We start from the raw sequence: 56900 nt of genomic DNA, 5'->3' as shown, positions 1-56900 counted from the left end.
CAGGTCGACCGGGTGACGCCGGCGGGCATGCTCTTCGTGCCGAGCAAGGCGGGCATCAGTCACGACCCGGCGGAGTGGACCGACATCGACGACATCGCTCTCGGGGCGACGGCGCTGACGGCGGGACTGCTGCGCCTGGATGAGAGCCTGCCGTGATCGCATCCGCAGAGCTGGGCCTCCTCGGCGGTGACCTGCCGACGCCGGTGTCCGAGCGCGCGCCGGTGCTCGCCAACCGGGCGCTGTCGGACCGGTACCGGTCGCTGCGACTGCGGTCCGCGATGATCGCACAACGCGCGCGGGCGGGGCAGTTCGTGATGGTCGCGCCTGACGCGCGGCCGGGCACGGTGCTGCCGCGGCCGATGGCGATCTACACCCGGGATGCCGAGCGCGGAGTCGTGGAGATCGTGTACGGCGTCGTCGGCGACGGCACGAGGTCGCTGGCCGCTGTCGCCGAGGGCGAGCACGTCGTCGTGACCGGACCGTTGGGGCACGGGTTCACGATCGCCGACGAGACGCGACACGTCCTGCTCATCGGGCGAGGTGTGGGAACGTGCGCGATGACGAGCGTCGCGCAGGACCTCGCCGGGACACCGGTGCGCGTGTCGGCCGTGCTCAGCGGCCGCGACCCCACTGCGGTGCTCGGCGAGGACGTGCTTCGCGGTTGCGGGGCGGAGCTGCTCCTCGTGACCGATGCGGAGGGCACCAGTCCGGTCTCCGCTCTGCGCGAGCGTCTGCACCGCGTGTTCGACGATGACCCGCCGCAGCAGATTCTGACCAGCGGGTCCGAGCGGCTGACCCGGTTGGCCGTGCAGCTCGCCGCGCGGTGGCGCGCTAGCGCGCAGGTGTCGATCGAGGCACACATGGCCTGCGGGCTCGGCTACTGCCACGGCTGCGCCGCCGGAGGCGGCGACGGCACGCTCGAGGCGCCGCTCGTTTGCCGCGACGGTCCGGTGTTCGGCATCGGCGGTGAGCCCGCGCGAAGGTCGTAGAAGCGGTTGATGCATGCGGCGCACTGCTGGGTACGGCAGCGTGGTTGTGGGAAACATGCTGCCCGGCCCTTCGCGAATCGAGGCGCCGGGCGACATCCGAGGGCGAGGACAGGACGTCGACCGGCGCGGCGTCGGTTTGCTCGTCGTCGGGCGCGAGGAGTCTTGCTCATCGTGTCCCCTGTCAGGCGCGCGGTCTGGCCACCGAGGCGCGCTGGACCAGCCGGGCACCCACTCGCATGGCTCGGCCGGATTGCGTGCCTCCGGGGCCGCGTTCGATGGCGGCGAGGACGCGGTTGGCGGCGAGTTCGGCGAGTTCGGTGGCCCCGTTGTCGATCACGGTGATGGCCGGTTGCCAGTAGCGGAACCAGCTGACGTCCTCGTGGCAGATCAAAGACACGTCGTCTGGGACGCTGACGCCGCGTTCCCGGAGTTCGGGCAGCACGCCGAAGGCCGCTTCGTGATTGGCGACGTAAAGCGCCGTGGGGGCGTCGTCGCGGTCGAGCAGTGCGGCGAGCGCCTTCTCGCCGAAGGACTCCAGGAAGGGGCCGCGCACCACCAGGTCGTCAACGACCTGCAGACCGGCCGAGGTGAGCGCGGCGGCGTATCCGTGGAAGCGTTCTCGTCCGGAGTTGGCTTCCAGCGGTCCGCCGATGTAGCCGATGCGCCGATGGCCTGCGTCGAGGAGGTGCTCGGTGGCGAGATAGGCGCCATCGGAGTCGTCGGCGAGCACTGCCTCTCCAGGAGCTTCCGGCGCGCAGCGGATGAGGCTGAGCACAGGTATGCCTTCGTCGACGATCCGTTCCAGCAGCGCTACGTTCCGGCCGGTGCCGATCACGACGACACCGTCGACCTGGTGCTCGGCCAGCATCTCCAGGTATCGCGCCTCACGGTCCTCGTCGGCCCCGGTGACGCAGAGGATGACCTGGTAGCCGCGATCGTCGAGGCGCTGCTGCAGCACTTCCGCGATCGCGTGGAACGAGGCGTTGACGAGGTTGTTGAGCACGAGCCCGACCAGCCTCGTCCGGCGGGTGCGCAAGCTCTGCGCGGCCCGGTTGGGGCGGTAGCCCAGCCTGGCGGCTGCGGCCTCGACTCGATCGCGGGCGTCCGCGCTGATCGAGGTGGCTCCGGACAGCACGCGGGAGGCGGTGCTGCGGGAGACGCCGGCTTCTTGCGCGACGTCCAGCAACGTCACTGTACGAGGAATCGTTCCCACACTTTCCATGATCGACGTCCTGAGCGGCAGGGCAAAGTGATGATACTGGTTGGAAACATGATTGTCGCACGAGCCGGCATTTCGAGTATTGCTTTAGTCGGTACCGGGTGCGAAAGTCTCATGGGATCGATTCCAAGAGAGGCGGAGCCACCGTGGATCGAACTTCAGTCAGCTGGCGGGGGTATTGGCCCGCTGCTCCCACTCCGTTCACCGCCGACGGCGCCCTCGACGAGCAGGCGATGCGGAACGTCCTCCAGCTTTACGCCGAGCAGGGCGTCCACGGCGTGCTGGTGAACGGCACGACCGGCGAGTGGTTCGCGCAGCACCCCGCGGAACGGCGGCGAGTTGCCGAACTGGCCGTGGAAGTGCTGGGTGGGTCGACGCCGGTCGTGGTCGGGTGCACGGCCTACACCCCGGCGGAGGTCATCGAATTCGCCGAGCACGCCCGGTCGATCGGGGCGGACGGCGCGCTCGCCACTCCGCCGCCGTACGCGCACCTGACCCCGGAGGAGATCTTCGGCTTCTACGAAGCGGTCACCGGGGCGGTCGCGCTGCCCTGGATGATCTACAACTGGCCGCGCGGCGTGTCGGTCGACATCGACACCGCGACCGCGGACCGCCTCGTCGATCTGCCGAACGTGGTGGCCTACAAGGACAGCACCGGCGACGAGCTCATGGCGATGGCGACGGCTGAAGTCGTGGCCGGACGGGTGCGGACCTTCGGCCGGTTCATCCACCGCCGCGGCATGGCGTTCATGCTCGGTGTCGGAGGCGACGGCAACATCGACGGCGGCGGTATCGGGGCGCCCTTCGCCGTTCCCTACTACGAGGCCGTCTGGCGCGGTGACCGCGAGGCGGCTCTGCGGTGGTCGGGCCGCTACGGCGCGATGGTCGCGGCGCTGGTGAATCCCGACTACAGCGCCAAGTTCGCGCACCCGACCGCTCAGCTGAAGGCCGCCATGAACCTGCTGGGACAGCCAGGGGGCGCGGTGCGCCCGCCGCTGCTGGACCTCACCGACCCCGCTCGCCTGGACGCGCTGGCCGCGGCTCTCGACTCCTTCGAGCTCCGCAGCGGTTCGACCACCTGACCACACCCCGATTTCGATCAAGGAGGGGACATGCGTCTCATCGCCGCTGCCCTGTCAGCCGCACTGCTCACCCTCGGCGCCACGGCCTGTGGATCTGGCTCCGACGCCGCTCCCGCCAACTGCACCGCCAAGGTCCCGGACGACCAGCTGGTCAAGCCCGGGACCCTGACCTACGCCACCAACGCCACGCTCCCGCCCATGCAGTACGTGGAGGGCGACGAGGTCGTCGGGATGCGCATCGACCTCGCCAACGAGCTGGCCAAACGGCTGTGCCTGCGAACGGAGGTCGTCAACGTGCCGTTCGACGCCCAGGTCCCCGGGGTCCAAGGGCACCGGTGGGACATGATCAACACCGGTATGTTCTACACCCCTCCTCGCGCTGAGACGATGAACCTGGTGCCCTACGAGGTCCAGGCCGTCGGCGTGGCGGTGGCAGCAGGCAACCCGAAGCAGATCAAGGGCCGCGAGGACCTCTCCGGCCGCACGCTGGCGGTCGAGGCACCCGGTTACGAGTTCGACACCCTCAACATGTTGAACGAGCAGTTCACCGCCCAGGGCAAAGCGCCCATCCAGCTGCGGACGTTCCAGACGAACGCCGACGCCTTCCAGGCGTTGTCGGCGGGCCAGGTCGACGGGGCGTCCATCGTGGAATCGGTGATGTCGTTCTACCAGCAGGGTGGGCGGTTCGAGACCGTGGTGCGCGGGCTGAACAGGGCGCCGCTGGCCCTCGGCTTCGCCAAGGACCGCAAGCCGGTGGCTGACGCCGTCGCCGCGGAACTGACCGCCATGCGGTCCGACGGGTGGATGAAGTCGCTGTTCGACGAGTACGGCGTGACCGGCTTCGACGGCGAGCTGGCCGTCACCACCGGGCCACTGCCGGTGCAGCCATGATATCGGGGAGCTGACATGTGGTCCTGGGAAGCGTTCTTCACCTTCCTCAGCAGCGAATCCCTGCTGCGAGGCGCGTGGACGACGATCTGGTTGACGGTCGTCACGATGGTGCTCGGTTTGGTCATCGGCTTGGTGCTGGCGTTGATGCGCTCGGCCCGCTCGCGATCGGTTCGGGCCGTGGCCAACTCCTACATCTGGTTGTTCCGCGGTACGCCGCTGCTCGTGCAGCTGATCATCATCTACACCGGTTTGCCGCAGCTCGGCATCAAGTTCGGCCCCATCCAGGCGGCACTGCTCGGATTGGCGCTCAACGAAGCGGCGTACCTCTCGGAGATCGTGCGCTCGGGGATCATGTCCGTCCCCCGTGGCCAGTTCGAGGCGGCGCGCGCCCTGGGGATGAAGCCGGTCACCGTGATGCGGGTGGTCGTTCTCCCGCAGGCTTTTCGAGTGATGATCCCGCCGCTGGGCAACAGCCTCAACGGCCTGCTCAAGACGACCACCCTCGTATCGATCATCGCCGTCGAGGAGTTGTTGCGATTGACCCAGTACGCCGTCCAGCTCAACTTCCGCGTCCTGGAAGGACTCGTCGCCGCAGCCTGCTACTACCTGGTGATGACTTCGGTCTGGACGTTGCTGCAGGGGCGGTTGGAAGCCCTCGTCAACCGATCGCACAGCACCGGGACCGCGAAGCGGCCGAGCCATCAGGTGCCGCAACCCGCCGAACTGGTGAGGGAGACCCGATGAGCACGAGTGGAACCGCATCCACCGCGCCCGCGCAGCCGGACTGCATCGTCGACGCCCGTGACGTCTGCAAGAGCTTCGGCCCGCTGACCGTCCTGCGCGAGGTGAGCCTGCAGGTGCGCCGCGGGGAGGTCGTCCTGGTCCTGGGGCCTTCGGGCAGCGGGAAGAGCACGTTCCTGCGCACCCTGAACATGCTGGAGCCGATCGATTCCGGCACCGTGTCGGTGTGCGGAGAACCCCTCGGGACCCGCGCTGACGGGCGCCGCGCAGCGGAGAAGCAGCTGGCGGTCCAGCGCCGCCGAACGGGCATGGTCTTCCAGCAGTTCCACCTCTTCCCGAACATGACGGCGCTCGACAACGTCGCCGCCGGGCCCGTGCACGTTCGCGGGCAGGCCAAGGCGGAGTCACGCGACGAGGCCCGAGAACTGCTCGCGCTGGTCGGGTTGGCCGACAAGACCGATCACTACCCCGGCCAGCTGTCGGGTGGCCAGCAGCAGCGGGTCGCGATCGCACGGGCCCTGGCGATGCGTCCGGAAATCATGCTGTTCGACGAGCCGACCTCGGCGCTCGACCCGGAGATGGTCAACGAGGTGCTCGAAGTTCTCGTGAAGCTGCGTGAAGAAGGCATGACGATGGTGATCGTCAGTCATGAGATGGGTTTCGCCCGTGCCGCCGCCGACCGCGTCGTCTTCATGGACGAGGGTGTGATCGTCGAGGAGGCGGCGCCGAGCGAGTTCTTCGCCAATCCGCGCAGCGAGCGTGCCCGAGCTTTCCTGGCGAAGATCCTATGAGCGGCGAGCGCGACGACACAGCGGTGTGCGTGGACGGGGTGGAAGTTCCCGCAGCCGTCGGGCAGAGCCTCGCCGGGGCGCTGCACGATGCGGGAATTCGGGTCCTGCGGCGCAATCTCGTCACGGATGAACCTCGGGCACCTTTCTGCGGGATGGGTGTCTGCTTCGAGTGCGAGGTGTCGGTCGACGGGCGGCTCCGCCGGGCATGCCAATTGCACGTGCGGCCGGGAATGGTCGTGAGCACGGGGCGGGAGCACGACGATGAGCGTTGACGGCGATCCGCGTCCAGCGGGCGCGATCGAGCGCTGCGATGTCGCGGTGGTCGGTGGTGGCCCGGCCGGTCTGTCCGCCGCGCTGCACCTCGCCCGCCTCGGAGCGTACGTGATTCTGCTCGATGAGGCCGAGGAGCTCGGCGGACAGTACTTCAAGCGCCGGCAAGGCTCGGTTCTCGCGAAGCATGGCGATTTCCGGCCGGAGGGCACCTCGCTGATCTCGGCAGTGCGGGCCAGCGGAGTGCGGTGCTGGACCGAGTGCTCGGTCTGGGGTGTCGGCGAGGACGAGCGAACGCTGCTGGTCGCCGGCCCCGAGGACGAGCCCAGATCGGTGTCCGCTCGGGCCGTGCTGGTCGCCACTGGCGGCTACGAGCGCAGCATCCCGTTCAGTGGCTGGCAACTGCCGGGCGTGGTGACACCCGGGTACGCGCTGCACCTGGCGACCTGCGATCGGATTCCGGTCGGGCAACGGGCCGTGGTGGCCGGGACGGGTCCGTTCCTGCTCCCGGTCAGCTGCGCGTTGCTCGACGTCGGTGTCGAGGTCGCGGCCGTGGTGGAGGTCAACCGTCCGTACAGACCGAGCCTGCGCGTCGCTGCGGCGTTGGCGCATCCCGCGCGACTCGCGGAGTTCGCGTCGTACCGCGCGGTGCTCGCTCGCCGGAAGGTTCCGCTGCTTCAGGGGTGGCAGGTCGTGGAAGCCAACGGCTCGGGAGCGTTGGAGCGGGTGCGCATCGAGTCTGTTGGCGGCCGAGAGGCGGGTCGCGAGTACGACGTCGACGCGCTCGCGGTCGCCTACGGGTTCCGGCCCGCCACCGAACTGGTCCGCTTGCTCGGAGCGCGGTGCGAAGTGCGGCAGGGCGATCTGTTCCCGCGCACTGATGGCCGGGGGCGCACCACGGCCGAGGGTGTCTACGTCGCGGGCGAGAGCGCCGGCATCGCCGGAGTGCACGTGGCGCGGCTGCGCGGGGAGGTCACCGCGGCGTCGATCGCGGCTGACCTGGGCTTGCCCGGCGCAGCGGAGCCCGCACGGGCGACGCTGCGGCGTTTGCGACGCGGGGAGGCGTTCAGCGCCGTCACCGCTGATCTCTACCCGGTGCCGGATTCGCTGATCAGCGGTCTGTGCGACGGCACGGTGATCTGCCGGTGCGAGGGCGTGACCGCAGGGCAGATCCGCGCCGCGGACGCCGTCGGCTGGAACGACCGCAACAGCGTCAAGGGCGCGACGCGCGCCGGGATGGGGCCCTGCCAGGGCAGGGAATGCGCCCCGGCGGTGGCCGCTCTCTGCGGGGCGTCGGGCTCCACCGAGCCGTTCCCCGCCCGGATGCCGATCAAACCCGTGCCGATTCGGGTCGCGATGGGCGAGTCCGCCGAGGAGGTCTCTTGAGTGCTCCCTTCCGCTTCCGTGATCATGAAAGCCGACCGGCGCGGGTGTCCCGCGGGCAAGCCGAGGAGACGTTGTGACGACTTCGACCGCTGATGTCGTCGTGATCGGCGCTGGCATCCTCGGTGCGGCTGCGGCGCACGAGCTGGCTGCCGCCGGCCATCGCGTCGTCGTGCTGGAGCGCCGGGCGCCCAACCGGGAGGGGTCCGGGACGACCGCGGGGAACCTGCACATCCAGGCGATCCACACCCGGCGGCCCGGACAGCCCATCCCGGCCGACAACCGGAGGTTCCTGCCGTTGCAGCTGGCGGCCTCGCAGCTGTGGGGCGACTTGGAAGACCGGCTCGACGCGGATCTGGAGGTACGCCGCAACGGCGGATTCATGGTCGCCGAAACCGCTGAGCAGACGAGGGAACTCGTCGAGAAGAATCGGATGGAGGCCGAACTGGGACTGCGCACCGAGGTCCTCGACGGCACAGCGGCGCGGTCCGAACTGCCGCTACTGTCCGAGCGGGTGGTCGCGGCGACGTGGTGCGAGCTCGACGGGTACGCCAACCCGTTGCTCGTGGCTCCGGCCTACCTCACCGCTGCCCGCCAACATGGCGCCGTGGTCCGCGGCTTCTCACCGGTCACCCGCATCGCCCGCACCGGCCGCACGTGGCAGGTCAGCACGAGCGACGGCACCTGGTCGACCCCGACGGTGATCAACGCCGCCGGACCGTGGATCGGTCAGGTCGCCGAACTGGGGGGCACCCGGCTGAACATGACCCCCGTGGCGATCCAGATGCACGTCACCACCAGGGTCCGGCCGATCATGCGCCACCTCGTGCAGCACATCGGCGAAGGCATGTCGGTCAAGCAGGTCAGCGCCGGGCATCTGCTCATCGGAGGCGGGTGGCCGGCCGAGCGGCTGGACCTGTCCGGGCGCAGCGCACCCAGCTTGGCGAGCATGCGCGGAAACCTGCTGCAGGCGGCCCGGATCCTGCCGTTCCTCGCCGATCTGCAACTGCTGCGGATGTGGGCGGGGCCGCTGGCGGCAACACCGGACGAGATGCCGGTCATCGGCGAGGTTCCCGGGGCTCCCGGGTTCTTCGTCGCAGGAGGGACCTACGCGTTCACCCTCGCCCCGCTGTGGGCTTCCGCGTTGGCGCGGCTCGTGGCGGGCGGGAGTCCGCCGCTGCCGATCGATGATCTGGGCCCGGCGCGCTTGTGCGCGGACGCGGCGGTCACGAGCTGAATCCGACAACACCGAGCGATGGAGGTAGGAGATGACAAGCCTGCGGATGTTCGTCAACGGGCAGGCCATGTCGGGGGGTGAGCTCAACGGGGCCCTCGCTGGGGGTCGTTTCATCGGACCGGCCTGGACGGCCGCCAAGTACCGCTTCTACTCGGTCCGGGACGATTTCCCCGGCCTGCACCCGGACGTCGCGGGAGGCTGTTCGGTCCCGGGCGAACTGTACGAGGTGGACTATGACCTGCTGCGGGAACGCTTGCTGCCGAACGAGCCCCCGGAGTTGGAGCTCAGCGTGATCGAGATGGCGGACGGTTCGGGCTCGCTGTGCATGCGCCTGCGGGACGACCAGCTCGACGCGGAGGGCGTCGTGGACATCAGCGGGGCGGGTGGCTGGCGGGCGCACCTCGCCACAACGGGGAGGACGTCGTGACGGGCGGTGGGGAGCTCCTCGTTCGAGGCGGCACGGTGGTCACCGACTCGTGGGCCGCTCCGGCGGACGTGTTGGTTCGGGACGGGCGGATCGCCGCGCTGATCGAGCCGGGCACCGGCCCGCGTGGGCTGGACGAAGTCGACGCCGCCGGCAAGCTGGTGCTGCCCGGCGGTGTGGATCCGCACTGCCACGTCGGATTCACCTCCGGTTCTTACACCACGCGGGATGGCTACTTCCAAGCCACCACGGCAGCGGTCTTCGGCGGTACCACCACGATCGTCGATTTCGCCATCCCGCGGCCCGGCGAGTCTCCGGCAGAGGCGTTGGAGCGACAGCGGGCGAAGGCCGGGCAGGGCGTGTGCGACAGCGCCCTGCACGCGTGCGTCACGGATTGGGACGAGACCATCCCCGAGCAGTTGCGCTCGTTCGTCGCCGACGGCGTCGTCACCGTGAAGATGTTCACCACCTACCGCGGCGAGACGATGGCGGACGAGGACACCATCCTTCGGGTGATGACCCACCTGCGGGACGTGGGTGGCATGGCGGTCATCCACTGCGAGTCCAACCACATCATCGAGGACGTGCAACACCAGTGCGCTGGTGGCGGCCACATCGGCGCCGGGGATCACCACCGGACCCGCCCGGAACTGGCCGAGGATGCCGCGGTGGCGGGAGTGCTCGCCATCGCCGAGTCGGTGCGCGCCGCGGTCTACTTCGTGCACCAGTCGACGGCGGCTGCGGTGGATCAGGTCGTTCGCGCTCGGGGACGTGGGATCCGGGCGTTCACCGAGGCGGTGACCCATCACCTCGTGCTGGACGAGAGCAAGTACGCCGACGCGCATCCCGAGCGCTTCGTGTGCTGCCCGCCGCTGCGCTCTGCGGCGACCGTGCGGGAGCTGGGGGTCCGCTTGATGGCGGGGGAGGTGACCACGGTCGGCAGCGACCACTGCTGCTACGACACCGCGCAGAAGCTGGAGCGCAAGGACGACGTCCGGCACATGCCCAACGGGCTGCCCGGGGTGGAGACCCGGATGCCCGTGATGTTCTCCGAGTTCGTCGTGCAGCGCGGCCTTCCCGCGCAGCGCTTCGTAGCGATGACCTCCGCGAATCCCGCGCGGCTCAACGGCCTCTACCCCCGCAAGGGATCGCTGATGCCGGGGGCGGACGCCGACATCGTGGTGTGGGATCCGGGGGCGGTGCGCACCGTTGACAACACCGACCTGCACATGGCGACCGACTACTCGCCGTTCGAGGGATTGGCCGTCACGGGTGCGGTTTCCACGGTGGTGGTGGGCGGCCGGGTGGTCGTGCACCGGGGCGAGCTCCTCGACGCCACACCCCGGGGCCGCCACCTGCGCGCCTCGCAGCTGTGGCGGCCGGAGGTGCCGGCCCCGGCCGCGCTCTGAGTCCTCGCAGTGCACGGGGCCGGGTTCTGGCGGTTCAAGTGGGAGGCGCACAGGACTCCGTTGCCTGGCGCCGCAGCACCATTGAATCCAGTGCCCTCTCGAGCGTGGTGATCGCTGTACGTGAAGGCCGTCGAGAGACCGAAGACCTACCGGGGTTGAACCGAACAGAGCTCGCAGGCAACCAGGGATCGCGAAACGATATCGGTTGCATCACTCGCGGGTATGACCCATCAGATTCGAAGCCTGATGTGCCATTCCCGCTGACGAAACCGGAATCGGCGTTTCCGCTGGTCGCCGGGCAAGCACTTGCTTGGGCTTCTCCATCTTGCGTCACAGAAGTGCGCATTCGGGCGAGAAAGGCCCTGCTGCCGCAACATTCGGGTGGCTATTCACTCCGCCACTGCTCCGCTAGGGTGCTCCGCCATAGCCAGCAGGGTGAGTCTGCGCACACATGCCTACACGCACAGTCCGTCACGCTGCTGGCGATGCCCACCATGCCGCTGATGCGGCTGGAAATCGCTGGGAACAACAAGGTCCGCTTCGAGTGCCCCGCCTCGAGGTCGGGCAGGGCATCAACACCTCGGTGGTCATGATGATCGCCGAGGAGATGGACACCAGGCCCTCCGACATCGTCGTCGAGATCTCCGACGCCCGTCCGGAGTTGTTCATCAACCACTTCACCGGTTTCTCCAGCGGCGTTCGCGCCTTGTGGAAGCCGCTGGCCTCCATGGCCGCTGCTGCTCGATCCCGGCTGGTCACCGCGGCGGGCAAGCGCCTCGGAGTTCCGGCGACCAGCCTGTCGGTCCGCGACACCGCGGTGCACGCGCCCGACGGCCGCTCGCTGACCTTCGGTAAACTGGCCAAGGAAGCAGCGAAGGTGACCGTGCCAGCCGTTCCCGCGAGCCCGAAGAAGACCGAGCAGCACAAGGTACTCGGCAAGCCGATGAGCCGCGTCGACGCCCGCGGCATGGTCACCGGGGCGACCCAGTACGTCGGCGACATCAAGATTCCCGGCTCGGTCGTCGCCGTGGTCGTGCGACCGCCCACTGTGGACGGCAAGGTCGCCGCGTTCGACGACTCCACCGTTCGCTCCCCGCCCGGGGTGTCCGACGTGGTCGAGCTGTCCAGCGGTGTCGCGGTGCGCGCCGAGAACACCTGGCAGGAGTTGGAAGCTGCGAAGTAGCTCCAGGTCAGCTGGGTTCCGCGGAGTACCTGCAGCGCGGCGGCCGGATCGGCCGGGCGCAGGCGTGGGTCGGCCAGGCGCTGTCGATCAAACCGGTGCTGATCATGAAGGACGGCGTGATCGACCAGCTGGCCAAGCAGGCCGCGCAGAACATGTGAGCCGCTGACGAATGATGAGGAGCGCCCCGGACTCAACAAGTCCGGGGCGCGGTCCCTCTCTGATTGATCAGCCAAGGTCAGCAGGCTCTGCCGCAGTTCGTCGTAGCAGGTGTTGATCACCGGGTGGGACTGCTCATGGTGATCTGTGCGAGAGTTTCAGTGGCGAATGAATCCAACGATGGCCACGACTCCCCGGTGCGGTCGTTCGCCGGGCGCCATTGCGCTTGGCGTTGGTTTTGCGCGCCTCGGGCCTCATCGCGCGGTGGCGAGCTCGGTCTCCACGTGGCGGGGTTGGGCTGCGATGAGACCGACGATCAATTCGAGGACCAAGGTGGTGATCAGGACGATGAGGGGCACCGTCCAGGTCGTCGTCAGGTCGTTCAACGCTCCGATGGCGAGGGGGCCCAAGGCTGCGAGGACGTAGCCGCCACTCTGGACGAAGCCGGATAGCTGTGTCGCGGTGGCGGGTTCTCGGGCTCTGAGCGCGATCAGCGTCACTGCCAGTGGGAACGCGCCGTGCAGTGAGGCGAGCAGCATCACCCAGAGCAGGGGTGCGGCGGTGGGCGCGAGGAGGAGACCGAGGTATCCGGCGAGCCCGCCCGCGACGATGGCGACGACGTAGCGGCGCTGGCTGTCTCGCCGGGTCGCGATCCGGGGCAGCGCGAGGCTGATGGGAATCGCGATCAGCGCCGACACGGACAGCATCAGAGCCGCGTTGTGCGAGGTGAGCCCGGCGCTGGTCAGGATCGCTGGGAGCCAGCCCATCATCACGTACGCGTTGAGGGACTGAAGTCCGAAGAACGCCGTGAGGCTGAGGGCGGTCCGACTGCGCAACAGTGCGGCGGTCGAGCAGCCGCGGGGCTGATCATGCCGCACCGTGGACGCCTCGTGGCGTCCGGTGCGGAGCAGGACCATCCAGGGGATCATGGCCACGGCGGCGAAGACCGCCCAGCTCCCGAGTCCGCCCCTCCAGCCGTATCCCGTCGCGTCGCTGAGGGGAACCGTGACTCCGGCAGGCAGCGCGACACTGGCTGCGGCGCTCATGGAGTAGATGCCCATCATCAGGCCGACTCGGTGCGGGAAGTGCCGCTTGATCAGGGACGGAAGCACGATGTTGGCGACAGCGATGCCGGCCAGTGCGAGCACGCTGCCCGTCACGAATCCCAGTGCTTCGCCCGCGGCGGCCCGGCCGCCCAAGCCGACCGCGATCGCGATGACCCCGACGAGCACCACCTGCTGTTCCCCGATGCGCCGGGACAGAGCCGGGGCGACCGCGCCGAAACCGGCGAAGCAGATCACCGGCAACGCGGTGATCACGCCCGCCAGCGTCGCGCTGATGTCCAGCGATTCGCGCACCTGGTCCAGCACGACCCCGAGACTGGTGACCGCGGACCGCAGGCTCAGCGCGGTCAGCACGATTCCGATGACCACGAGACCGCGTCTCAGGTCGGTGCCGGCCGGCCGGGTGCCGCTGCTCTCCGATGTGACCACTCATCCTGTATAGCTGGTCACATGTAACCAGTCAAGGCTGGTCGGTGGTAACATCGCGGCATGGAGCTCCCCTACGAGCGGCCGGAGGACCGCCCCGCCGCCCCGGCCCCACTCGACCGGGTGCAGGACTTCGTCAACACGCGGATCAACGTCCGCGATACCGGTGAGTTCCGAGATGAGTTGTCCTCGCCCGCGGCGCTGCGGAGTTGGATGAGCACCCGCGGACTGATGTCGGAGCGCGCCCGCGTCAACCGAGCCGATGTCGAGCGCGCCATCGTCGTCCGCGAGGGTCTGCGCGCTCTGCTCGCCCGCGACGGCGGCGCCGACGACGAGTTGCGCGGACTCGACGAGGTGGCCGCGACGCTCCCGCTGCGGGTGAGAATCGGGACCGAAGCCGAGCCGACCCTCCTGCCCACTGCCCGGCAGGGCGTCGACCACGCGCTCGGCGCCCTCCTGGCGGACACCGTCCTAGCGCACGTCAACGGCACGCTGTCCCGGCTCAAGGCGTGCCGTGATGAGTCCTGCCGCTGGGTCTTCTACGACTCGTCGAAGAACCGGTCGGGTACCTGGTGCTCCATGGCCACCTGCGGATCCGTCGCCAAGAAACGCCAATTCAGCGAACGGCGTCGACAACAACGCCGAGGGTGATCCGTCATGATCTGGCAGTGGATGGTGGTCGGAGCGCGTCTTGGGGTGCGTTCCGACGACGTCCTGGTGTCGGAGAAGTCTCAGAGCTGATCGGGAAGCAACGGCCGCATGAAGGTGCGCTCGTAGCGGAGCACGCACCCGCTTTCATCCCTGATGCGATCCGCTTCGACGAAGTCGGGATCGGTGCCGAAGAGTCCGCGGTACTCCTCGTAGGCGGCCAGGCTGGGAAAGCTGAACAAGGCGAGGGCTTTGTCGCTGGCGCCTTCTGCAGGCAGGAAGTACCCGTGGTGAGTGCCGCCGTGGCGATTGACCAGTTCAATCCAACGACGGCCGAAGCGTTCGAACGCTTCGATCTTCGCAGGATCGATCACGTACTCAACAACACAGGTGATCACAGATCGATGCTAGCAACGCTGAGGCAGCGGCAGAAGCGTGCGTGCCGACGGAAGATCAGCGTCGGTGACAGCCCGTCCATCCGCGCCCATCACCGGGGCGAGGCCAATTCCTTCCCAGGATGCCGGTCCAGGTCATGTGGAACAGGCCTCGCCCCTGGGTGATCCATGTTCACGGGTGGAGGATGACCTTGGTGTAGCCCTCGATGCGTTTGTCGAACTTGTTGTACGCATCGGGAGCATCGTCGAGCGGTAGCTCGTGGGACACGACGAAACTCGGTTTCGCGCGGCCAGCTGTGATCAAGTCCCGCAGTTTCCGGTTGTACTGCTTGACATTGCATTGGCCGGTTCCGACGACTTGGCCCTTCTCGAACATCTTCCCGATCGCCACGAGCAGCATGCCGTGCTGGGCGTTGGGATCCGGTCCACCGGGGTCAGAGGGCACGTACAGGCCCGGCACACCGAGTCGGCCCGTGGGACGCACGGTTTGGATCAGCGAGTTGAGCACGGTTGCCGGCTCTTCCTTCGACGCATCGCTCGTGTGCGCTTGGTAACCGACGGCGTCCACGCCCTTGTCGGTACCTTCGCCGTCGGTCTGGTCCTTGATCTGCTCGACGGGGTCGCCCTTGCTGAAGTCGATCGGTACAGCGCCGATCTCCTCGGCCTTCGAAAGGCGTTCAGGTATTCGATCGACCACGAAGACCCGTGCTGCGCCGCGCAGCAAAGCGGAGTAGGCGGCCATCAGTCCCACAGGCCCGGCACCGTAGACCGCACATGTGTCACCGGGCGAAACCTGCGCCAGCTCGCAGCCGTGATATCCGGTGGGGAAGATGTCGGCCAGCAGCACGTAGTCTTTGTCCCGTTCGGATTCCGCGGGCAAGGGCAGGCAGTTGAAGTCCGCGAACGGCACGCGCAAGTACTCGGCTTGTCCGCCCGTGTAGGGGCCCATGTTGACGTAGCCGTACGCTCCGCCGGCGAAACCGGGGTTGACGGTGAGGCAGAAGCCCGTGTTGCCCGCCAGGCAGTTCTTGCAGAATCCGCAGGCGACGTTGAACGGCATCACCACGCGGTCTCCGGCTTTCAGGCCAGTGACGCCCGGACCGACTTCCTCGATGGTGCCCATGTTCTCGTGCCCGAACACGATGCCGGGTTGGGCGGCCGTCCTGCCTTCGTACATGTGCAGGTCAGAGCCGCAGATGGCAGTGGAAGTGACCTTGACGATCACGTCGTTGGGGTGCTCGATCTTCGGGCGGGGTACCTCTTCCACCGCGACCGAGAACGGCTCCTTGTAAAGAACTGCCTTCATGGGTGAGTGCCTCCGTTCCTGAACACAAGCAGCACGGGAGTGCGGCACACCCCAGGGTCGGGGGAGCGCACCGGGATCGCCAGCCAGACGAAGGCCGCATAACTGGACGGGTCTACCGCGCCAAGATGCGGCAGCGCCTTTTCAGTAGATGAAAAGGTTTAGAACTAAACGCGTGCGCAGGGATTCGCGGCGAGATCCAGGCGTGCGGCCCGGAGCTCAGCCGGGTTCCCCTCGACTCTTCCGATGCAGCACCCAGCTGAAGTCGATCAGGGCGATGGCTGCGAGAACGACCATGACCCAGCCGAACCACGCCAGCCCGGGCACGAGCAGGAAGAGGCCCACTGCTGCTCCAGTGCAGAAGATGAGGCCGAAACCAGCCAGCCACAGTCGCAGCGTCAAGGCGCTTCGCGCTGCGGGCGCTCCCAGGTAGCGCACAGCGGGGTCGTGGTAGCCGGGCAGACCGCGCGCGTAATCACGTCGGTTACGTCTTTCCTCCATACGCGGGGGCTACCCATCACGCTGACTCCTGAACGTCAGCACCGAGTTCACGCGGTGCGCGCGGCGTTGGTGCTGGACTCGGGGCCAGCGTGAATCATGTGGCCGGCGAGTGGGGATCAAACGTCCTGCGGGCCTTGTCACCCACACCCGCGACGGTGTGGAGCACGATACGCGGGGAAGCCAGGCGTGATGAGGCGGCCGAGGACGTGGATCTGGCTGAACCGCGGAAGGCGTGACTCGGGCCGTGGTTGCGACCAGTCGACCACCGGATTGACACTGCTCGGCAGGTCGAAAGGCCCGATCGCGCAGGTACCGCGGACGGCGAGGCGACGGAGGAGACCATGGCGCGTGCGCCAGGCGAAGAGCAGGCCCCGGTCGCCGGGACGGCGAGGTTGACGGCAGGGGCGCTGGTGGCCGGCGCCTCGATCGTCGCCGCGTTGGGTGGGCTGCTGTTCGGTTACGACACGGGTGTCGTCGCAGCAGCGCTGCCGTACATCAGCGACGCGTTCGCGCTCGGCGAGACGATGAAGCAGGTGGTGACCGCCTCGCTGCTGGCAGGTGCCGTCGTCGGTGTGATCGTCGGTGGCAAGGTGGCAGATCGGTTCGGCCGCAAGCGGACCCTGATGGGTGTCACCGTCCTGTACGTACTGGCAACGCTGGGCTCAGCGGTTGCTCCTGGTGCCGGATGGCTCATCGTTTCGCGGGTGTTCCTGGGCGTGGCGATCGGCATTTCTTCGCTGGTCGTACCGACTTACATCGCCGAGCTCGCGCCGCCTCGCAATCGGGGCAGGCTCGTGTCGCTGCACCAGTTCATGGTGACCGTCGGGATCTTGATGGCCTACCTCGTCGGCTACGGTCTGTCCGAATCCGCTTCGTGGCGGTGGATGATCGGGGTGGGCGTGCTGCCCGCGGTGTTGATGTCGGTGGGGCTGCTGGCCCTCCCGGAATCCCCTCGATGGTTGGTCTCCCACAACAGGGAAGCGGAAGCGCGGGGTGTGCTCACGCGCACCCGGCGAGCAGATGAGGTCGAGGCGGAGCTCTCGGAAATCCGGGAAGCGGTCCGCGCGGAGGGGCGCATCACCTACCGCGAGCTGCTCGGTCCGCGCTACCGCCGATGGATTTCGGTGGGCGTGGTCGCAGCGGGGGCGAGCCAAGTCGTCGGTGTGAACGCGATCATCTACTACGTGCCGACGATCTTGGAGGACGAAGGGTTCGGCAAGACCGCGGCGATCGGTGTTTCGGTGGCGATCGGGGTGGTCAACGTGTTGTTCACGCTGCCCGCGCTGCTGTGGATCGACCGAGTGGGCCGTCGCCCCTGGATCCTGGGCGGTACTGCGGTCATCATCCTCGCGCTCGTGGCGATCGGGATCGTGTTCCTGTTCCCGCTGCAGGGCGCGACCGTGAGCTGGCTGATCGTCGTGCTCATGATCTACGAGTCAGCGTTCGCGTGCAGTCTCGGCATCGCCATCTGGTTGGTCAACAGCGAGATCTTCCCGAACAACGTTCGAGGTCAGGCGGCATCGTTCGGGATCGTCACTCACTGGGCGATGAACCTCGTCGTGTCGCTGACCGTCCTCACCCTGATATCCGCGCTCGGTGCTTCGGTGGTGTTCTGGATCTACGCGTTGCTCGGCGCGCTGTGCCTGGGATACCTCTACCGGTGGCTGCCGGAGACCAAGAACCGCAGCTTGGAGGAGATCGAAGCCAGTCTCACGGCAGACCGCGGCGACTCCGCCCGCACGCACTGATTCGTCCAACGCTGCGCTCCAAAGCACCGGCGAAGCGCGCTCGGCATGGTCATGGAGCGCTGCGCAGTCAGCGAATGCAGGCGTTCGGCATGCTCGACGCACTCGCAACGCCACGATGTGCTCCGCGACCTCGCCGAGGCGCTCCGTTCCGCTACTTCACCGCCAACGTGAGGATCTGCGTGGTCTGGTTGGGGGAGAAGTTGTCGTCGCTGATCAGGACCAAGCTGCGGCGGCCATCGGGCAGGCGTGGTCCCCAGGTCATGCCTTCGATGTTGTCGATCGTTTTCGGGGCCAGGTCGGCGAGGTCGACCAGCAGCTGCTTGCGGGCCGGTTTCACGTCGGTGCTGGTCAGTGACTCGACGTGGTGCACGTCCGTGGCGGCACGGGTGTCAACTCGGTAGATCCGGATCGAGTTGCCGACCCCGCTGACGAATGCGCGTTCCAGCACCAGGTACTGATCGCCCTGGTCAGCCAGGATCGCGGTGGCGCCGTTGTTGGCAGAGCCGCCGGTCGGGGAGGTGGCGAACACCGGGTCGAGCGGGTAGGCGTGCTGGGCGAGCACGGAGCCGGTCCGGGACTGCGTGGTGATTCGGGACAGCGCGCCGTGCTCGGGGGTCGGTGACTCGCCGTCCTGCAGCAGAGGTCCTTCCATCGCGGTGACCACCTTGGTGCCGCCAGCGGCGAAGGTCAGGCCTTCCAGGACCTCGTTGCGCTTGGGTCCGGTCGTTGGCTCCATGCGCAGGTTGGCCGGCAGCGGAAGGTCGTGGGTGAAGCTGCCGTCGGTGTCGGCTGCGCGGATCGACGGGTCGATCAGCTGCTCGCCGCGATCGCCTTCGCTGGTCCACCAGAAGTTCTCGGCCAGCGGATCCCAGCGGACGTCTTCGGGATCGACCGATCCTGCCGGGTAGGGCGTGCCGTCCGGGCGCAGCAGCGGGTGGGTGCCGGTCAGCTCGAACCGGGTGCCGTCGAAGTCAGCGGTGTAGTACCGCGCGGGGTGTCGTTCCGAACGATCGTCGCTGATGACCACCCATTGGCCGGTTCTCGGGTCGTAGTCCAGGCCGGACAGGCCGCCTACCGTCGTGCCGTTGAACTGCATGGCGTGGGGCAGCGTTGTTCCGCCGACCAACTCGACCTGGCCGTCGTCCGCAGCGGCTGGCTGCGCAGCCACCAGCAAACTCGTGGCGAGCACCACGCCCGGAACACTCGTCCTCATCATGTGGGTAGCGCATCCGACTTCGGTGGCCGGCAAGTGGCGTGCAGGTAGAGGAAGGGTGTCCCGGTTCTGGCCGTTGAGGTGATCGCCGGTGCCGGTGCGGTGCGTGTTGGTGACGCCGATGAATTCCGGTGGTCTGCGCGGTCTGAACTCGTGCGAGAGCTGACAACACTGCGGAGGGGTGAACACCGTGGCCGAGCAGACGACCATGACGACGGGGGTCCAGAGCGTCTCGATCCCAGTGGCTGACCAGGACCGGGCGCTGAAGTTCTACACCGAGGTGCTCGGCTGCGAACTTCGCGCCGATTTCGAGGTGTGGGAGGGGGCCAGGCTGGTAGTGGTGGTACCGCCGGGGGCGAGCGTGGCCCTGTTGCTGCTGCCTCCCGACGGCGAGATACCGGTGGCCGTGCGGCTGGGCACGTCCGACGCGGAGGCCGCCTACGCCCGGCTTCGTGCGGCCGGCGCGACGCTCCACAACGACGAGGTGCTGCACTTGGACGGGCAGCCGCCGATGTTCTCGTTCGCTGACCCGGACGGCAACGGGCTCGTGTACCTGGAGGAGACTCGTGGCCCGGGCGTCGGCTGACCGCACGCGGTCGACGGAGGCCTCACCATGCTCGCTTCCGCGGAGGTGATCGGGTCGCTTCACCTTCGCGTGGTGTCCGTTGTGGGAAGCGCTGCGATCTGCTCGGAAACCTCGACGAGATCGCGGCCGACGATGTCCGCAGGGGTGAACACCTCGCCGTAGTGGCCTTCGAGTCGGCTGGCCCACCCGGTGGTGAGTCCGGCCCGTTTTGCGCCGTGGCAGTCGAATGCGTGCACGGCGACCAGGGCTACTTCTGGGGGTGCGTGACCGAGCTCGTTGAGGGCGTAGTCGTAGACGCGGACGGGCGGCTTCCAGCTGTGGACGTCGGCCACGCTGAGGACCCGGTCGACGTGGTGAGTGAGCTCGTTGTGCTCGAGGAATCTGGTGGTCGTCTCGGTCGTTCCGTTGCTCAGGCACACCATGGAGATGCCCGCCTCGGCGAGCGTGCGCATGGCGGGTTCGACGTCGGGATGCGCTGGGAGATCGTGGAATCCGGCCAGGACGTGGGCGATGGCGTCGTCGTCGAGGTCGCCGCGGGCGAGCGTTCGCAGCGCTGCTGCGGCAACCGCCGGAAAGGGCTCGTAGTCTCCAGCGAGGGTCAAGGCCATGCCGTCGCGCAGGAGCCGGTCGAACCAGCGCTCAACCAAGTCGGGAGCGAGTCCTACGTCGCTGAACCGGTCCCGCAATGGCTCCAGGGACATGAGCGTTTCGACGACGTCGAACGCCACCGTCTGAGGTCGGGTGGGCATGACTGGTCTCCTGTTCTGCGTGATCGTGTGTCGGCACACGGTCGGTGGGCTCTCCTAGGGTCCCCGACATGACGACACAGCCAGTCCACGACCCGCGTCCACTGTTCGCTCAGGCTGTGGATCAAGCCGAACAGCAGATCACGGCAGTCCGTCCCGACGAACTCAGCAACAGCACGCCTTGTGCCGACTACGACGTTCGTGCCCTGCTGGGGCACATGGTCGCGGTGCTGCGCAAGATCGCCCGGGCCGGCGCCGGAGGCGACGCCCGAAACGTCGCTGACGTGGCTGACGGCATCGCCGACACCGACTGGGCAAACGCGTTCACTCAGGCTCGCGGCGAGGTCGAGGAGATCTGGGCCGACGACGCGCTGCTCGACCGCATGATCACTCTGCCGTGGGCCACCTTGCCCGGCCGTACCGTTGTGGATGCCTACACCCACGAGTTCACGGTGCACTCCTGGGACGTTGCCGCTGCCACAGGACGGCTTGGCGAACTGGACCCGGTCCTGGCCGAACGGGCACTCGACGCGTTCGCCGAGTTCGCTCCACCTGAGTCCCGCAGTGGGCAGGGTCCGTTCGGGCCGGTCGTCCAGGTGTCCGACGACGCTGACGTGTACACACGGCTGGCCGCTTACGTGGGTCGCCGGCCTTGATCTGGACGCCGGGTGGCCAACTAGCGAGTGGATGGCTGGTTCGCCGCCGGCAACCTCTCGCGGCGCGTGCTGGTGGGCGGGTCCTAGCTGTTGCCCCTTCGCTGAGATCTCGGAATGTATGGGAGTGCCACGTAGGTGGCAGAAGCGCTGGGCTGGTAGGTGCCAGGCGATTGCGGGGCGTGGCCGGTGAGCCACAGTGTTTCCAAATTGCGGTGGTTGGTCCAGCTCGCGGCGCAGAGCACGAAACAACCTGGGTTCGACTGGTGTTCGCGACACCAGTCCAGTGCCTCCAGCACATCGCAGTCGTCCAGCGTGTAGGTGCTGCACGTGAGCCCGCGAAGGGGGTTGTGCTCGGCGACTTCCCAGGACCACAGCTCGACCATGAACGAGGCGTCCGCGCTACTGCACACTTTCCGGTCATCGAACTCTCGTACGTGCATGGCCGTCCATGATGCGCGCAGCATTCGCTCGTTGTCTGCGATACGCACGGACTCGTGTGTGTTGCTTCACGTCAACCCCGCACTGGACGTGGTTCCGGCGTGGGTTCGTCCGAGTTTTTCGCAGCATCAGCAGCTGTTGCCGTGCCACTTCTGCATGTGGGTGGCGTGGCTGGGCAGGTAGGCGCCGGGTTTGAAGAAGTGGTCGTAGAAGTCCAGGTCGAGGTGGTGGGCTTGGACGTAGTTGAGGATGAACACCGTCGGCACCGTTGCGGGAAACTTGCCGAAGGTGTCGGAGAGGTACTGGGCCTGGAGCCCGACGCACTCCTTGAACGCGTCGTCGTGGAGCTGAGCGCTCCCGCGGAAACCGGGGCTGTCGGTCCAGGCGCCTGGGGTGTCGCGGTGGAACGGACCACCGGGTCCGAACTTGCGCTCGGCGAAGGCGTCCACCGCTGCCCTCATGTCTCGATGGTGGGGTGGGCAGTAGGCCTCGAAGACGTCTTCCCGGCCGGTGGGGTTGGGGGTCGACCAGCGTTCGTCGACGTCGTAGCGGAAGCCGAGGCCGGGCACGTCGGGGTCGCCCGAGGCGCCGAGCATCGAGAACCGGTCGATCCCGTCGAACATCCACCCGCCTAGTCCCATCGCCTGCAGCATCAGCACGCCCGCGTAGCAGGAGGTCGCCAGCTCGGCCGTGGCTTCGGTGAGCACGTACTGCTCGGTGAAGGTCAGCGGGAACGGCTCCTCGACGTCGACCAGCGTCCTGAACTCCTCGAGGCCGGGGATCGTGCGGTGGTTGATGTCGTCGTAGATCGCGTAGCCGTTCTGGGCGAAGAAGCACAGCACGGCGATCAGGTGCTGTGCCAGGTCGGCCACCGGAATGACCAGCAGCGAACCGGGAACGTTGACGCACCAGGTGTTGTGCCCCTCGAGGTGGGGCTCTTCGGCGGGCAGGTACAGCCTCCCGGCCGAGAGCTGGCGTGTTCGCTCGCGGTGGCGCTCGACCATCAGCTCCGGTGTGACGTCCTCGGACGCCGGGTCGACGAGTGCGCCGGCATCACGGGTGGGGAAGAAGTAGAGCCCCGAGTCGTCTGTGAAGAACAACTCGGCGGTGTGGAATCCGGCCGCGGACGGGAAGGTGCGTCCAGCGGCCGCGCCGGCGTAGTTCGCGACGTGCGGTGCGTAGTGGGCGTTCCGGGTGATCGAGTAGTGCCAGCCCGTCGTGCCGCCCATCGCGCTGAGCACGAGCATGCGTTCGAGCTCGGTGAGGGAGAAGGGCTCGTGCCGGGAGCGGTAGGCCAGGGGACCGTCGGGGATCTCGTCGCCCAGGGCGAAGCGCCGCGAGCGCCGGCCGAAGAGAGCTTCCACCAGCGGGAAGGCCGCAACTTCTGCCATCGCCGCAGCTCCGGCGGTGATCCTCTCGTTGAACCTCACCACGATTGATCATCTCCGTCCCGCGTGCGTTGCTGTTCCAGTCCAGCGCAAACGGAAGTGAGGCGACCAGAGTCGGAGGTCATCGTTCGCGTTCGCCAGCGGTTCGGACAGGGGGTCCGGAGCGGAATGCGGCAACGACAGGAGCCAAGGTGTGCACCTGCATCGCGGAGGTCCCCAAGGCGCGGACGGTCGAGATCGCGCTCACTGCCTCCCGCGAAAATGGGCGCACCGTGGGAGTTGGCCGCCATGATCCAGGCCGGCTTGCCGATCACCGGCTTCGCCTCGATGGCCTGCCTCATCAACTTCGGCCGAACATGCGGTCGCGTTCGCCCGCCGACCGGCGTGAGGCGTCGAGCGCCTCGTGTCTGCGGGAGTGCGGCAACGCCAAGGTGCTGACCAGCTGCGTTGGTGATCCGAGCTGCGACACGACCATCGGCGGTCGATGCTGGTCCGAGCAACACCGCGGCGGAGGGGGGAACGATGTCCAGTCCGGGTACGGAGGAGCAGGGCGCGTCCAGCGGCACGGGGCGGGCGGAGTGGAAGGCGCCTGATCAAGCGGCGTCGCCGGCTGGGTCGTCGGGTTGGTTGGCCTTCGGCGGCTGGGTGCTCGTCCTGGCGGGTGCGTTCAACATCATCGCCGGTCTCGCGTCACTGTTCCGTCCGGACTACTACGTGGTCGCGCCGGGTGCGCTGCTGGTGTTCGACTTCACCTTGTGGGGCTGGATCTGGCTCGCTGTCGGAGTGGTTCAGGTCCTGGCTGGTGCGGGCTGCCTGGGCGGGCAGCGGTGGGCGCGGATCGCCGGCATCGGCTTGGCGGGGCTGGCGGCGATCGGGCACGTGGCGTTCCTCGCGGCATTTCCGCTTTGGGGACTCATCTCGATAGCGCTGTCGGTGCTGGTGATGTACGCCCTCGTGGTCCCGGACAAGAACGCCGTCGCCTGAGCCTGCGCGAGGCCCGAAGTCGTCAGCGGTCGATGAGCAGGTCAGCACGCCTGCGTCGCGCAGTGGGTCGTGCGAGAGCCGACGAACGGATGTGTGATGAGACCGGGGCTTGGGGTGATGCCAACACCGTCGGTTACGCCGTGGGGGCGGCGGGTTTCGCGGTGGTGGCCACGGCGTTGATCCAGGTCCTGCTGCGCACGACGCCCCGCGCGATCTCGTTCTTCCAGTGGATCATGATGTTGCTCGTGGTGATCGCTGTGGTGCTGCCGTTGAGCCTGGATGCGAGCCTGGACACGCGTATCGCCACGGCCGTGCTCAACCTGGTGCTCGGGTGGACGATCACCGCGATGGTCTCCGGCAACGCGAGCCCGCGACGCCGGGCCTGGCGAAGGGTGACGGTCACCAACGACGGCAGCAACGTCCCACCAACCCCGCCGACACCGATGGAACCTCCGACACCACCGGACACACCGGACTGCCCGGATGGGCAAACACCAGATCCGGACGACCCAGCGCACTGCCTGCCCGGCGGCGGTGCGGAGCCGATTGAGGGCAACGGCGCCGCTGCCGATCCACCGAACAGCAGCCCGCATCTGGCAAAAACGGCGTGGACACCACCACGCAGCATCGAAGCCTGCCGCGCCGGTGCCTTGGGACACCAGCGCCGCACACTCGCGTCGCACGGTGTCCTTGACTTGGAGGGCGCCACCGCTAGCGATCTTCCGCGCAGCCCGAAGTACGTCGGTGTGTGTGATCACGTGCTGGGCGATTTCGAGGTTTGAGTCACCGAAGTCGCACTCGGTGAAAGCCAGCGCCCAGATGTCCGCGTCGATGTTGTCAGATGGATGCCGATCGACTCGATACCAGGGGGAACCCCAAGGCGCCGGAGCCGATGAAGACGTCGAGGGTGTCTTGAGCGGTGATGGGCATTGGCATGAGCCTTTCACCAAGCAAGTTCCATCGACATGACAGAGGGCGGGTCGCTTTGTCTCCTAGTTCGACGATCATTGTGCCAGCGCAGACGAATAAGACGGCGCGTACTGGCTCGCTGAGCGCAGGAATCTATGCATGTCTGCGAATCCGGCGACGGCGTCCGTCCGCGCTGCGACTACGCCCGACGGCACCAGCTCGCGGAGCAACCCTGTTGTCGTAGACCCGGGTCGCGTGCGGTCGCTGCTGACAAGTTGTGAACCAGGCTTACGGCTGCCACGGGGTCCTTTGGCGGAGTCGGTGAACTCATCCCACTCGGCCTACTCCGTCCGGGCCGATGCCGACGAACCGGCACGCCGGGACCAGCGTGCAAATCGCCCAGTCGAGCCAGAGATCGTGCCGCAGGGGGAGGCCTGGCAGGAGACGGCGGTGTGGCAGTGGGACGTGGTTTCGCACCCGGTCGGCCGCGCGTCGCGGCAGGCCTGGAGGCTCGCTCAGAGGCAACCGGGCCCTTGGTCGGGACGTCACTCTGATACCAGCAGAAACACGAGTAACGCCGGTAAGAAATTGTTGAGCTGGTGCGTGACTATGGCGGCAGTGAGGTTGCCGGTCAGCATCCGGGCCACGCCCACCGGAATCGAAATGATGAGGAGCAGTGGGGTGCGGAGCGGCTCCGCATGCGCGAGCGCGAAGAGCACGGTCGTGATGGCCAGGATGCCCCAGGCGTTCCACCGCCAGTGCTCGAATGCGCGCCACAGCACACCGCGGAAGAGCAGTTCCTCGCAGATGGGGGCGAGGAGCCAGATGATGAGGAAGACGGCGCCCGCAACGGGTAGGCCGAACTGCTTGCCGCGGAAGGTCTCGCCGAGTGCGGATTCGGCCTGGTCCGGCCCGACCCACCGGGTCCACAGCATCGCGGCGGGCAGACTCACCGCAAGTCCGACGGCTCCGATCAGGAGACCATGACCGGCCGCACGCCAGCTCCAACGCAGAGCCAATTCACGCCGGATCCGCGCGGTACCGGGACCGGCTCCCAGTAGCGCAGTGCCCGTGATGGCCACCAGGGCAGCCAGTACGCCGGGACCCGTGAGGTTCGCGAGCATGGCCGCAGGAGATACGTTGCCGGGCGTCTCTGCGAGCACCAACGCCAGCATCGACGTACCGAGGAAAGTGATCACCGCCGCGGCGAACACGACCATCATGAGAAGACCGGCTCGCCCGCCCTGGGCAGAGCGTTCTTCGGTGGCGGGCATGTGTTCCTCGCTCCGGGCGTCTCGTCAGCCGGACGCCTGACCGTTGCGCGGCTGATGACACCCGATTACCCGGGTCTGGCCGGAGGTACCCGAGCGGCAAAGGCTATTTGCGCCGCCTAGTGAGCCGTACTCGTGCAGCGGACGTGACGTGACTCTTTGCGGCTCAGCTGTGTTTCGAGGAATCGGGTCGACCGCCGGCCGGGGATGTGGGCTGTTCGTCTCGTTCGGCGTCGGGGGCGGTTCGCGGCGAGGCGATCTGGTGGGTGGTGTCGGTCTCGGCCGCTGTGGCCATGGCCTCGGCGGCGGCTTCCGATGCCCTGGCGGCGTCTTCGGCTGCTCGTGCCGCCGACTCGTCGGCGGAGCCTCCTGGTGCGGCCGTGGTTTTCGGCAGTGCCTCGGTGAAGGCCCGGGAGACGTCCTGGAGCGCCGAGGTGACTTCGCTCGGGATCACCCAGAAGGTGTTGCCTGAGCCTTGGGCCAGCTGGGGGAGTACCTGGAGGTACTGGTAGGCGAGGAGCTTGGGATCCGGGTCGTTGTGGTGGACGGCCTGGAACACCTGGTCGATGGCGCGGGCCTGGCCTTCGGCCTTCAGGATCTCCGCGGAACGGTTGCCCTCGGCGCGGAGCACGGCGCCCTGTTTCTCGCCCTCGGCGGTGAGGATGTGCGACTGACGTTGGCCTTCGGCGGAGAGGATGACCGCGCGCTTGTCGCGTTCCGCTCGCATTTGCTTTTCCATCGCGTCCTTGATGGTCTGAGGCGGATCGATGGCTTTGATCTCCACCCGGTTGACGCGCAGTCCCCACTTGCCGGTGGCGTCGTCGAGCACGCCGCGCAGCTGGCTGTTGATGGTGTCGCGTGAGGTCAGCGTGCTCTCCAGATCCATGGACCCGACGACGTTGCGCAGCGTGGTAACGGTGAGCTGTTCCACGGCCTGCAGGTAGTCGGCGATTTCGTAGGCGGCAGCTCTGGGGTCGGTGACCTGGAAGTAGACGACGGTGTCGATCTCGACGACTAGGTTGTCCTCAGTGATGACCGGCTGCGGGGCGAAGGAGATGACGCGCTCCCGGAGGTCGATTTTGGGGTGGACGCGGTCGACGTACGGGATGACGAAGTTCAGGCCTGGGCGCAGGGTGCGCTGGTAGCGGCCGAGCCGTTCGACGTTCCGGGCTCGTGCTTGTGGCACGATCTGCACCGCGCGAAACACGGTGACGACCACGAGCAGGACGAGAAGTACTGCTGCGATCAGCGCGGCTGAGAATTCCATGGGGTCACTCCTGTGAGTAGACGATGGCGGTGCTCCCGCTGATCCGCATCACGTTGACGGTCGCGCCGACGGGGATCACCACCGTGTCGTCGTACGGGCGCGCCGTCCACTCCTCGCCATTGAGGCGGATCCGGCCGCTTTGGCACGTCACCTCCTGAAGAACGGAGGCGGTCCTTCCGATCAGCGAGTCCACTCCGAAAAGCTGGGGTTCGGACCGAAACCGGTGGCGGCGTGCAACGGGGCGCACGATGAGGACACCGGCCAGGGAAGCGGCGGCGAAGACCGCGAGCTGGGCGGGCAGCGGCAAACCGATCGCAGCGGTCCCAGCCGTGATCAAGGCAGCGACGCCCAGCATCCCCAGTGCGGCCGTCAGCGTGAAGATCTCCGCGATGCCCAGCAGCACCGCGACGATCAGCCAGATGATCGATTCGCCCATGGCGACCTCTCTGGAAGCGGTCGACCGCTAGTCCGCGACGAGTTCTCGTTTACCACTGTGGGCTGCTGGAACGGCGCAAACAAGGCATGGGCACGACCAAGACGGCGTCGTTTTGTTTCCGGGCTCCTGCAAGCAAGGTGTGCCCCGACGAGGTCTTCTGGACCTGCTCTCCGCGAATGCATGAAGACCGGCCCCACGCACGGCGGACCGCATTGCAGACGATCACCGCCATCGCGGCGGGTCTGCTGGCCTTCCTGCTGGTCTCCGTCCTGCGGAATTCCGCGAGCACGTCAGTGCGATCGAGGGGGCCAGTCGAGGATTTTGGCTCCCAGTACGGCAGCCTCCAGGGGGAAGCGTTGCCCCGGATCGGTGGCGGAGTAACCCGTGAGCTTCCGAACCCGGTCGAGCCGGTAAGAAACGGCGCGCACGCTCAGGTTCAGTTGCTCGGCCGCAGTGTGGATCGTGCCGCAAGCGAAGTATGAGGCGAGTGTTTCGATGAGCGGCCGTGCACCGCCCCGCGCGTGCCGCAGGGGAGCCAGCACAGTGGCTATGAGGTCGTCGATGGCCGCTCGGTCACGGAGCAGGACCTGGAAGACGAGGAAGTCGGCTGCCTTGACGACGCGATTGTGGTAGTCCAGCCGGTCGGCGAACGCGAGGCTCGCCCGGGCTTCGTCATAGGACCTGCGTACTCCTCCGGGGCCCTGATGCGCACGACTGATTCCGATGCGGCACTCCGGCCGGCCCCCGATCGCTTTGGAGACCTGGTCGGCCAGATCGGCGGGAGCTTCAGGAACGGTGCCGGGCGCGACGCACACCAGCGATTCGTCCTTTGTCGTGAACAGCAGATCCCGTGTATCGAAACAACGGCACAAGGCCGTCTCGGCAGCGCTGAGAGCCTGGGTGCTCTCGTGGAACGCTAGATCGCCCTCGATGACGATGACCACGTGGCTTTCGGCCAGGCGAAGACCGAACCGCTGAGCCCGTTCGGCCATGGTCCCCAGATCGGTGCTTCCGTGGAACAGATCATCGATGAACTCCCGCCGAGCGGCCTCCTCTTGTCGCAGCGCCAGTCGATGGGCGTTCTCGTACCCATCAGCGACCGCGGCGACCGCATCGGCCACCGCGCGGAAGCCGGCTTCCGCTGCCCGTTCGGACTCCGGTTTCGATTCCGGGAGAGCTTCCCGCCACGTCAGGCGTGTCGCGATGAGATAGCAGCGAAGGAGGTCCTGCAGCGGAACCCCGGATTCCGCCGCCCTCCGGCCGGAGCCGTGGCACGCCTCAATCTCCTGGCGGGTGGGTTTCCGGCCGGTTGAGAGGACGGCGTTGAGAACATCCGGATAACTCGCGAGGAAGGTAGCACCCACCCCGGCCAGCTTGGAGGCGTTGGCCGTGATTTCGGCGCATGTCGCTCGCCCATCCTGCACGGAATGCATCATAATCCGGTTTTGAGGCAGGTGAGCGTGAGTCGAATGCGGACCTTCCCACTCGTGCACCTGTCGGCACGGGACTGGTGGGGAGTGCACGGCCGAGGCCGCTCCCCGGTGCCGCGCCTGGCGATTGCCGACGTGTTGCACAAGACCGGGTGGCGCCGAATCGCTACCCGATGAGCCACATCGCGGCGAGCAGGCCAGGGACCGCAGCGCCGAAACCGCCGAACGCGTGCACGATCGCTGCGAGCACCGATCGTCGGCCACCGGCCCCGGCGAGCAGACGCATGGCGAACCGGCTGAACAAGCAGTACGTGAACAGCGCGCTGCCGAGGCCGATGCTCAAGCCCGTGCGAGCCTCGCCAGGACCACTGACCGCGAGCGCCACGCCGGTCGCTGCGCCGAGCAGGAACGCCCCGACGAGGCTGACCATGACGGCATCCCACCGCAGCATGCCGTCATCGTCCCGCCGAAGCTGTTCGACGAGTGCTCGCAGCAATACCCCGCCGATGCCGCCGAGGAGCATGGCCAGAGTGTTCATCATCGCGCCGCCTGGGAATCTGATAACTCGTCGGGCCACCGTGGTCTTCCCGGTGCCGGTCGATCGGATGTGTCGTACCTCGAGTACTACCAAAGGTCGGCATGAGACCGAAGAAGGCATCGTGGCTAATTACCTTTCGGTACTGCCTTTCTCCGTTTCGAGTGACAAGTGCGCCCAAGCATCTGGAAAGCGCAGTTGTTTCACATCTGTTTCGCGTGCGGTATCCCGATACGAGGCTTAAGGTGTCGTGTGCCGCTCGCGGTAAGCGGCGGCCGTTGGCTTCCGGCGGCTCGCCTGATCCGGTTTGGGGGAAGCTTCGATGGCTGAGCGAACAGAACGTCGCCCCGGTTATCGCCAAGGGCTCGGGGGCGAGCTGCTTGCCGAATTCCTGGGCACTTTCGTCCTGATATTGCTGGGGTGCGCATCAGTTGCCGTCGCAGTCGCCGGACTGCCGGGGTCTGGACGGCAAACAGACCCCTTCGGGGCGGCGAACTGGCTGATCATCGTGTTCGGCTGGGGCTTCGGGGTGGTGTTCGGTGTCTACGTCGCAGGGGGAGTCAGCGGCGCGCACATCAACCCCGCTGTGACGCTCGCGTTCGCCGTACGGCGAAGGTTCCCGTGGCTGAAGGTTCTCCCATACATGATCGCCCAGGTTGTGGGAGCCTTCGTCGCCGCCGCGCTGGTCTACTCGGTGTACAGCTGGGCCATCGATGCGTTCAACGCCAAGGCCGGCGTGGCTCGAGACCAGTCCCTGGACACGTTCGCGATCTTCGCGACATTTCCCGCGGAGTACTTCGGGGGGTCATGGTGGGGCCCGCTGCTCGATCAAATTGTGGGAACAGCAGTTCTCGTGATGCTCATCTTCGCTCTCATCGACACGCGGAACACTGCTCCGACGTCCAATCTTGGACCGTTTTTGATCGGCATGGTGGTCACCACGATCGGATTGACCTTCGGCCCCAACGCCGGATACGCCATCAACCCGGCGCGTGATTTCGGCCCCCGTCTTTGGACGTTCTTCACCGGCTGGGGCGACATCGCACTGCCGGGTACCTACGAAACGTTCAGCTTCTACTTCTGGATTCCCATCGTCGGACCGCTCGTCGGCGGGGTGATCGGCGCGATCGTCTACGACATGTTCATCGGACACGTAGTTGCGGCACGTACCGCGGGCCCGGAACCGGGGCGGACCACCGAAGTACCGCCTGACGAATAGGAGCCCATTGGCCCGGTTAGTGCATCGCGCTGAATCCTGGCGCCGCCGAGCAAACCAACATGCGCGAGGGGCGCGGCGAGCGCGTCGGCGTCGTTGGGTTGACCGCGCAGCGACCGTTGAGACGTCCCCAGATGCGTCGGCAAGCCCGATGAAATCTCTACGTGGACGCCCGCGTGGTCGAACTGCTGGACGAGGTCGGCGCGCGTCTTAAAAGGTGCTCATGCCTGGTCGTCGAGAGGTGGCCGTGGCGTTCAGTCGGTGTTGGTCTTCTCGAGGCGTTGGTACATCTTGTTGCGTGTGCTCAGGATGATCGATGCGAGCAGGGCGGCGAGCAGTGAGCCGGCGAGGACTGCGGTTTTGACGTGGTCGGTGCGGGGGTCTGCGGGGTCGTAAGCGAGTTCGCCGATCAGCAGCGAGACGGTGAAGCCGATTCCGGCGAGCAGGGCTACGCCGGCCAAGTCCCACCACGACAGTCCGGGGTCCAGGCTGGCGCGGGTGAATTTGGCCAGTACGAACGTCGACCCGAGAATGCCTGTGAGCTTGCCGAGGACGAGCCCGGCGACCACGCCGAGGGCGACCGAATCGGTCAGGGCGGAGGCGAGGCTGTGGCCGCTGAGGGGCACTCCCGCGGCGAACAGGGCGAACAGGGGGACAGCGACCGAGGCTGAGATCGGGCGCCACTTGTGTTCGAGGCGCTCGGCGACCCCCGTCGGCTCGTTGTCGCGGGCCAGGACGGGGACGGTGAAGGCGAGCAAGACTCCGGCGATCGTGGCGTGGACTCCGGAGGCGTGGACGAACAACCACGCCAGCAGTCCCAGCGGCACAAGGGCCCACCACCAGGTCTTGCGCAGCTGCACCAGCAGTCCGAACACAGCGAGGGGAACCAGTGCGGCCGCCAGCATCCCCGGGTGGAAGCTGTCGGTGTAGAACACGGCGATGACGGTGATGGCCAGTAGGTCGTCGACCACGGCGAGGGTGAGGAGGAAAGCGCGCAGGGAGGTCGGTAGGTGTGAGGAGATCACGGCCAGAACGGCGAGTGCGAAGGCGATGTCGGTGGCGGTGGGGATCGCCCAGCCTCGCAGCGCTGTTCCGTCTGCGCCGATGTTGAGGGCGATGAAGATCAGTGCTGGTGCGATCATTCCGCATACCGCTGCCACGATCGGCACCACGGCGGTCCGGGGGTTGCGCAACTCGCCCGAGACGAATTCGCGTTTGAGTTCCAAACCGACGACGAAGAAGAAGATCGCCAGGAGTCCGTCGGAGGTCCAGTGCGCGATGTCCAGGTCGAGACCGAGGGCGGCGCCACCGGGCCACGGAACGAAGGACCGTGCTGCTTCGTAGGTGTCGTGCCAGGGTGTGTTTGCCCAGATCAGGGCGATCCCCGCGGCGACCAGGAGCAGGCTGCCGCCTACCGTCTCCGTCCGCAGGACCTGCGCCACGGTGCCGGCCTCGCGGCCTGAGATGCGGGCCAGCAACGTGCGTGGGGAAGTGCGCGCGGTGTTCATGAGATGTCCATCTGATCGGGGACTGTTGACCTCGCCGACCAGACTTCCCGGCACACCTAGCCACATATTCTACGCGAGCCACCGCGCCCGCGTCCTCCCGGCCCCATCCAGAGGGAGGCAGGCGAGCACCGGGCCTGCCGCGGCGCTTGCCAGCTTGCGTGCCACCGCGTTGCCCTGTTGGCGTGGTCCCCTAGGTTCGGCGGAGGCTCGGTTACCTCGCGCAGAGTCGTCGTCGAACGCTGCTCACTTGGCCTCGCGGGTGTGCCGAAATAGCTCGCACTGGGTGTCACGGCGGTCGGTTGCGCTCGTGCCACGATGCGTAGGTCAGCAGCAAGGCGGCCGTGAGGGCCGCGACGAAGAATTCCATCCCCTGCCCGAGGACCAAGCTCAGAAAGGCGAACAGTGCTGCCAGAACACCCAGCGCCCGCCACAAGGTCATCCAGCGCATCACCTTCGTGATAGCTCGAGGTGTCGTCATCCTGTGCGCGAATTCTGGATCATCAGAACTGAGCTGACGTGCGATCTTCTTGAGACGACGGCGTTCACGGCCGCGGGACATGAAATCCCCCAAACTGCTCTGGCGAAGTGCAAAGCCAGCCACCGTGGTTCTGCTGGTGGAACGGATGTTGCGTTCTGCCGTACCGGATCTTTGTCGACCAGAGCGGAGTGTCGCGAGCGAAGCGTGGCGAGGCCGCCAGCTGCGCGGGTTGGCCATCGGGAGGGTTTCAAGTTTACCGTCGCGCGCTCTCTCGGAGGCCGTTCGAGGCGTGATCACGAAATCTCAACCAAGCTTGAAGTCGATCGTGCTGTCAACATTGCCAGCAGTTTCACGCAGGAGAGTGGTTCCGCAGGTCGGCGGAGCAGCAGTGTGACGCAGCGGATTGCTGATGAAGGTGTTGTGGAAGTGCCGGAAGACGCCTCTAGGATGGCGCTGATCCGCGCGTGGAATCCCGCTGCGGAGGACGCTTGATCGAGTGGGTGCCTGCCCGTCGTGCCGAGTTCGGTGAAAGAGGAGCCTTCGTGCCGGGAGCGGATAGGCGAGGGGCCGTCGGGGTCTCGGCGCCCGAGGAAGCGTCGTGGGCGATGGCGGAAAGAGAATTCCACCGAAGGGAAAGCGGTCAGGTACGCCATGACTTCAGATCCGGCAGCCTGATCTGGATTGAAGCTCGCCACGCCTGATCAACCCCGACTCCCACCGCCGGGGGAAGAGGCACCACCAGGACCGGAGGCATCATGGGCCTTCCTTCAACGGGTTCGGCACTAGCTTGATGTGGTGCGGCTTTGGCCCGCTGCGGGTTCGACATCATCGCTCTGATCGCAATTCAGCCATCGAACCCACCACTCGGTGTCGACGGGCTCGTTCGCGGCTTCGGCGAACGCGTTGAGCAGTGCGGCCACCTCGCGTCCCTCCTTCGTGATGGAGGGCACGGCCCGCAGCAAGGAGTGGATCTCGGCGCGACGCAGCTTCATCGCATTCCCCAGCAGTGCTTTGCCTTCTTGGGTGAGGCCGAGCCACGCTGCACGGCGGTCATCTCGTCGCCGAGTGCGTGTGATGAGGCCTTTTGCCACCAGCCGGTCAGCCAGACGAGTCGCAGTGGAGGTCGCGACGCCGAGTTCCTGGGCGAGGTCACTGGTTCGCTGCTGGCCAAGCGACACCAGAGCTACCAGGGCACGATATTGAGACACGGTGACCTCGCTGTCCAGCCCGCCCAGACTTCGAGCAGTGATGGCAACCATGGCACGCGCAACCGCCTGAAAAGCATTCAGCAGTTCGTCTTTTCCGGAATCAGGAGCGGGTAGTTGTGACATGGTCACCCCGTTCGGGCCACTTGCACGCAGACCGGCAAGCAAATGCTGACATGGTCAGGCCCGTTGCACAACGGGCCTACAGTGCCGTCTCAATTGCCTGCTCGGAAGCCACGAGCGGGCTCTAGAGCAAGCCACTCGACTGGCCAGCCATGAGCCGCAGTCGGTCCGCGACCACACCTCGATCATTCGACCTGGGCGTCGAGAACGACTAGAGGTGTCCCCTGCATGCACGTCGTGACCCTGCTCGATTCGATTCTTCCCCGGACAAGAGCCCTCACGCCTGGCTGGAGCGTGTGCGGCGGCTGCACCAACAGGTACTCCCGATCAGCAGTTCTCAGGACCACGCAGTTCGGTTCGACGCCGCGCTGCACCTCCCCACGCACGGTCGTCTCTGATCCGCCAACCGATGGCGCAGGTGCCGACGCCGAGGGTGGAGCGGCGGGTGGTGCAGGATCGCCGCAACCTACCGGCACAACGATGGCGATGCTTGCGGCCGTCGTAGCAAGCAACACTCGATAGCTCATCCGGTCTCCTGGGCTGGAACCACGTCGTGTCCACCTGGAACCCTCGACACCGAAATGCCCGCACTCGACCTGCTCAAACCGTCCTACCCAATCTCGTGCTCATTGCAGTGCCGCAAAGAGCTCTCACCACTGTGCTGGCAGCGCGAGCACGAGTAGTGTGATGCGAGAAGACCATCAGGCCGCTCGCGACTTCCAGGGCGGTGACTCCACATGCTTCGTGAATACTTGCGTGCGCACACGAACCCACCCGTGTTCGTGATTTCAGGGATCGTCGCGGTGGGCTTCGTCCTGTGGGGCGTGCTCGCGCCGGGGCACATGTCGGCGGTCGCGGGCTCGGCGAACTCCTTCGTCACGACCTACTTCGAGTGGTTGTACATCATCGCGGCGACGTTCTTCCTGATCTTCGTCGTGGTGTTGATGCTCAGCCGCTACGGTGCGGTGAAGCTGGGCCCGCCTGACTCCACACCTGAGTACAGCAACCTGGCCTGGTTCGCGATGCTGTTCACCGCTGGCATGGGCATCGGTCTCGTCTTCTACGCGGTCAGCGAACCCATCACGCACTTCACGTCGCCGCCCACCGGCCAGCCGGGAACGGCTGAGGCAGCGCAGAACGCGATGAGCTACACGTTCTTCCATTGGGGTCTGCACCCGTGGGCGATCTACATCGTGCTGGGTCTTTCGTTGGGCTACTTCGCTTTCCGCAGGGGATTGCCGTTGCGTCCCTCCGCAGCGCTGTACCCGTTGCTCGGCGACAGGATCAACGGCTGGGTCGGAAATCTCGTCGACGTTCTCGCGGTGTTCGGAACGCTGTTCGGCCTGGCCACCTCCTTGGGCATCGGCGGCCAGCAAGTGGGCGCAGGAGTGAGTGCGTTGTTCGGCCTCACCAACACGACCACGTTGCAGGTACTGCTGGTCCTGGGAATTACAACGATCGCCGTGGTGTCAGTGATGTTGGGTATCGACAAGGGTATTCGACGACTGTCGCTGGCCAACCTGTGGCTGGCCTTCGGTTTGATGCTGTTCGTGTTCTTCGCCGGGCCATCGTTGGACCTGTTGAACACCATTGCAGCGAACGTCGGGCATTACCTGCAGAACCTCGCCGGGCTCAGCCTGCAGACCTTCCCCGGCGACAGCGTTGCGCAGGAATGGCAGGCGTCCTGGACCCTGTTCTACTGGGGCTGGTGGATCTCCTGGTCGCCGTTCGTGGGCATGTTCATCGCCCGCATCTCGTACGGCCGCACCATTCGAGCATTTATCGTTGGCACCCTGCTCGCCCCGGTCGGGGCATCCATGGTGTGGCTGACGATATTTGGCAACTCCGCGCTGCAGTTGTTGTTGGGCGATCCAAACAACCCGCTGGCTGACGCAACTTCGGAGTCTGCGCTGTTCGTGATGCTCAACCAGCTGACCGTGCCCGGAGTCGTCACGCTCGTCGCCTCAGTCGTCGCGATCCTCGTGGTGGTGCTGTTCTTCGCGACCTCCTCGGATTCCGGCTCGTTGGTGGTCGACATCCTCACCAACGGTGGTGATCCACATCCACGGTGGCAGCAGAGGCTCTTCTGGGCCGTGCTGGAAGGCGTCATCGCGGCGGTATTGCTCCTCGCGGGCGGCGCAGCTGGCGGTGAAGCTCTCGGCGCGCTGCAGACGGCCTCGATCGTGGCTGGGTTGCCGTTCTGCGTGGTCTTGTTGTTCCTGTGCTGGGGGCTCGTTCGGGGTCTGAGAACTGAACGGCTGCCAGCCGTCGCCTCCTTGCCACCGGAGCCATTGACCGAACTGCGGCGGAGCACGCAGCGCCGGAGTCCATGGTTGAGATCGCGTGGCAAGTACTAGCCGCAGTGGAGAACCGCCCTGGAGATTGGCAAATCTAGGGATATGACGGTCGCCGGGCGTTCCTAGTCGTGATCGGGATGTGCGCGCGGTGGCGTGCCGACCTTCCAGTAGTACCTGCAGGAAAGGCCACCGGCGCCGAGACAGATGCCCAAGAAGATCAAACTCGGCAGATTCAGGACGATGCCACCGAGAAGGAAGACGCCACCCAAGGTCGCCGTTGCCGAGAGCATACGAGTTTGCCAGTCCGCAGTGGATCGCACTGGTGCCCTCCGGACGTATGCCACCAGCCCCGGGTCAGTCTCTTCGAACCAGTGCTCGATCTCGCGCAACTGTCGTCGCTCGTGCCGACTCAACATCGCAGGCCCCCGAACCACTACTCGTCGCACTACGCTGCAGGCCGTTGTTCCCCTCAGCCGGCCAAGGGACACGATCGCGGAGAGGGCAGCCATGCCCCACCGTGGGCTCGCGCGTGCTGGGACTCGCCCGGTCGTTGTGCCTGTCCTCTACCTAGCGGCTTCGGAAGATATTCCGGCAGCGACGCACCCCGGGCAGAAATGGAGACCGAAGGACCAAGCCGATCCGCGCCAACCACAGCGCTGCAACTCTCGCCAACGTGTCGGCCATCCGTTGTCGGCGCTGGTCCAGCGTCTGATCGCGTACCCGCACCCATCGCACACGACTCTGAGGGCGGCCTGCTCGCCCCGTGGTTCCGGGCGAGCCACCCGTGCTTCCGGAATGATCGTCATAGTCTGTCCTTTTGGATGCGATCGTGCCGGCCCATACTGCGTCGAACGCCAAACCTTCCTGCGTTTGCACAGGCTGACCAACCGCAGCCACGCCTGTTCCCTCCGTTTATGTGCAATCTTGCAAGTAAAGGATGAGTGGGGTGGAGCTGCAGAGCAACGTGTTCCCTCAGCCATTTTTGGCGGGCTTCATTTCAGCATTCATGCAAGATTTCCGGGGCTTGCCCGCGCCACCGAGCACGAGCTCCAGGCGAGGACTCTGCGTCCTGGGAGTCTCCCTATGCGACTAGGAAGGCGTGGGGACACGAGTCCCTTGATTGAAGGGGCAGTAGCTGCCTGCGAGTTCGCCGGTGAGGCGGCCGTGCATGGCGGCGCTGCGGGTGTTGAGCCCGACGATGTCGACCTGCTTGTCGCGGGCCTCGTACTTGCTCGAAGGTGTAGCGCCGCGATTCGTGAGTGCTCGTCAGGAAAGCGAAAACCGCCGCAAAACGCAGAGAAGTTGAGATCAACGTCTTGCCGGGTCAGCCAGCTTTTCAAGCGTGAAGCCGCTGGTGGCGAAGCCCCTGGTAGTCGTTCCGCATCAACGTCTGAGGCTCGTCAGATCGCACGTCGCCATTCCCGATCGTCGCCTGGTGCCCCTGCAGCCAGGCTGTTTGGCACTGGTTATGGCGCGGGACCTAGGGTTCGTCCGCGCGCAGTTGGTAGCCGCTCGTCCAGGCGTGTGGCAGGGAGGCCGCCAGTTCCGCGAGCGGGGTGGGTTTGCTCAGGTAGTAGCCCTGGACGTGGTCGCAGCCGATGCTTCCGAGGAAGTCGAGTTGTTGGGCGGTTTCGACACCTTCTGCCACGACCTCGAGCCCGATCCCGTGGGCCATGGTGACGACGCTGGTGACGATGATCCGGAGTTCGTCGGACTCGACCAGGTCGGTGATGAACGAGCGGTCGATCTTGAGGGTGTCCAGCGGGAGTCGTCGTAGCTGGGCCAGCGAGGAATATCCGGTGCCGAAGTCGTCGATCGCCAGTGACACGCCCAACTCGCGCAAGGTGTTCAGCACGCGCGCTGCCGCCGCCGGGTCGTGCATGATCGCTTCCTCGGTGAGCTCGAGGCACAGCGCCCGGCCGGGCAGGCCCGAATCCGCGAGGGCGTGCTGCACGAGGGCTTGCAGGCCGGGGTCGTCGAGCTGACGTGGTGAGAGGTTCGCGTTGAGGACCAGGTCGAGCTGGTGGCGCTCGCGTTCGGTGGCGACTTGGCGGGTCGCGGTGTGCAGCATGTGCGCGCTGACGGAGTTGATCAAGTCGCTTTCCTCGGCCACGGGGATGAATTCACCGGGTGGGATCGGTCCGTGGGCCGGGTGCTGCCACCTCAGCAATCCCTCCACGGCCACCGTGCGATCGACGCGCAGGTCGACGACGGGCTGGTAGGCCACCCAGAGCTGGTCCTGGTGCACGGCGTGGCGCAGGTCTTGTTCCAGTTCCATGTGGCGCTGCACGCGCGTGCGGAGATCGACGTCGAAGAACGCCGAGCATCCACCACCTCGTGCCTTGGCCTGGTACATGGCCACATCGGCGTCGCGCAGGAGGTCCTGGCCGGTGCGGTCATCTCCGGGTTGGGCGATGACGATCCCGATGCTGCCGTTGACGTGCAGGTGTCTGCCGTGCACGTGGATCGGTTCGGTCAGGGCGGCGAGCAGGAGGTTGCTGTGCTTTCCGAGGCTGTCGTCATCGGTCTCGTCGTGGGCGAGGACGACGAACTCGTCCCCACCGAGTCGGCCGACCAGGTCGTCGGGGCGTGTTGCGCGTACCAGCAGCTGCCCGGTGTTGCGCAGGACTTCGTCGCCGACCGCGTGCCCGAGGGAGTCGTTGATGATCTTGAAGTTGTCCAGGTCCAGGTACAGCACGGCTGTCGACTGCTCCTGCTGCCGCGCCTGCTCGATGTGCCGGAGCACCAGCGTGCGGTTGGCCAGGCCTGTGAGCGGGTCATGAGTGGCCTCGTGCTCCAAGCGGTTCTGGGCGGCCCGGCTCTCGGTGATGTCGACGAACGACATGACGATCTTGTAGGGCGTTCCTGTGTCGGTGCGCAACGGGCGAGTCGTGACCGCCAGCCACGCGTTGCGACCATCGGTCCCCTCGAAGCGGACCACCTCGGCGTTGACCGGATCTCCGGGCCACGGGGGTCGGAGGGTCTCCTCGCTCAGCGCCTCACCGGCTTGGTCGAACAGGCGCCAGGACGCAGGGGTAGAACCGACGAGCTCCGACTCGTTCGCACCGAGGATGCGGCGGGCAGAGGGGTTGGACGACTCGATCTCGCCGGACGAGCTGAGCACGATGACGCCCTCGTCGAGCGCATCGACCACGGTCGCGAAATCCTGCTCCGCTCGGTGGCGCTCGGCTTTCTCGTGACGAGCCAGTTCCTCCTGCATCTGCGCTATGTGCCGGGTTTCGCTCAGGATTCGTGCACGCATCGTCTCCACTGCACGCGCAACTGTCGTCAATTCGGGTGGACCTGCCTCTTGAACAGGACGGTCGAGGTCACCCTCCGATACTTGGTTGACCTGGCATACGAGGGTGCGCAGGGGGCGGGTGAGGGAGTTGCGGAGCAGGAGGATGGCCGCTGCCCAGAAGAGGAGACCTGCCAGGACGAGGCCGCCGTTGAGCCAGTTCGCGGCGGTGCGGGCTGCATCGGCTTGGGCTGCTTTCGCGGTCGCGATTCCGTCGACTCGCGCGCTCAACTCGAGCAACGTGCTCCGCAGCGCGTTGGCCCGCTGCTCTTCGGACTGCCTCTCCGCGGGCGACAGGGTTGATGGGCCTGGATCGCCGCTGCGTGCGATCAGCGGCTCGACTGATTCCCGCCGCCAGGTCACCGCGGCTGCAGCGACCTGCCGCTCGAGCTCCTGCACGACCGGGTCGCCGGCCAGCCGATGACGAACGGTTTCCTGGATCTTGGCGGCGTTGTCCTGTTCGGCTTCGTACTGCTTGAGGAAGAAGGGGTCATCGGTCAGCAGGAACGCGCGCACGCGGTTCTCCTGCTCGGAGTAGGCCGTGATCAAACGTGCGATGTCGTTCTGCGCCGGCACGATCTTGGTGACCAATTCCGTCGTCGAGTCCACAGCTCGATCTCGCAGGGCGAACATCGCTGCGGTGATCAGGGCGGTCACCGCGATCAGGGCCCCGACGAGCAGGTATATGCGTCCGATCAGGGAAAACGGTCCTCGCCATCGCGCAGCCACACGGTGAGTATGCGAGACACCACCGAGTACGACACTTCTGCGCAGGACACCATGCCGAGCATGCTCGCGTGGGTGAAAACCACAGGTAGAACGCTCGGGGAGCGCCCTTTTGCGGGACAACATTTGGAAAAGCAATGAATGGTCTCGCACTGGGCGAGGAACCGGCCGCGAGACCGTTCGCATGTGACGGGGTGGCGTCGTTTAGCCGAAAGATCGGGGCATGGCGGTGTTCGTGGCGACCGCCGGCCGCGGAGTCGTCAACCCGACTGACCACAGGCTTCGTTCTAGGGCCACGAGCCGGTGAGCCCCTTCGCCGGCCGGTCCGGCAGATCCTTTTTACAGGTCGCTGTCCTGCGGTGATACTAGCTGGCGAGGGGGGAGTACTTCCGCAGGTTCTGCCGGTCAGCACGGACATCATCGGTGTCCCCGGCGGGCCGCCCCGACAGCAGGGCGAAGGAGACCCCGAACCGCCATGTGCTGTTCGGGAGTTGCCATGCCCAGTCATGTGATCGCGGCTGCTGAGCCGTCGGTGGGCTCTGCCTGGATGTGGGCGATCAGCATCGCCGTCCTGCTCGGGCTGCTGGTCCTCGATTTCGCCATCACCCGCAAACCCCACGAGGTCAGACTCCGCGAAGCTCTGGGCTGGTCGGTGTTCTACGTTGCTTTACCTCTGTTGTTCGCCTTGGTGTTGTGGGCCTGGTACGGCGGGACTCCGGCGCTGGAGTTCTTCACCGGGTACGTGGTGGAGAAATCCTTGTCGGTCGACAACCTGTTCGTGTTCATGATGCTGTTGGCCGGATTCGCCGTGCCGCCTGCGCTGCAGCAGCGCGTGTTGTTGTACGGCATCGTCGGGGCGCTGGTGCTGCGCGGCATCTTCATCGCCTTGGGTGCTGCGTTGCTGCAGGCCGGCACCTGGGCGTTCCTGGTGTTCGGCGCGATCTTGTTCGTCACCGCGGTCAAGATCCTGCGCGACGCATTGGCCGGCACCGCGTTCGACCGCGACGTCTCTCAGCTGAGGTCGGTGCGTTTCCTGCGCAGGCTGATGCCCGTCACCGACGACTACCGCGGGCCTCGGCTCACGGTGCACGAGGCGGGGCGGCGGGCGTTGACGCCGTTCGCCGTCGTGGTGGTGGCGGTGTTCGCCACCGACGTGGTGTTCGCCGTCGACTCGGTACCTGCCGTCTACGGGATCACCGAGGACCCGTACCTGGTGTTCGCCACCAACGCCTTCGCCCTGCTCGGGCTGCGCGCTCTGTACTTCGTCCTGCACACCGCGCTGGCCAAGCTCGCCCACCTCAACTACGGCTTGGCGATCATCCTCGGGCTCATCGGTCTCAAGTTGGTGCTGCACTGGGCCCACGGGATCTGGCCTGCGGTCCCGGAGATTCCCACGCCGATCTCGCTGGTGGTCATCGTGCTGGTCCTCGGTGCCGTCACCGGGACCAGCCTCTACGCCCGCCGCTCCACAACCATCACACCCGGGAGCTGACCATGCTCACCTTCTCTGCGATCGAGGCGATCGCCACCGTCATGGTGCTGAGCGCGCTCGTGATCACCTGCTTGGTCCTGTCCTCCGCCGGCCCACCCCGTGGGCCCCACCACCACAGCCGACCACGCTGAACCGCACAGGCGCCCGTCCGATGCCGTCGGCGATCGTGGGTTGGCGCCAGAGATGGACCTGAGGTCGTCGAGAGCGGCCGGCCCATTGAGCGTGCGCCGCGCAATCCCTCGTTGGACGAGGCGCTGGGTCGCGGCATAGATCGTTGGACGGGGATGCACCGGCGGCCGTGGACGGCCGCCGGTGGGAAGGGGCTAGGCCTCGGTGTCTTGGGCCAGCCAGGGCATGTTGTCCGGCTCCTTGCGTCCGGGCAAGTATGCGTTGAGCAGCGGCGGGATCCAAGTCGCCAGCGGCAGGCCGTCGAGCTCCTCGGAGACCTGGCCCAGCACCTCCGCTTGGGTGGCCTCGGGGTGGATGCGGATCTGCACCGGCCCGGAGCCGAGGTAGCGCTGCCGCGTCGGTCGTGCGGCGAACGGTGATGCCGGGCGAGCGTGTGCGGTGCGCACGAGTTCCGGGAGGTGTGGGCGCAGGTGCTCGATGGCCTCGAACACCACCGTTGTCGTGGTCCGGTCGGCGCGGTCTTCCCGGTAGCGGTCCAGGCGTGCTTGCAACGCATCCGACACGAATATCGTCCAGGGATTGCGCATGGACACCTGTCTAGCAGAGCCCCGTACGGCACTGGGTCTCGCTCCCTGGGACGACGTCGAGGAGCAGGGATACTCGGCGGCATGGTGCATCGCGACCGGGACGCCCAAGGCCGGCCTCGGAATGCCCGACCGCGGGACGGGCTTGGCCGCCCGCTTCCGCACGACGCCGCCGGCGTTGAGCGCGTCGATGAAGACCTGGTGCTCACCCCGGAGGAGAGCCTGGAACGGGCCCAGCAACTGCTCGATGAGGGTCGCCCGTTCCACGCCCATGAGGTTCTGGAGGGGGCGTGGAAGACCGCGCCCAGCGCAGACCGCGCCCTGTGGAAGGGGCTGGCCCAGCTCGCCGTCGGCCTGACCCATGTGCGCCGAGGAAACGCCACCGGAGCGACCGCGCTGCTGCGCAGGGCCTGCGACCACATCCGGCCTTACCGCGAGCACCCCCCGCACTCCATCGCCGTGGCCCAGCTGGTTGACCACGCCGCCGACCTCGCCGACCACGTCGAGCGCAGCAGCCTCACCACGGTCCCGGAACAACAACTCACTCCCAGGCTGCGCACGACCGATGACGCGCCCGAACCTCGTTGACCCCACTTGCGGCGAGCGAGTCAGCGCACAGGAGCGCGCGAAGGGTCAGTAGTTGGCGGAGTCTCGCCAGAAGAGGTCGGCGAGGCGGTCGACGGTGCCTTGCATCTGCTGCAGGGCTTCGGGGATGTGGGCGCGGCCGAAGCGGCTGCGGGGGCCGTTGAGGGTCAGGATGGCGACCATGGTTCCCGCGCTGTCGCGGACCGGGCGTGACAGCGACAGCAGTTCTGGTTCGAGCTCGTTGTCGATGATGGCGAAGCCTTGCTCGCGGACTTGCTCCAGCTCCTTGAACAGGGCATCGCGGTCGGTGATGGTGTACGGGGTGAACGCCTCGAGCTCATCGGGCAGCGTTCGGTGCAGCTTCTCCACGAGCTGTTCGGCGAGCAGGACCTTGCCGGTGGAGCTGGCGTGCATCGGGTAGCGCTCGCCGACCATGTTGCGGGAGACGATGCCGACCACGTGCGAGCCGGCGGCCTCGGCCACGAGGTCGAGGCCGTCCTGGGAGTTCGGTATCGACAGGGTCACCGACTCGTTGAACTTGTCGGCCAGTTCCTGCAGCAGCGGTTGGGCGTGGGCGACCAGGCCCGCGTAGGGGTCGGCCTGCCTGCCCAGGCGGGCGAGTTCCCAGCCGAGGACGTAGTTGGTGTCGATGCGGTCGACGAAGCCGCCTTGTTCCAGGCTGTGGAGCAGTCGGAACGCGGTGGGCCTGCTCAGGCCCGCGGCTTTGGCGAGGGTCGTGACCGTGGCGCCGGTGCGCGGTTGAGCGGCCAGTTCGCGGAGCAGGCGCATTGCTTTGGTGACCGACTTGTTGGCCAAGTCGGGGTGCTCGGGCTCGTCGCCCATCGCTGCTCGCCTCCTGATCGCGCCTGACGGGTGCTGTCGTGCGAACAGCCTAACAGGCGCGTTCACTTAGTGGACGCGCTGGCGAGGTCGGGTCCGAGGTGTGGTGCCTCCCGAGTGGGGGGCCTCGGCGAGGTTGTGACACCCGGTGGATGGTATCGCCGCTGGTGAGCGGGCGGTGTGCAGCGATCGGCGGTGCTGGGTGCCGCTGTCCGTTTCGAGGGAGTTGCTGGTGGCGTCTCCGGGTCGACGCCGGTCTGGCATCAGCCTCCAGGAGTGTTCGAATTCCGAACAATTCGTTTGCGCGGACGAGCCTCATCCGGGGCTTGCGGGTTGAGCTGAACCCCCAAGCCCCGGATGCCGCAGGTCAGGCCGGGGAGACTTCGAACTGCACCGAGCCCCAGTCGGCGAACTCGCCGGTCCAGGTGCCGGGGGCGTTCATGCGGACCGCTTCCAGGCAGCTTCCGGGCAGGATGATCTGGCCGGGTTCGAACTCGACGTCGTACGCGGCGAGGCGGTTGCACAGCCACGTCGTCGCCGACAGCGGGTTGCCGAGGATGTTGTGGGTGTTGCCGGACATCACCGGTTCACCGTTGAAGTGCAGGGTCCCTCTGGTGTCGCTGAGCCGGAGGTCGCTGATCCGGCGGGGTGTGCCGCCGAGGATCACCGCTCCGGTGGAGCCGTTGTCCGAGAGCGTGTCGGGCAGGTCGATCGCCCAGTTCTGCACCCGGGAGTCGATGATCTCGATCGCTGGCACGGCGTACTCGACGGCGTTGATGACGTCGGCGACGGTGAGGTTCGGGCCGCGCAGGTGCCGTGTGAGCAGGAACGCGGGTTCTAGTTCGACGAAAGGTTCGATGAACCGCCCGGGGTCGACCGCGGTGCCTTCGTAGGTGAAGGTGCTGGCCAGCAGGAAACCGTAGTCGGGCTGGTCGAGCCCGAAGGCGGCCTGCATGGCCTTGGCGATGTTGCCGAGCTTGTATCCGACGACGCGGTCGCCTTCGGACACGGCCATCTCGACGGTGAGCCGCTGGACCTCGAAGGCGGCGTCGGCGTCGAGCTGCTGCCAGGTCTTGGTCGGTGCGGCGATCGGGGCGCGGTTGAGCCGCGCGTGGCGCAGCGTCGTGGCGATCTCGTGGAGTTCGGTTGTCTGCATCGGGGTTTCCTCTTCTTTGAGGGCTTGGGGCGTCAGTGGCCCGCGGCGAGTGCGGCGTGGGCGTACTCGCGGCCGGGGTGGTCTTCGGCGAGCCGGGTGTTGCCGGGACCGTGGAGCTTCTCGCGCAGCGTGCGGCCTTGGTATTCGGTCCAGACGGCCTCGCGGCGCTGGAGTTCGGGCACGACGAGCTCGATGAAGTCGGCGATGTCCTGGTACTTCACGGCGTTTCCGAGGTTGAAGCCGTCGATGTCGCAGTCCTCGACCCAGCTGATGAGCTCGTCGGCGACGGTCTGAGGGGATCCGACGATGGTGGGGCCGCTGCCGCCGATGCCGATGAACTCGGCGATGTCGCGCGGCGTCCACTCCTTGTCCGGGTCCATCTTGGAGAAGAGGTCCACCATGGTCTGGCCGGCGTCGGTCTTGACGTGCCGCAGCGGTACGTCGGGGTCGAACTGGGACATGTCCAGCGCGGTCCAGCCGCTGTAGCGGGCCATCGCACCGGAGTAGCTGACCAGCTTGCGGTACTGCTCGTACTTGGCCTGGGCCAGCTCGTCGGTCTCGGCGACCACGACGTTGAGCATCTGCAGCACCCGCAGCGAACGCGGGTCGCGGCCGGATTCGGCGGCTTGCGCGCGCAACGCGTCGACCTGGCGCCGCAAGGCCTTCTTCGAGACCGCGTTGACGAACACGCCCTCGGCGTGGGCCGCGGCCAGCGCACGGCCCTTCGACGATCCGCCCGCCTGGAAGATCACCGGGGTGCGTTGCGGGGAGGGCTCGCAGAGCGCGAAACCGGGGACGTTGAAGTACTTGCCCTGGTGGTTGATGTCGTGCACCCGCTGCGGGTCGGCGTAGAGGCAGCGCTCGACGTCGCGGACCACCGCGTCGTCATCCCAGGAGCCTTCCCAGAGCTTGTAGCAGACCTCCAGGTGTTCGGCGGCGACGTCGTAGCGCTCGTCGTGCGCGGGCAGCAGGCCGTTGCCGACGTTGCGGGCTGCGCTGTCGGCGTAGGAGGTCACCAGGTTCCAGCCGATGCGCCCGTCGGTGAGGTGGTCGAGCGTGCTGAACTTGCGGGCCAGAGTGTAGGGGTGCTCGTAGGTGGTCGAGCCGGTCAGGCCGAAACCGAGGTGCTCGGTGGCGGCGGCCATCGCCGAGATGACCAGCGCCGGGTCGTTGGCGGGCAGCTGTGCGCCGTCGGCCAGCGCTCCTGCTGCGCTGCCCTGGTAGACGTCGTGGTAGCCGGCGTTGTCGGCGAAGAACACGCCGTCGAAGTGGCCCTGCTCGAGCAGTGTGGCGTACTCGGTCCAGTAGCGGACGTCCTTGTAGCGGTGGCCCTGGTCGTTCTCGTGCCGCCACAGGCCGGCCGAAAGGTGTGCGGGGCCCTGGAACTCGAAGGCGAACAGGCGCATGCGGCGAGACAGCATGTCTTCTACTCCTCTATGAGCTTTCCGGAGAAGGGGGAGGCACCTCGAGCCGTTGCGGTTCGAGGCGGGGGAGAGGCCGGCGGGCTGGGGCCGCCCGCCGGCGCGTCGTCACTGCGGCGACGCCCAGTTCTGCGAGGTACCGGGCTGGTGGGTGCTGCGCGGCAGCCCGAGCGGATTGGACTCGCGCAGGGCTTCCGGCAGCAGGAATTCGGGCGCGTTCTGGTAGGTCACCGGTCGCAGGAAGCGGTCGATGGCCGCGGTTCCCACCGAGGTGGTCGACCCCGCGGTGGTCGCGGGGTAAGGCCCGCCGTGCTGCTGCGCCGGGGTGACCGCGACGCCGGTCGGCCACTCGTCGAACAGCACGCGTCCGGACCGCGAGGTGGCCAGCGCGACCAGGTCGGAGACCTGCTGCCGCTCCGCCTCGTCGGGCTGTCCGGCCAGGTGCACGGTGACCGTGAGCGTTCCGGGGACCGCCGAGATCACCTCGCGCAGGTCCTCATCGGCGTCGTACTCGGCGATGACCGCGCAGGGGCCGAAGTTCTCCTCCAGCAACACGGGCTCGGACAGCAGGTTGGCGACCGATCCGGCGTGCAGGACGGTCGGGGTGACCTGCGGGACACCGGAGGGGTCGGCGTGTTCGGTGCCGTGCACGAGCACCTCGACGCCCTGGGCGGCTGCGAGCTCGGCGGTGCGTTCGCGGTAGCGCTCAGCGATGGCCGAGGTGAGCATCCGCGCCGGCGGAACCTCCTGGGCGAGTTCGGTGATCCGCTTGGGCAGCTCGGAACCACGCGGCAGCAGCAGGATTCCGGGCTTGGTGCAGAACTGCCCGGCACCGAGGGTGAAGGAGCTGACGAATCCTGCGGCGATCTGCTCGCCGCGCTCGCGCTCAGCATCGGTGGAGACCACCGCGGGGTTGATGCTGCCGAGTTCGCCGAAGAACGGGATCGGGTTCGGGCGGGAGGAGGCGATGTCGAACAGCGTCCGGCCGCCGGCGACCGAACCGGTGAACGCGCCCGCGGAGATGCGCGAGTCGCGCAGCGCGGTGACCCCGGCCTGCCTGCCGGTGAGCAGCGCGAACGTGCCCTCGGGCGCTCCGGCGGTCCGCAGCGCCGATTCCACGACTTCAGCGGTCTTGCGCGAGGTCTCGGCGTGGCCGGGATGCGCCTTGAGCAGGACCGGGCAGCCCGCGGCGAGCGCTGAGGAGGTGTCGCCGCCGGCGACGGAGAAGGCGAAGGGGAAGTTGCTCGCGGCGTAGACCAGCACGGGCCCCAGCGGGATCAGCCACCGGCGCAGATCCGGCCGAGCGCCCAGCACGAAGTCGGGGTCCTGCCGGTCGACGGCGATGCGCAGGTAGGAGCCATCGCGCAGCTGCTCGGCGAACATGCGCAGCTGCACGGTGGTTCGCTTGAGCTCGCCGGTGAGCCGCCCCTCGGTGAGGCCGGTTTCGTCCATGGCCTCAGCGATCAGGTCGTGGCCCGCGGTGTCGAGCGCGTCGGCGACCGCCGACAGCGCGTCCGCCCGCTCGTGCGGTGACCGCTGTCCCCAGTCGGCTGCCGCGGAGGTCGCGGCGGCCAGCAGCGCCTCGAGCTCCTCCGGGGTTTCTTCCGGTTCGGTCAGGTGCGGTGTGGTGTTCATCTGGTGGTGTGCTCTCACTTCGTCGTGGCGGGGAGCGGGTCTAGGCCTGGGGCTGCTGGTAGGTGCCGAGTTGGCCGCGGTGGAAGATCAGGGGTTGGCCGTGGCCCGCTTCGAGTCGCAGGACTTCGGCGACGACGATGACGTGGTCGCCGCCTTCGAGTTCGTGCCGCGGTGCGCAGTCGATCCAGGCGTGGGCGCCGGTGATCTGCGGGCTGCCCTCGGCCGATTCGCTCCAGTCGAGCTGGGCGAACTTGTCGGACTGCTTGCTGGAGAGGGCTTTGCAGACGTGGTGCTGGTCGTCGGCCAGGACGCTGGCGCTGAAGTGGCCGCTGCGGATCTTGGGCCAGCTGCTGGAGGTGGTGGCAACGCTGAAGGTCACCAGCGGCGGGTCAAGCGACAGCGATTGGAACGTGCCCACCACGAGTCCGGCGGGGGCGCCGGTGGCGGGTTCGCGACCAGCCACCACGGTCACGCCGGTGGGCAGGTGGCCGATGACGTCGCGGAAGTAGCGGGGCTCGATCGTCGGGGTCGACAATGTCATGATCGCGTTCCCTCCCAGTCAGTGCCGGTCGTTTCGGTGGGTGGTCAGGTGAGAGTCGTGGTGATGTCGCGGGCGACGCGGTGGCCGCTTTCGATGGCGCCGTCGATGAACCCGGCCCAGACGTTGGCGTAGTCGCTGCCGGCGAAGTGCAGGACGCCTTCGGCGCGCTGCTGGGCGGCGAAGTAGCGGGTGAGCTGGTTCGGCTTCTGCATCAGCCAGGTCTCGCGGGAGTGCGGGTCGGCCATCCAGTCGTGCCCGGTGACCTCCAGGACTTCCAGGTCGTCGCGCCACACCCGCAGCGCCTCGGCCACCGCGTCGCGGTCGTGGGGCGAGATCCGAGAGGCGTCGGCGCCGAAGGAGACCAGCACCGCGTCGTCGTCGCCGAGGAACTCGGTGCGCACCACCGACAGCGGGTGCGAGGCCGAGGAGTAGGCGAAGAACGGCTTGATCGGGCCGCGCACCCGGATCCAGACCTTCACGCCCTTCGAGGCCGTGCCTTCGGCGGTGGCGGCCTTCTTCTCCGCGCACAACCCCGGTGAGACGTCCAGATCGCCGAGCAGGTTCTGCGGCAGGGTCAGCACCACCCGCCGCGCACTGATCCGCTCGCCGCCGGTGGTGGTCACGACCGCGCCGTCGGTGTCGTGCTCGATGCGGGAGACTTCGGTGGAGGTGCGGATCTCGGCGTCGGTGTCGGCCACGATCGCCTCGACCAGCGACTTCGTGCCCGAGGCCAGCCGGAACACCGCCGAGGCCTCGTGCATCAGGTGCCACGAGCCCGTGGTGGCGGCCGTCCAGCGCAACGCGCTGGTGAACGCGCCGTCTCCCAGCGGGGCGTTGAAGTGCCCCACCCACGCGGCCTCGTTGGCGCGGTACTCCTCGACGGGCAGGTCCAGCTCGTCGAGCTTGTCCTGCACGCTGAACCCGTCCACCGAAGCCAGCTCGGGGTTCGACAAGGGCTTGTCGGGCCGGGGGATGTGGTGCATCGTGCCCTCGAGGAGACGGCGCATGCCCGGGTCGATGAGCTCCATGAACCCGTCGAGGGTCCCGGTGCGGACCTCGTCGCCGGCCAGCCAGTAGGCCTCCTCCGGTCGCGGCCCGCGAGTGACCTCCAAGCCGTAGCGGTTGACCTCGGCCCACGCGTGCGGCTGGACCCAGTGCAGCCAGGTCCCACCGATCTCCAGATCCCGGCCCAACCGGTGATCGGTCCACACCCGGCCACCCAGCCGGTCGCGGGCCTCCAGCACCGTCACGCGCAGGCCCTTGCGGCCCAGCTCGCGGGCGGTGATCAGACCGGCGACCCCGCCGCCGACCACGACGACATCGGTTTCTTCAGGCACAGCGGCACTCCCTCGCAGTCGGCAACGCCGGGTTTTCGTGGGCTCAAGATCGAGCAAAGAACGAACAGAACGTTCAATATACGAACGCGACGGGAGATATTGTGACCCCGCTCGCCCGATGCGTCAAGAGTCGCACCGGGGGCGGATGTGCAAGGTCAGAAGCAGATTTCTGTTGACGCCGTGCGGACGCGGTGCCACCATCCGTGGACAAAGCGTTCAGTAAATGAACGAGCGTTGTGGTGTGTCCTCCGGACGGCCCAGCGCGCAGGATCCGGCCATCACTCGCAGCGGCGGTCAGCGCCAGCCGGGTGATCCACGTGCAGGAGAGATCGATGCCCACGTCGAGCATTGCCGAAGCCGTCGCCACCCTCGCCGCAGGCGGGAAGGTCCTCGTCGTCGACGACGAGGACCGGGAGAACGAGGGCGACCTGATCATGGCCGCTGAACACACCACCACCGACGAGGTCGCGTTCTTCCTGGAGCACACCTCGGGGTTCCTGTGCGTGTCGGTCGACGAGCGCCGGGCCGCTGAGCTCGACCTGGACCTGATGGTCTCCGCCAACACCGAGAGCCACGGCACGGCGTTCCTGGTCAGCGTCGACTACCGGCACGGCACGACCACCGGCATCAGCGCCAGCGACCGCGCCGCCACCATCCGGGCCCTGGCCGATCCGACGCTGGTGCCCTCGGAGCTGGCCCGTCCCGGCCACGTGATGCCGTTGCGCGCCAAGCCGGGCGGAGTGCTCGAGCGCACCGGTCACACCGAGGCCGGCGTGGACCTGTGCCGCGCGGCCGGACTCAGCGGTGCGGCCCTGCTGTGCGAGATCGTCACGCCCGACCGCAAGGACATGATGCGCCGCCCCGAACTGGATGCTTTCGCCGCGGAGCACGGCATTCCGATGATCTCGATCGCCGCGCTGGTCGACTGGATGCGCGAGCACGGCGGGGCGCGGCGCACCGGGCAGGCCGAACTGCCCACCGATTTCGGGCACTTCCGCGCGCTGAGCTACGAGACCGCCGACGGCGTCGAACACCTCGCGCTGGTGATGGGCGAGGTCGACGGCGAGGACGTGCTGGTCCGCCTGCACAGCGAATGCCTGACCGGGGACCTGCTCGGCTCGCTGCGCTGCGACTGCGGCTCGCAACTGCGCACCGCGATGGAATCGGTCGCCGCCGCCGGGCGCGGCGTCATCGTCTACATGCGCGGGCACGAGGGCCGCGGCATCGGGCTCGGGCACAAGCTGCGCGCCTACGAACTCCAGCAGCACCAGGGCATGGACACCCTCGAGGCCAACCGCGCGCTGGGTCTGCCGGTCGACAGCCGCGACTACGACCCGGCCGCGCTCATCCTCACCGAACTGGGTGTCGGGTCGGTGCGTCTGCTGACCAACAACCCGGACAAGTGTCGCGCGCTGGCCGATCGGGGTATCACCATCAGCGAGCGGCTTCCGCTGGAGGCCGAACCCAACGAGCACAACATGCGCTACCTGGCCACCAAGCGAGACCGCATGGGCCACCTGCTCGAACAGCCGGCCTGAACGAAGGAGTTGGACTCAGCGATGACGGATTCGCTACCGCGCACCATGCACGCGGTGCTGCTCCACGGCCACGGCGGTCTCGAACAACTCGAGTACCGCACGGACGTGCCCGTGCCCCGGCCGGGCCCCGGCGAGGTCGTGATCAGGGTTGCCGCGGCCGGCATCAACAACACCGACATCAACACCCGGATCGGTTGGTACTCGAAATCGGTCGGGCAGGCCACCAACACCGGCGGCGCGACCGGGTTCGACGAGGTGAACGACGCCGACGCGACCTGGTCGGGCGAGCCGATGCAGTTCCCGAGGATCCAGGGAGCCGACTGCTGCGGCCACGTCGTCGCAGTCGGTGATGGCGTGGACCCGTCGCGGATCGGGGAGCGGGTGCTGGTGCGGAACATGCTGCGCAGCTACGTCGACTACCGGCCCTACGAGTGCTGGACCTTCGGCAGCGAATGCGACGGCGGGTTCGCGCAGTTCGCCGTGGCACCGGCGCGCGAGACCCACGCGGTGGACTGCGACTGGTCCGACGTGGAGCTAGCCGCCGTCCCCTGCGCGTATTCCACCGCCGAGAACATGCTGCACCGCGTTGACCTCGGTGCGGAGCGGGTGCTGATCACCGGAGCCTCCGGCGGTGTGGGCTCGGCCGCGGTGCAGCTGGCCAAGCTCAGGGGAGCGACCGTGATCGCGGTCTGCTCGGCCGCCAAGGCCGACGAGGTGGGCGCTTTCGGTGCCGACCGGGTCATCGATCGCGGCGCCGATCTGGTCGCTGAGCTGGGCGGGGGTTCGGTCGACGTGGTGGTCGACCTCGTGGGCGGCGAGCAGTGGCCGACGTTGCTCGACCTGTTGCGTCGGGGAGGGCGTTACGCGACCGCCGGTGCGATCGGCGGGCCCATCGCGCAGATCGACCTGCGCACGCTCTACCTCAAGGACCTGACGTTGGTGGGCTGCACCTTCCAGGGCGACGAGGTGTTCGCCAACCTCCTCTCCTATGTCGAGGCCGACGAATTCCGGCCCCATGTCGCGAAGGTGTTCCCGCTCCACGAGATCGGGAAGGCGCAAGAGGAGTTCTTGAGCAAGAAGTTCATGGGCAAGCTCGTGCTCACGATGCCAGAGGCCGAAGGTTGAGCATCGCCGAAGTCCACGTCTACAGCCACGATCTGCCCGTCCACAACGGTCCCTGCCGGATGGCCCACGCCGATGTTTGGGCGCTGAAGACCACGCTGGTGAAGCTGGTCGCTGACAACGGGCTGACCGGCTGGGGCGAGACGTGCCCGGTTGGTCCTACTTACGCTGAGTCCCACGCGGCCCGTGCGGTCGCGGGCTCGTCCAGCACGAGGATGATCTGAGCACGGCGATCAGCCAAGACGTTGCCGAGGGACCGGCCTGAAGGTCTGCAGGCTTAGATCCAGCGACGAAAACCAGTCGCGCCCAGGAGGCCTTGGCCCTCACCGCGGCGGCGACCGCGTGGTCGACGTCCTCGGCGGTGCCGTCCGGGGCCTGGCACAGCACCCGCTCAGAGCACGGGTCGACCACGTCGAGCACCCGAGCCGAGGTGGAGTCGACGTAGCCGCCGTCGATGAAGTGACGGGAGGGCGGCATGTCTGAGGCCGAGCACAGCGGACGCGAATCGGCGCTGCGCAGCACCTTGCCCGGGGTGGCGGTCGGCAACGGTGCCCGCTGGCCCAGCGCCGCGGCGGCTTCGGCCGAAACCCGATCTGCGGTCTCGGCGTCGAGCTCCAGCAGTGGACTGCGCGGAGTGCCCACCGGCAGACCCAACGAGTTGAGGATCGCCTTGACCGCGGGGACGAACGGCATCGACATCAGCGACTCCATCAGCGGGTAGAGCCGAGACCACTCGGCGCGCGCCCGGTCCAGCTCGCCGGCCTGCAGCGCGCGGTGGATGGAGACCAGCTCGGCCGGCACCACGTTGCCGCTGCCGGCGACCACACCGGCCGCGCCCTCGGTGAGGGTGGCCAGGATGAGCGTGTCCCAGCCGCCGAAGGTGGTGATCACGTCGCCGTAGCGGTGGATGAGCTGGCGCACGCGCGACATGTCCGCGTTGGTGTCCTTGACGTAGCGGATGTTGTCGACTTCGCGGGCCAGCCGTCCGATGGTCTCGGGGGAGAGGTCGACCCCGGTCACGCCGGGCAGGTTGTAGAGCATCACCGGGATGTCAACGCTTGTGGCGACGGTGCGCATGTAGTGCTCGGTCTCGTCCTCGGTGAGCGGTTCGTAGTACGGCGTGACCAGCATGACGACCGAGGCGCCGGACTCCTGCGCGTGGCGGGACAACCGGATGGCCTCCGCCGTGCTCACCGCTCCGGTTTGCGCGATCACCGGGACACGCCAGGCGGTGTGCTCGACCACGGTCTCCACGACCAGGCGGCGTTCCTGCTCGCTCATCGCGGCGAACTCGCCGGTCGAGCCGCACGCGACCAGCCCGTCGACTCCGCCGTCGATGTTGCGGTCGACCACACTCCTGAGTGCTTCGACGTCGATCTTCCCGTCGGCGGTGAACGGGGTCGGCAGGGCTGCGAGAATACCGCTCAATTGCTGCGACATGCAGGAAGCTCCTCGGTTCGTCTGCGTTCGGGTTGAGTTCCGTGACAGCCCGCGCGGGGTGGGAGCAACGCGGGGGCAGGAGTAGCGCTTGGACCGCTGCATTCGAAACGGGACGGTGCGCGGCGCTCATCGAGCGATCGCGCACGGCGCGGCGACCGCCCTCGATGCCGCGCGCCGGATGTCTTGCACGTCGCTGCACTGCGTCGTCGTGGATTCACTGCGGTCATCGGACGGTTCCCGCGTGCGGACCGGAACGCCGCGAGCTCACGCGGCGCAACGTGCTACTGGCAGCACCTCCGTTGAGCGTTCAATATACGAACGACATGTTCGATGCCGAGGAACGTACTGAGGTCGCTGTGTTGTGGTCAAGGGGCATCAGGCGCGATGGGGCGGGATGGTCGCCGAGGCGCAACGCCAAGATGTTGGTGCGCCTGTGGGCGGAGTTGTGGTGCGCTTCTTCGCGAGATCGGCCTGCCTGCTGGCTGTTTGACCGTTTCAAGGGAGGGCTCCTGGCGAGGTGTCTTCCACTTCACAGAAACCCTTGACTTGCTTGCTGGGGCTCTGTCAAAGTTTTTGGTCATTACGTTCGAAAAATGAACACAGTCGGGTGTGTGGTTGCGGCAGGGCTGGTTCACCGCCGCGTGTCAGCACCCGCTCACCAGTTCGTCCGCGCTCGGTGCCGATCTGCGGTCGCAGCTTCGAACCAGGAGAGCCGCGCACCCGTTGTCAGGACCCCCTCCAGGTCTGCACCACGTTGATTCGCCTCGATCGTCAGAAACGAGGGACAAGGATGTCCGATACAGGCAGAAGAAGTGGCCGCTCCGTGCCGCCCGAGGGCACGCGCAGCCTTCGCGAGGAGGATTGCATCGTCCTCGACAAACCGGCGCTGGTCCGCGCACAGGTCGGTGCCGGCGTCGGCAACTTCATGGAGTGGTACGACGTCGGGGTCTACGGTTACCTCGCCGTCACGCTGACCCAGGTTTTCACCGCGGGCATGGACCACACGCTCGGCCTGCTCGTGACGCTGTTCGGGTTCGCCGTGTCGTTCCTGGTCCGACCGCTCGGTGGCATCATCCTGGGCCCGCTGGGCGACAAGATCGGTCGCCGCAAGGTCATGTTCTTCACCATCGCCCTCATGGCCGTGGCCACCACCCTGATCGGACTCCTGCCGAGCTCGGGCACGCTGGGCGCTGGGGCTGTCGTGCTCCTGTACCTGCTGCGCATGGTCCAGGGCTTCTCCACCGGCGGCGAGTACTCCGGTGCGGCGACCTACATCGCGGAGTTCGCGCCGGACAAGGACCGCGGGTTCTGGACGTCGTTGCTCAACAGCGGTTCGCAGCTGGGATTCGCGGCAGGTGCCGGTGTCGTCGCGGCGACCAGCGGCATCGCCACCCACTTCTGGGGCCCGGACGCGATGGTCAACGGCGGCTGGCGCATCCCGTTCCTCGTGGCCTTCGTCCTCGGCATCATCGCGATCGCACTGCGCAGCCGGGTCTCGGAGTCGCCGAGCTTCGAAGCGGCGCAGCAGAAGACGGCGGAACAGGCGGCCAACCCGATGTTCGTCCGCCACAACCTGCCGGGCGTGTTCAAGCACTACTGGCCTCAGGTGCTGATCGGCATCGCGCTCATCGGTGCCGACGGAGCGTCGTCGTACACCCTGACCAGCTACATGCCCACGTACCTGGAGACCCAGGTCGGGATCGCCACGTTCCACACGGCACTGGCCACCGTCGTCATCCTCGTGCTGCAGGCGGCACTGCTACCGGTCTTCGGGCGGATGTCGGACAAGCTCGGGCGCAAGCCGGTCTACCTCGCAGCGGCGATCGGCAACCTGGTCCTCCTTGTCCCGGCGTTCGCGCTGATGAACTTGGGGACCACGTGGGCGCTCTACGTCGCGCTGATGCTGGTGATGATCCCGGGAACGCTGTTCTTGTGCATGAACGCTGCCGTCATGGCCGAGCTGTACCCGACCGCGTCGCGCTACTGCGCCGTCGGATTCGTGCAGAACATCGCGACCTCGTTGTTCGGCGGCACGGTACCGCTGGTTTCGCAGCTTCTGGTGCAGGTGACGGGCAACAGCTACGCCCCGGCCTTCTACGTCATGTTCTTCTCCGCCATCGCCCTGGTCGCCGCCCTGTTCATGCGGGAGACCGCCGCACGCCCGCTGCGCGGATCGGTCCCGGTCGTCGCCAGCGGCGAGGAAGCCCGGGAGCTTGTCGCCAGCCAGGACACCAACGAACGACTGGACACCTCGACCATGCTGCTGGCGCCGCTGCCGAAGGTGGACGATCGGGCCTGAACCGACCGACGGCGAACAAGAAGCGGCACCCCTGGCAGCGGTAGTGCTGCGTGTCTCGTGTGAAAGGTCGTCCTGCCGATACCGATGATTCGATGCTGGATGACCAGTTTCGGTGGCCACGGGCAACCTTTGAGGCAAACGGGTGGTCAGAAAAGGGGGGGGGGGGGGGGGGGGGGGGGGGGGGGCGCGCGCCCCCCCCGCCCCAAGGGTG

The 56900-nt window shown here is 67.2% G+C and carries 53 protein-coding genes (1 of these 53 running past the window's edge); 26 read left to right on the top strand and 27 right to left on the bottom strand.

All coding sequences use genetic code 11. From position 1 onward, the window contains the following. Both R4I43_RS04160 and R4I43_RS04155 read left to right on the top strand, forming a co-directional pair. On the top strand, positions 1-156 hold the 3' portion of the coding sequence (locus tag R4I43_RS04160; RefSeq protein WP_324264160.1) for a Zn-dependent hydrolase. 1101 nt of this gene lie to the left of the window's left edge; only the last 156 of its 1257 coding nucleotides appear in the window; its start codon lies off the left edge, out of view; its stop codon occupies positions 154-156. Continuing rightward, positions 153-989 carry an iron-sulfur cluster-binding protein gene (locus tag R4I43_RS04155; RefSeq protein ID WP_324264159.1) on the top strand — a complete coding sequence of 279 codons (837 nt, stop codon included), beginning with the start codon at positions 153-155 and terminating at the stop codon, positions 987-989. The genes R4I43_RS04160 and R4I43_RS04155 overlap by 4 nt, the downstream gene beginning before the upstream one ends. A 181-nt stretch (positions 990-1170) precedes the next feature. Here the strand turns inward: R4I43_RS04155 and R4I43_RS04150 are convergent, their stop codons facing one another. Continuing rightward, entirely contained in the window at positions 1171-2181 is a 1011-nt protein-coding gene (locus R4I43_RS04150; protein ID WP_324264158.1) for a LacI family DNA-binding transcriptional regulator, read from the bottom strand. Between the two features lie 173 nt (positions 2182-2354). Here R4I43_RS04150 and R4I43_RS04145 point away from each other — a divergent pair, with 173 nt between their 5' ends. The 11 genes from R4I43_RS04145 to R4I43_RS04095 all read left to right on the top strand — a co-directional run bounded on the left by R4I43_RS04145 (position 2355) and on the right by R4I43_RS04095 (position 11777). Further along, entirely contained in the window at positions 2355-3290 is a 936-nt protein-coding gene (locus tag R4I43_RS04145) for a dihydrodipicolinate synthase family protein (RefSeq protein WP_324264157.1), read from the top strand. Between the two features lie 30 nt (positions 3291-3320). After that, on the top strand, positions 3321-4181 hold the full coding sequence (locus R4I43_RS04140) for an ABC transporter substrate-binding protein (RefSeq protein WP_324264156.1): 861 nt from the start codon (positions 3321-3323) through the stop codon (positions 4179-4181). Between the two features lie 15 nt (positions 4182-4196). Next, a complete protein-coding gene (locus R4I43_RS04135) occupies positions 4197-4925 on the top strand; it encodes an amino acid ABC transporter permease (RefSeq protein WP_324264155.1) in 729 nt (242 codons plus the stop codon). Next, positions 4922-5713 carry an amino acid ABC transporter ATP-binding protein gene (locus R4I43_RS04130; protein WP_324264154.1) on the top strand — a complete coding sequence of 264 codons (792 nt, stop codon included), beginning with the start codon at positions 4922-4924 and terminating at the stop codon, positions 5711-5713. Before R4I43_RS04135 ends, R4I43_RS04130 begins: the two co-directional genes overlap by 4 nt. After that, complete coding sequence (locus R4I43_RS04125; RefSeq protein ID WP_324264153.1) at positions 5710-5985, top strand: (2Fe-2S)-binding protein; 276 nt, start codon at positions 5710-5712, stop codon at positions 5983-5985. Before R4I43_RS04130 ends, R4I43_RS04125 begins: the two co-directional genes overlap by 4 nt. Beyond that, positions 5975-7369 carry an FAD-dependent oxidoreductase gene (locus R4I43_RS04120; protein WP_324264152.1) on the top strand — a complete coding sequence of 465 codons (1395 nt, stop codon included), beginning with the start codon at positions 5975-5977 and terminating at the stop codon, positions 7367-7369. The genes R4I43_RS04125 and R4I43_RS04120 overlap by 11 nt, the downstream gene beginning before the upstream one ends. A 73-nt stretch (positions 7370-7442) precedes the next feature. Further along, positions 7443-8603: an NAD(P)/FAD-dependent oxidoreductase gene (locus R4I43_RS04115; RefSeq protein WP_324264151.1), complete on the top strand. Its 1161-nt coding sequence runs from the start codon at positions 7443-7445 to the stop codon at positions 8601-8603. Positions 8604-8634: 31 nt separating this feature from the next. Further along, positions 8635-9030 (top strand): allophanate hydrolase-related protein, encoded by a 396-nt coding sequence (locus R4I43_RS04110; RefSeq protein ID WP_324264150.1) that lies wholly within the window; start codon positions 8635-8637, stop codon positions 9028-9030. Beyond that, positions 9027-10436 (top strand): dihydropyrimidinase, encoded by a 1410-nt coding sequence (gene hydA, locus R4I43_RS04105; RefSeq protein WP_324264149.1) that lies wholly within the window; start codon positions 9027-9029, stop codon positions 10434-10436. Before R4I43_RS04110 ends, hydA begins: the two co-directional genes overlap by 4 nt. A gap of 544 nt (positions 10437-10980) precedes the next feature. Next, entirely contained in the window at positions 10981-11619 is a 639-nt protein-coding gene (locus R4I43_RS04100; protein ID WP_324264148.1) for a molybdopterin cofactor-binding domain-containing protein, read from the top strand. Further along, positions 11592-11777 (top strand): DegV family protein, encoded by a 186-nt coding sequence (locus R4I43_RS04095; RefSeq protein ID WP_324264304.1) that lies wholly within the window; start codon positions 11592-11594, stop codon positions 11775-11777. Before R4I43_RS04100 ends, R4I43_RS04095 begins: the two co-directional genes overlap by 28 nt. Before the next feature lie 252 nt (positions 11778-12029). Here R4I43_RS04095 and R4I43_RS04090 read toward each other — a convergent pair whose 3' ends face one another. Beyond that, positions 12030-13268 (bottom strand): CynX/NimT family MFS transporter, encoded by a 1239-nt coding sequence (locus R4I43_RS04090; protein WP_324264147.1) that lies wholly within the window; start codon positions 13266-13268, stop codon positions 12030-12032. Between the two features lie 60 nt (positions 13269-13328). Between R4I43_RS04090 and R4I43_RS04085 the strand changes: the two genes are divergently transcribed. Beyond that, positions 13329-13916 carry a CGNR zinc finger domain-containing protein gene (locus R4I43_RS04085; protein WP_324264146.1) on the top strand — a complete coding sequence of 196 codons (588 nt, stop codon included), beginning with the start codon at positions 13329-13331 and terminating at the stop codon, positions 13914-13916. 80 nt (positions 13917-13996) lie between these two features. Here R4I43_RS04085 and R4I43_RS04080 read toward each other — a convergent pair whose 3' ends face one another. The 3 genes from R4I43_RS04080 to R4I43_RS04070 all read right to left on the bottom strand — a co-directional run bounded on the left by R4I43_RS04080 (position 13997) and on the right by R4I43_RS04070 (position 16112). Continuing rightward, the gene (locus tag R4I43_RS04080) at positions 13997-14311 is read right to left on the bottom strand and encodes an NIPSNAP family protein (RefSeq protein WP_324264145.1); all 315 of its coding nucleotides are present in this window, start codon (positions 14309-14311) and stop codon (positions 13997-13999) included. A 169-nt stretch (positions 14312-14480) separates the two neighbouring features. Next, positions 14481-15614 (bottom strand): glutathione-independent formaldehyde dehydrogenase, encoded by a 1134-nt coding sequence (locus R4I43_RS04075; RefSeq protein ID WP_324264144.1) that lies wholly within the window; start codon positions 15612-15614, stop codon positions 14481-14483. Positions 15615-15830: 216 nt separating this feature from the next. Then, positions 15831-16112 carry a DUF6343 family protein gene (locus R4I43_RS04070; RefSeq protein ID WP_324264143.1) on the bottom strand — a complete coding sequence of 94 codons (282 nt, stop codon included), beginning with the start codon at positions 16110-16112 and terminating at the stop codon, positions 15831-15833. Between the two features lie 341 nt (positions 16113-16453). On the opposite strand from R4I43_RS04070, the gene R4I43_RS04065 reads away from it, so the two are divergent. After that, a complete protein-coding gene (locus R4I43_RS04065) occupies positions 16454-17860 on the top strand; it encodes a sugar porter family MFS transporter (protein ID WP_324264142.1) in 1407 nt (468 codons plus the stop codon). A 151-nt stretch (positions 17861-18011) separates the two neighbouring features. On the opposite strand, the gene R4I43_RS04060 is transcribed toward R4I43_RS04065, so the two are convergent. Next, positions 18012-19073 (bottom strand): esterase-like activity of phytase family protein, encoded by a 1062-nt coding sequence (locus tag R4I43_RS04060; RefSeq protein WP_324264303.1) that lies wholly within the window; start codon positions 19071-19073, stop codon positions 18012-18014. Positions 19074-19263: 190 nt separating this feature from the next. Between R4I43_RS04060 and R4I43_RS04055 the strand changes: the two genes are divergently transcribed. Next, on the top strand, positions 19264-19659 hold the full coding sequence (locus R4I43_RS04055) for a VOC family protein (RefSeq protein ID WP_324264141.1): 396 nt from the start codon (positions 19264-19266) through the stop codon (positions 19657-19659). 59 nt (positions 19660-19718) lie between these two features. Here the strand turns inward: R4I43_RS04055 and R4I43_RS04050 are convergent, their stop codons facing one another. Then, positions 19719-20408 carry a haloacid dehalogenase type II gene (locus R4I43_RS04050; protein ID WP_324264140.1) on the bottom strand — a complete coding sequence of 230 codons (690 nt, stop codon included), beginning with the start codon at positions 20406-20408 and terminating at the stop codon, positions 19719-19721. A gap of 116 nt (positions 20409-20524) precedes the next feature. Between R4I43_RS04050 and R4I43_RS04045 the strand changes: the two genes are divergently transcribed. After that, positions 20525-21061 carry a TIGR03086 family metal-binding protein gene (locus R4I43_RS04045; RefSeq protein WP_324264139.1) on the top strand — a complete coding sequence of 179 codons (537 nt, stop codon included), beginning with the start codon at positions 20525-20527 and terminating at the stop codon, positions 21059-21061. 83 nt (positions 21062-21144) lie between these two features. On the opposite strand, the gene R4I43_RS04040 is transcribed toward R4I43_RS04045, so the two are convergent. Both R4I43_RS04040 and R4I43_RS04035 read right to left on the bottom strand, forming a co-directional pair. After that, positions 21145-21549, bottom strand: coding sequence for a hypothetical protein (locus R4I43_RS04040; RefSeq protein WP_324264138.1), 405 nt, complete (start codon positions 21547-21549; stop codon positions 21145-21147). Positions 21550-21627: 78 nt separating this feature from the next. Next, entirely contained in the window at positions 21628-22890 is a 1263-nt protein-coding gene (locus tag R4I43_RS04035; RefSeq protein ID WP_324264137.1) for a hypothetical protein, read from the bottom strand. Positions 22891-23409: 519 nt separating this feature from the next. Between R4I43_RS04035 and R4I43_RS04030 the strand changes: the two genes are divergently transcribed. Both R4I43_RS04030 and R4I43_RS04025 read left to right on the top strand, forming a co-directional pair. Then, positions 23410-23871 carry a DUF7144 family membrane protein gene (locus R4I43_RS04030; protein ID WP_324264136.1) on the top strand — a complete coding sequence of 154 codons (462 nt, stop codon included), beginning with the start codon at positions 23410-23412 and terminating at the stop codon, positions 23869-23871. Between the two features lie 32 nt (positions 23872-23903). Further along, positions 23904-24653, top strand: coding sequence for a DUF6069 family protein (locus tag R4I43_RS04025; RefSeq protein WP_324264302.1), 750 nt, complete (start codon positions 23904-23906; stop codon positions 24651-24653). Between the two features lie 672 nt (positions 24654-25325). On the opposite strand, the gene R4I43_RS04020 is transcribed toward R4I43_RS04025, so the two are convergent. From R4I43_RS04020 to R4I43_RS04000, 5 genes are all read right to left on the bottom strand, one after another. After that, entirely contained in the window at positions 25326-26054 is a 729-nt protein-coding gene (locus tag R4I43_RS04020; RefSeq protein WP_324264135.1) for a CPBP family intramembrane glutamic endopeptidase, read from the bottom strand. A 163-nt stretch (positions 26055-26217) separates the two neighbouring features. Beyond that, the gene (locus R4I43_RS04015) at positions 26218-27318 is read right to left on the bottom strand and encodes an SPFH domain-containing protein (RefSeq protein ID WP_324264134.1); all 1101 of its coding nucleotides are present in this window, start codon (positions 27316-27318) and stop codon (positions 26218-26220) included. A 4-nt stretch (positions 27319-27322) separates the two neighbouring features. Beyond that, entirely contained in the window at positions 27323-27754 is a 432-nt protein-coding gene (locus R4I43_RS04010; protein ID WP_324264133.1) for an NfeD family protein, read from the bottom strand. A 290-nt stretch (positions 27755-28044) separates the two neighbouring features. Further along, complete coding sequence (locus tag R4I43_RS04005) at positions 28045-29178, bottom strand: PucR family transcriptional regulator (RefSeq protein WP_324264132.1); 1134 nt, start codon at positions 29176-29178, stop codon at positions 28045-28047. A gap of 172 nt (positions 29179-29350) precedes the next feature. Continuing rightward, complete coding sequence (locus R4I43_RS04000; RefSeq protein ID WP_324264131.1) at positions 29351-29725, bottom strand: hypothetical protein; 375 nt, start codon at positions 29723-29725, stop codon at positions 29351-29353. Between the two features lie 316 nt (positions 29726-30041). Between R4I43_RS04000 and R4I43_RS03995 the strand changes: the two genes are divergently transcribed. After that, positions 30042-30938: an MIP/aquaporin family protein gene (locus tag R4I43_RS03995; RefSeq protein WP_324264130.1), complete on the top strand. Its 897-nt coding sequence runs from the start codon at positions 30042-30044 to the stop codon at positions 30936-30938. 251 nt (positions 30939-31189) lie between these two features. Here the strand turns inward: R4I43_RS03995 and nhaA are convergent, their stop codons facing one another. The 3 genes from nhaA to R4I43_RS03980 form a co-directional block, all read right to left on the bottom strand. Continuing rightward, a complete protein-coding gene (nhaA, locus tag R4I43_RS03990) occupies positions 31190-32413 on the bottom strand; it encodes a Na+/H+ antiporter NhaA (RefSeq protein ID WP_324264301.1) in 1224 nt (407 codons plus the stop codon). 316 nt (positions 32414-32729) lie between these two features. After that, complete coding sequence (locus R4I43_RS03985; protein WP_324264129.1) at positions 32730-33158, bottom strand: DUF3040 domain-containing protein; 429 nt, start codon at positions 33156-33158, stop codon at positions 32730-32732. Between the two features lie 545 nt (positions 33159-33703). Further along, entirely contained in the window at positions 33704-34252 is a 549-nt protein-coding gene (locus tag R4I43_RS03980) for a MarR family winged helix-turn-helix transcriptional regulator (RefSeq protein WP_324264128.1), read from the bottom strand. 734 nt (positions 34253-34986) lie between these two features. Here R4I43_RS03980 and R4I43_RS03975 point away from each other — a divergent pair. Continuing rightward, on the top strand, positions 34987-36606 hold the full coding sequence (locus tag R4I43_RS03975) for a BCCT family transporter (protein WP_324264127.1): 1620 nt from the start codon (positions 34987-34989) through the stop codon (positions 36604-36606). Positions 36607-36668: 62 nt separating this feature from the next. Here R4I43_RS03975 and R4I43_RS03970 read toward each other — a convergent pair whose 3' ends face one another. Both R4I43_RS03970 and R4I43_RS03965 read right to left on the bottom strand, forming a co-directional pair. Further along, a complete protein-coding gene (locus R4I43_RS03970) occupies positions 36669-36962 on the bottom strand; it encodes a DUF3040 domain-containing protein (protein WP_324264126.1) in 294 nt (97 codons plus the stop codon). A 1064-nt stretch (positions 36963-38026) separates the two neighbouring features. Continuing rightward, positions 38027-40696, bottom strand: a complete 2670-nt coding sequence (locus R4I43_RS03965) for an EAL domain-containing protein (RefSeq protein WP_324264125.1) — start codon at positions 40694-40696, stop codon at positions 38027-38029. Positions 40697-41066: 370 nt separating this feature from the next. Here R4I43_RS03965 and R4I43_RS03960 point away from each other — a divergent pair, with 370 nt between their 5' ends. After that, positions 41067-42062, top strand: coding sequence for a TerC/Alx family metal homeostasis membrane protein (locus R4I43_RS03960; protein ID WP_324264124.1), 996 nt, complete (start codon positions 41067-41069; stop codon positions 42060-42062). Positions 42063-42385: 323 nt separating this feature from the next. Here the strand turns inward: R4I43_RS03960 and R4I43_RS03955 are convergent, their stop codons facing one another. After that, on the bottom strand, positions 42386-42754 hold the full coding sequence (locus R4I43_RS03955) for a hypothetical protein (protein WP_324264123.1): 369 nt from the start codon (positions 42752-42754) through the stop codon (positions 42386-42388). Positions 42755-42859: 105 nt separating this feature from the next. Between R4I43_RS03955 and R4I43_RS03950 the strand changes: the two genes are divergently transcribed. After that, positions 42860-43363, top strand: coding sequence for a DUF309 domain-containing protein (locus R4I43_RS03950; RefSeq protein WP_324264122.1), 504 nt, complete (start codon positions 42860-42862; stop codon positions 43361-43363). A gap of 45 nt (positions 43364-43408) precedes the next feature. Here R4I43_RS03950 and R4I43_RS03945 read toward each other — a convergent pair whose 3' ends face one another. The 6 genes from R4I43_RS03945 to R4I43_RS03920 form a co-directional block, all read right to left on the bottom strand. Further along, positions 43409-44203, bottom strand: coding sequence for an IclR family transcriptional regulator (locus R4I43_RS03945; protein ID WP_324264121.1), 795 nt, complete (start codon positions 44201-44203; stop codon positions 43409-43411). Between the two features lie 364 nt (positions 44204-44567). After that, positions 44568-45356, bottom strand: a complete 789-nt coding sequence (locus R4I43_RS03940; protein ID WP_324264120.1) for a 2-keto-4-pentenoate hydratase — start codon at positions 45354-45356, stop codon at positions 44568-44570. A gap of 32 nt (positions 45357-45388) precedes the next feature. Continuing rightward, complete coding sequence (locus R4I43_RS03935) at positions 45389-46777, bottom strand: LLM class flavin-dependent oxidoreductase (protein WP_324264119.1); 1389 nt, start codon at positions 46775-46777, stop codon at positions 45389-45391. Between the two features lie 108 nt (positions 46778-46885). Next, positions 46886-48412, bottom strand: coding sequence for an aldehyde dehydrogenase (NADP(+)) (locus tag R4I43_RS03930; RefSeq protein WP_324264118.1), 1527 nt, complete (start codon positions 48410-48412; stop codon positions 46886-46888). Positions 48413-48452: 40 nt separating this feature from the next. Then, positions 48453-48953, bottom strand: a complete 501-nt coding sequence (locus R4I43_RS03925; protein ID WP_324264117.1) for a flavin reductase family protein — start codon at positions 48951-48953, stop codon at positions 48453-48455. Between the two features lie 44 nt (positions 48954-48997). After that, on the bottom strand, positions 48998-50290 hold the full coding sequence (locus R4I43_RS03920; RefSeq protein WP_324264116.1) for a flavin monoamine oxidase family protein: 1293 nt from the start codon (positions 50288-50290) through the stop codon (positions 48998-49000). 332 nt (positions 50291-50622) lie between these two features. Between R4I43_RS03920 and ribA the strand changes: the two genes are divergently transcribed. Further along, the gene (gene ribA / locus R4I43_RS03915; protein ID WP_324264115.1) at positions 50623-51828 is read left to right on the top strand and encodes a GTP cyclohydrolase II; all 1206 of its coding nucleotides are present in this window, start codon (positions 50623-50625) and stop codon (positions 51826-51828) included. A gap of 21 nt (positions 51829-51849) precedes the next feature. After that, positions 51850-52953: an alcohol dehydrogenase family protein gene (locus R4I43_RS03910; protein WP_324264114.1), complete on the top strand. Its 1104-nt coding sequence runs from the start codon at positions 51850-51852 to the stop codon at positions 52951-52953. 156 nt (positions 52954-53109) lie between these two features. Here R4I43_RS03910 and dapA read toward each other — a convergent pair whose 3' ends face one another. Continuing rightward, complete coding sequence (dapA, locus tag R4I43_RS03905) at positions 53110-54390, bottom strand: 4-hydroxy-tetrahydrodipicolinate synthase (protein WP_324264113.1); 1281 nt, start codon at positions 54388-54390, stop codon at positions 53110-53112. Positions 54391-55180: 790 nt separating this feature from the next. Here dapA and R4I43_RS03900 point away from each other — a divergent pair. After that, the gene (locus R4I43_RS03900; RefSeq protein ID WP_324264112.1) at positions 55181-56689 is read left to right on the top strand and encodes an MFS transporter; all 1509 of its coding nucleotides are present in this window, start codon (positions 55181-55183) and stop codon (positions 56687-56689) included. Positions 56690-56900: the final 211 nt, after the last annotated feature.

This window comes from Saccharopolyspora mangrovi (genome assembly GCF_035320975.1).
In the GTDB taxonomy this organism is placed as follows: domain Bacteria; phylum Actinomycetota; class Actinomycetes; order Mycobacteriales; family Pseudonocardiaceae; genus Saccharopolyspora; species Saccharopolyspora mangrovi.
Note: the sequence above shows the minus strand (reverse complement) of the source record. Positions and strands in the feature narration are given on the sequence as shown.

What these genes read in the sequence shown, in the direction of transcription:
- R4I43_RS04000 (WP_324264131.1), bottom strand. Translation starts at nt 29,725, where the DNA reads ATGATGAACACTCTGGCCATGCTCCTCGGCGGCATCGGCGGGGTATTG.
- R4I43_RS04035 (WP_324264137.1), bottom strand. Translation starts at nt 22,890, where the DNA reads ATGGCAGAAGTTGCGGCCTTCCCGCTGGTGGAAGCTCTCTTCGGCCGG.
- R4I43_RS03970 (WP_324264126.1), bottom strand. Translation starts at nt 36,962, where the DNA reads ATGTTGAGTCGGCACGAGCGACGACAGTTGCGCGAGATCGAGCACTGG.
- R4I43_RS03985 (WP_324264129.1), bottom strand. Translation starts at nt 33,158, where the DNA reads ATGGCCAACCCGCGCAGCTGGCGGCCTCGCCACGCTTCGCTCGCGACA.
- R4I43_RS03930 (WP_324264118.1), bottom strand. Translation starts at nt 48,412, where the DNA reads ATGAACACCACACCGCACCTGACCGAACCGGAAGAAACCCCGGAGGAG.
- R4I43_RS04140 (WP_324264156.1), top strand. Translation starts at nt 3,321, where the DNA reads ATGCGTCTCATCGCCGCTGCCCTGTCAGCCGCACTGCTCACCCTCGGC.
- R4I43_RS03935 (WP_324264119.1), bottom strand. Translation starts at nt 46,777, where the DNA reads ATGCTGTCTCGCCGCATGCGCCTGTTCGCCTTCGAGTTCCAGGGCCCC.
- R4I43_RS03910 (WP_324264114.1), top strand. Translation starts at nt 51,850, where the DNA reads ATGACGGATTCGCTACCGCGCACCATGCACGCGGTGCTGCTCCACGGC.
- R4I43_RS04085 (WP_324264146.1), top strand. Translation starts at nt 13,329, where the DNA reads ATGGAGCTCCCCTACGAGCGGCCGGAGGACCGCCCCGCCGCCCCGGCC.
- R4I43_RS04065 (WP_324264142.1), top strand. Translation starts at nt 16,454, where the DNA reads ATGGCGCGTGCGCCAGGCGAAGAGCAGGCCCCGGTCGCCGGGACGGCG.
- R4I43_RS03995 (WP_324264130.1), top strand. Translation starts at nt 30,042, where the DNA reads ATGGCTGAGCGAACAGAACGTCGCCCCGGTTATCGCCAAGGGCTCGGG.
- R4I43_RS04070 (WP_324264143.1), bottom strand. Translation starts at nt 16,112, where the DNA reads ATGGAGGAAAGACGTAACCGACGTGATTACGCGCGCGGTCTGCCCGGC.
- R4I43_RS04025 (WP_324264302.1), top strand. Translation starts at nt 23,904, where the DNA reads ATGAGCAGGTCAGCACGCCTGCGTCGCGCAGTGGGTCGTGCGAGAGCC.
- R4I43_RS04130 (WP_324264154.1), top strand. Translation starts at nt 4,922, where the DNA reads ATGAGCACGAGTGGAACCGCATCCACCGCGCCCGCGCAGCCGGACTGC.
- R4I43_RS04075 (WP_324264144.1), bottom strand. Translation starts at nt 15,614, where the DNA reads ATGAAGGCAGTTCTTTACAAGGAGCCGTTCTCGGTCGCGGTGGAAGAG.
- ribA (WP_324264115.1), top strand. Translation starts at nt 50,623, where the DNA reads ATGCCCACGTCGAGCATTGCCGAAGCCGTCGCCACCCTCGCCGCAGGC.
- R4I43_RS03960 (WP_324264124.1), top strand. Translation starts at nt 41,067, where the DNA reads ATGCCCAGTCATGTGATCGCGGCTGCTGAGCCGTCGGTGGGCTCTGCC.
- R4I43_RS03940 (WP_324264120.1), bottom strand. Translation starts at nt 45,356, where the DNA reads ATGCAGACAACCGAACTCCACGAGATCGCCACGACGCTGCGCCACGCG.
- R4I43_RS03965 (WP_324264125.1), bottom strand. Translation starts at nt 40,696, where the DNA reads ATGTTGTCCCGCAAAAGGGCGCTCCCCGAGCGTTCTACCTGTGGTTTT.
- R4I43_RS04050 (WP_324264140.1), bottom strand. Translation starts at nt 20,408, where the DNA reads ATGCCCACCCGACCTCAGACGGTGGCGTTCGACGTCGTCGAAACGCTC.
- R4I43_RS04015 (WP_324264134.1), bottom strand. Translation starts at nt 27,318, where the DNA reads ATGGAATTCTCAGCCGCGCTGATCGCAGCAGTACTTCTCGTCCTGCTC.
- R4I43_RS03980 (WP_324264128.1), bottom strand. Translation starts at nt 34,252, where the DNA reads ATGTCACAACTACCCGCTCCTGATTCCGGAAAAGACGAACTGCTGAAT.
- R4I43_RS03975 (WP_324264127.1), top strand. Translation starts at nt 34,987, where the DNA reads ATGCTTCGTGAATACTTGCGTGCGCACACGAACCCACCCGTGTTCGTG.
- R4I43_RS04125 (WP_324264153.1), top strand. Translation starts at nt 5,710, where the DNA reads ATGAGCGGCGAGCGCGACGACACAGCGGTGTGCGTGGACGGGGTGGAA.
- R4I43_RS04060 (WP_324264303.1), bottom strand. Translation starts at nt 19,073, where the DNA reads ATGAGGACGAGTGTTCCGGGCGTGGTGCTCGCCACGAGTTTGCTGGTG.
- R4I43_RS04020 (WP_324264135.1), bottom strand. Translation starts at nt 26,054, where the DNA reads ATGCCCGCCACCGAAGAACGCTCTGCCCAGGGCGGGCGAGCCGGTCTT.
- dapA (WP_324264113.1), bottom strand. Translation starts at nt 54,390, where the DNA reads ATGTCGCAGCAATTGAGCGGTATTCTCGCAGCCCTGCCGACCCCGTTC.
- R4I43_RS04010 (WP_324264133.1), bottom strand. Translation starts at nt 27,754, where the DNA reads ATGGGCGAATCGATCATCTGGCTGATCGTCGCGGTGCTGCTGGGCATC.
- R4I43_RS04120 (WP_324264152.1), top strand. Translation starts at nt 5,975, where the DNA reads ATGAGCGTTGACGGCGATCCGCGTCCAGCGGGCGCGATCGAGCGCTGC.
- R4I43_RS03925 (WP_324264117.1), bottom strand. Translation starts at nt 48,953, where the DNA reads ATGACATTGTCGACCCCGACGATCGAGCCCCGCTACTTCCGCGACGTC.
- R4I43_RS03945 (WP_324264121.1), bottom strand. Translation starts at nt 44,203, where the DNA reads ATGGGCGACGAGCCCGAGCACCCCGACTTGGCCAACAAGTCGGTCACC.
- R4I43_RS03950 (WP_324264122.1), top strand. Translation starts at nt 42,860, where the DNA reads ATGGTGCATCGCGACCGGGACGCCCAAGGCCGGCCTCGGAATGCCCGA.
- R4I43_RS03900 (WP_324264112.1), top strand. Translation starts at nt 55,181, where the DNA reads ATGTCCGATACAGGCAGAAGAAGTGGCCGCTCCGTGCCGCCCGAGGGC.
- R4I43_RS04135 (WP_324264155.1), top strand. Translation starts at nt 4,197, where the DNA reads ATGTGGTCCTGGGAAGCGTTCTTCACCTTCCTCAGCAGCGAATCCCTG.
- R4I43_RS04110 (WP_324264150.1), top strand. Translation starts at nt 8,635, where the DNA reads ATGACAAGCCTGCGGATGTTCGTCAACGGGCAGGCCATGTCGGGGGGT.
- R4I43_RS04030 (WP_324264136.1), top strand. Translation starts at nt 23,410, where the DNA reads ATGTCCAGTCCGGGTACGGAGGAGCAGGGCGCGTCCAGCGGCACGGGG.